This is a genomic window from Vreelandella vilamensis, assembly GCF_031451755.1.
Lineage (GTDB): Bacteria > Pseudomonadota > Gammaproteobacteria > Pseudomonadales > Halomonadaceae > Vreelandella > Vreelandella vilamensis.
The window spans coordinates 1-42,259 of sequence record NZ_JARWAN010000029.1 but is presented as its reverse complement, the minus strand read 5'-3'; the positions used below and the strand labels follow the sequence as shown (position 1 = coordinate 42,259).

Annotated in this window: 38 protein-coding genes and 3 pseudogenes; 21 read left to right on the top strand and 20 right to left on the bottom strand. The window is 53.8% G+C overall.

Annotated elements, in window-relative coordinates:
• Window positions 1-64 precede the first annotated feature (64 nt).
• The 5 genes from QC823_RS14545 to QC823_RS14525 form a co-directional block, all read right to left on the bottom strand.
• A complete protein-coding gene (locus QC823_RS14545) occupies window positions 65-1,153 on the bottom strand; it encodes a hypothetical protein (RefSeq protein WP_309657066.1) in 1,089 nt (362 codons plus the stop codon).
• Entirely contained in the window at window positions 1,150-1,950 is an 801-nt protein-coding gene (locus tag QC823_RS14540; RefSeq protein ID WP_309657065.1) for a hypothetical protein, read from the bottom strand. The genes QC823_RS14545 and QC823_RS14540 overlap by 4 nt, the downstream gene beginning before the upstream one ends.
• A gap of 121 nt (window positions 1,951-2,071) precedes the next feature.
• Window positions 2,072-2,506 (bottom strand): hypothetical protein, encoded by a 435-nt coding sequence (locus tag QC823_RS14535; RefSeq protein WP_309657064.1) that lies wholly within the window; start codon window positions 2,504-2,506, stop codon window positions 2,072-2,074.
• A gap of 621 nt (window positions 2,507-3,127) precedes the next feature.
• A complete protein-coding gene (locus tag QC823_RS14530; protein ID WP_309657063.1) occupies window positions 3,128-4,252 on the bottom strand; it encodes a tetratricopeptide repeat protein in 1,125 nt (374 codons plus the stop codon).
• A 130-nt stretch (window positions 4,253-4,382) separates the two neighbouring features.
• Window positions 4,383-4,901 (bottom strand): hypothetical protein, encoded by a 519-nt coding sequence (locus QC823_RS14525; RefSeq protein WP_309657062.1) that lies wholly within the window; start codon window positions 4,899-4,901, stop codon window positions 4,383-4,385.
• 503 nt (window positions 4,902-5,404) lie between these two features.
• Here QC823_RS14525 and QC823_RS14520 point away from each other — a divergent pair.
• The 6 genes and pseudogenes from QC823_RS14520 to QC823_RS14495 form a co-directional block, all read left to right on the top strand.
• Complete coding sequence (locus tag QC823_RS14520) at window positions 5,405-6,253, top strand: sulfurtransferase (protein WP_309657061.1); 849 nt, start codon at window positions 5,405-5,407, stop codon at window positions 6,251-6,253.
• Between the two features lie 380 nt (window positions 6,254-6,633).
• Window positions 6,634-7,149, top strand: a complete 516-nt coding sequence (locus QC823_RS14515; RefSeq protein ID WP_309657060.1) for a gamma-glutamylcyclotransferase family protein — start codon at window positions 6,634-6,636, stop codon at window positions 7,147-7,149.
• Between the two features lie 18 nt (window positions 7,150-7,167).
• A complete protein-coding gene (locus tag QC823_RS14510) occupies window positions 7,168-7,662 on the top strand; it encodes an opioid growth factor receptor-related protein (RefSeq protein ID WP_309657059.1) in 495 nt (164 codons plus the stop codon).
• A gap of 295 nt (window positions 7,663-7,957) precedes the next feature.
• Window positions 7,958-8,566 (top strand): hypothetical protein, encoded by a 609-nt coding sequence (locus QC823_RS14505; RefSeq protein ID WP_309657058.1) that lies wholly within the window; start codon window positions 7,958-7,960, stop codon window positions 8,564-8,566.
• 418 nt (window positions 8,567-8,984) lie between these two features.
• Window positions 8,985-9,761: pseudogene (locus QC823_RS14500) on the top strand (IS630 family transposase); the annotation flags it as partial.
• Between the two features lie 75 nt (window positions 9,762-9,836).
• Window positions 9,837-10,825, top strand: a pseudogene (locus QC823_RS14495) (IS1380 family transposase); the annotation flags it as partial.
• 163 nt (window positions 10,826-10,988) lie between these two features.
• Here QC823_RS14495 and QC823_RS14490 read toward each other — a convergent pair.
• The 8 genes from QC823_RS14490 to QC823_RS14455 form a co-directional block, all read right to left on the bottom strand.
• On the bottom strand, window positions 10,989-12,560 hold the full coding sequence (locus QC823_RS14490; RefSeq protein WP_309657057.1) for a gamma-glutamyltransferase family protein: 1,572 nt from the start codon (window positions 12,558-12,560) through the stop codon (window positions 10,989-10,991).
• Between the two features lie 70 nt (window positions 12,561-12,630).
• Window positions 12,631-13,617 (bottom strand): agmatinase, encoded by a 987-nt coding sequence (gene speB / locus QC823_RS14485; protein ID WP_309657056.1) that lies wholly within the window; start codon window positions 13,615-13,617, stop codon window positions 12,631-12,633.
• A gap of 10 nt (window positions 13,618-13,627) precedes the next feature.
• Window positions 13,628-14,917: a M20 family metallo-hydrolase gene (locus QC823_RS14480; RefSeq protein WP_309657055.1), complete on the bottom strand. Its 1,290-nt coding sequence runs from the start codon at window positions 14,915-14,917 to the stop codon at window positions 13,628-13,630.
• A gap of 20 nt (window positions 14,918-14,937) precedes the next feature.
• Window positions 14,938-15,657, bottom strand: a complete 720-nt coding sequence (locus QC823_RS14475; RefSeq protein WP_309657054.1) for a DUF1989 domain-containing protein — start codon at window positions 15,655-15,657, stop codon at window positions 14,938-14,940.
• 74 nt (window positions 15,658-15,731) lie between these two features.
• Entirely contained in the window at window positions 15,732-16,550 is an 819-nt protein-coding gene (locus QC823_RS14470; protein WP_309657053.1) for an amino acid ABC transporter ATP-binding protein, read from the bottom strand.
• Window positions 16,537-17,235 carry an amino acid ABC transporter permease gene (locus QC823_RS14465; protein ID WP_309657052.1) on the bottom strand — a complete coding sequence of 233 codons (699 nt, stop codon included), beginning with the start codon at window positions 17,233-17,235 and terminating at the stop codon, window positions 16,537-16,539. Before QC823_RS14465 ends, QC823_RS14470 begins: the two co-directional genes overlap by 14 nt.
• 13 nt (window positions 17,236-17,248) lie before the next feature.
• Entirely contained in the window at window positions 17,249-17,905 is a 657-nt protein-coding gene (locus tag QC823_RS14460; protein ID WP_309657051.1) for an amino acid ABC transporter permease, read from the bottom strand.
• Window positions 17,906-17,931: 26 nt separating this feature from the next.
• A complete protein-coding gene (locus QC823_RS14455; protein ID WP_309657050.1) occupies window positions 17,932-18,759 on the bottom strand; it encodes a transporter substrate-binding domain-containing protein in 828 nt (275 codons plus the stop codon).
• A gap of 159 nt (window positions 18,760-18,918) precedes the next feature.
• On the opposite strand from QC823_RS14455, the gene QC823_RS14450 reads away from it, so the two are divergent.
• Together QC823_RS14450 and QC823_RS14445 are read left to right on the top strand one after the other, a co-directional pair.
• Complete coding sequence (locus QC823_RS14450) at window positions 18,919-19,842, top strand: LysR family transcriptional regulator (RefSeq protein WP_309657049.1); 924 nt, start codon at window positions 18,919-18,921, stop codon at window positions 19,840-19,842.
• A 228-nt stretch (window positions 19,843-20,070) separates the two neighbouring features.
• Window positions 20,071-20,976, top strand: coding sequence for a LysR family transcriptional regulator (locus QC823_RS14445; protein WP_309657048.1), 906 nt, complete (start codon window positions 20,071-20,073; stop codon window positions 20,974-20,976).
• A gap of 58 nt (window positions 20,977-21,034) precedes the next feature.
• Here QC823_RS14445 and QC823_RS14440 read toward each other — a convergent pair whose 3' ends face one another.
• Window positions 21,035-22,549, bottom strand: coding sequence for an NCS1 family nucleobase:cation symporter-1 (locus QC823_RS14440; protein ID WP_309657047.1), 1,515 nt, complete (start codon window positions 22,547-22,549; stop codon window positions 21,035-21,037).
• 523 nt (window positions 22,550-23,072) lie between these two features.
• Here QC823_RS14440 and QC823_RS14435 point away from each other — a divergent pair.
• Genes QC823_RS14435 through preA form a run of 4 tightly spaced genes read left to right on the top strand, consistent with a single transcriptional unit; the run spans window position 23,073 to window position 28,195 of the window.
• Window positions 23,073-23,939 (top strand): nitrilase-related carbon-nitrogen hydrolase, encoded by an 867-nt coding sequence (locus QC823_RS14435; RefSeq protein WP_309657046.1) that lies wholly within the window; start codon window positions 23,073-23,075, stop codon window positions 23,937-23,939.
• A 33-nt stretch (window positions 23,940-23,972) separates the two neighbouring features.
• On the top strand, window positions 23,973-25,412 hold the full coding sequence (gene hydA / locus QC823_RS14430; protein WP_309657045.1) for a dihydropyrimidinase: 1,440 nt from the start codon (window positions 23,973-23,975) through the stop codon (window positions 25,410-25,412).
• Window positions 25,413-25,451: 39 nt separating this feature from the next.
• Window positions 25,452-26,831, top strand: a complete 1,380-nt coding sequence (locus tag QC823_RS14425) for an NAD(P)-dependent oxidoreductase (RefSeq protein WP_309657044.1) — start codon at window positions 25,452-25,454, stop codon at window positions 26,829-26,831.
• Window positions 26,828-28,195, top strand: coding sequence for an NAD-dependent dihydropyrimidine dehydrogenase subunit PreA (gene preA / locus QC823_RS14420; RefSeq protein ID WP_309657043.1), 1,368 nt, complete (start codon window positions 26,828-26,830; stop codon window positions 28,193-28,195). The genes QC823_RS14425 and preA overlap by 4 nt, the downstream gene beginning before the upstream one ends.
• A gap of 123 nt (window positions 28,196-28,318) precedes the next feature.
• Here preA and QC823_RS14415 read toward each other — a convergent pair whose 3' ends face one another.
• The 5 genes and pseudogenes from QC823_RS14415 to QC823_RS14395 all read right to left on the bottom strand — a co-directional run bounded on the left by QC823_RS14415 (window position 28,319) and on the right by QC823_RS14395 (window position 33,787).
• The gene (locus tag QC823_RS14415; protein WP_309657042.1) at window positions 28,319-28,939 is read right to left on the bottom strand and encodes a TetR/AcrR family transcriptional regulator; all 621 of its coding nucleotides are present in this window, start codon (window positions 28,937-28,939) and stop codon (window positions 28,319-28,321) included.
• Window positions 28,940-29,044: 105 nt separating this feature from the next.
• Window positions 29,045-30,541: a CoA-acylating methylmalonate-semialdehyde dehydrogenase gene (locus QC823_RS14410; RefSeq protein ID WP_309657041.1), complete on the bottom strand. Its 1,497-nt coding sequence runs from the start codon at window positions 30,539-30,541 to the stop codon at window positions 29,045-29,047.
• A 61-nt stretch (window positions 30,542-30,602) separates the two neighbouring features.
• On the bottom strand, window positions 30,603-31,883 hold the full coding sequence (aptA, locus tag QC823_RS14405; RefSeq protein ID WP_309657068.1) for an omega-aminotransferase AptA: 1,281 nt from the start codon (window positions 31,881-31,883) through the stop codon (window positions 30,603-30,605).
• A gap of 257 nt (window positions 31,884-32,140) precedes the next feature.
• Window positions 32,141-32,440: pseudogene (locus QC823_RS14400) on the bottom strand (IS66 family transposase); the annotation flags it as partial.
• Between the two features lie 411 nt (window positions 32,441-32,851).
• Window positions 32,852-33,787, bottom strand: coding sequence for a LysR family transcriptional regulator (locus QC823_RS14395; protein WP_309657040.1), 936 nt, complete (start codon window positions 33,785-33,787; stop codon window positions 32,852-32,854).
• 332 nt (window positions 33,788-34,119) lie between these two features.
• Here QC823_RS14395 and QC823_RS14390 point away from each other — a divergent pair, with 332 nt between their 5' ends.
• From QC823_RS14390 to QC823_RS14355, 8 genes are all read left to right on the top strand, one after another.
• A complete protein-coding gene (locus QC823_RS14390; RefSeq protein WP_309657039.1) occupies window positions 34,120-35,205 on the top strand; it encodes an ABC transporter substrate-binding protein in 1,086 nt (361 codons plus the stop codon).
• Between the two features lie 94 nt (window positions 35,206-35,299).
• Window positions 35,300-36,124, top strand: coding sequence for an ABC transporter permease (locus QC823_RS14385; protein WP_309657038.1), 825 nt, complete (start codon window positions 35,300-35,302; stop codon window positions 36,122-36,124).
• Entirely contained in the window at window positions 36,124-36,978 is an 855-nt protein-coding gene (locus QC823_RS14380; protein ID WP_309657037.1) for an ABC transporter ATP-binding protein, read from the top strand. The genes QC823_RS14385 and QC823_RS14380 overlap by 1 nt, the downstream gene beginning before the upstream one ends.
• 41 nt (window positions 36,979-37,019) lie before the next feature.
• Window positions 37,020-37,796, top strand: coding sequence for a creatininase (locus QC823_RS14375; RefSeq protein WP_309657036.1), 777 nt, complete (start codon window positions 37,020-37,022; stop codon window positions 37,794-37,796).
• Entirely contained in the window at window positions 37,793-38,572 is a 780-nt protein-coding gene (locus tag QC823_RS14370) for an SDR family NAD(P)-dependent oxidoreductase (protein ID WP_309657035.1), read from the top strand. The genes QC823_RS14375 and QC823_RS14370 overlap by 4 nt, the downstream gene beginning before the upstream one ends.
• A complete protein-coding gene (locus QC823_RS14365) occupies window positions 38,569-39,321 on the top strand; it encodes an SDR family NAD(P)-dependent oxidoreductase (RefSeq protein WP_309657034.1) in 753 nt (250 codons plus the stop codon). Before QC823_RS14370 ends, QC823_RS14365 begins: the two co-directional genes overlap by 4 nt.
• Before the next feature lie 63 nt (window positions 39,322-39,384).
• On the top strand, window positions 39,385-40,347 hold the full coding sequence (gene speB / locus QC823_RS14360) for an agmatinase (protein WP_309657033.1): 963 nt from the start codon (window positions 39,385-39,387) through the stop codon (window positions 40,345-40,347).
• 305 nt (window positions 40,348-40,652) lie between these two features.
• Window positions 40,653-41,054, top strand: a complete 402-nt coding sequence (locus QC823_RS14355; RefSeq protein WP_479715094.1) for a DMT family transporter — start codon at window positions 40,653-40,655, stop codon at window positions 41,052-41,054.
• Between the two features lie 802 nt (window positions 41,055-41,856).
• Here the strand turns inward: QC823_RS14355 and QC823_RS14350 are convergent.
• Window positions 41,857-41,964: a hypothetical protein gene (locus QC823_RS14350; protein WP_309657032.1), complete on the bottom strand. Its 108-nt coding sequence runs from the start codon at window positions 41,962-41,964 to the stop codon at window positions 41,857-41,859.
• Here QC823_RS14350 and QC823_RS14345 point away from each other — a divergent pair.
• On the top strand, window positions 41,920-42,198 hold the full coding sequence (locus QC823_RS14345; RefSeq protein WP_309657031.1) for a SulP family inorganic anion transporter: 279 nt from the start codon (window positions 41,920-41,922) through the stop codon (window positions 42,196-42,198). The two genes, QC823_RS14350 and QC823_RS14345, sit on opposite strands and share 45 nt — an antisense overlap.
• Window positions 42,199-42,259: the final 61 nt, after the last annotated feature.

Below are 42,259 nucleotides of genomic sequence, written 5' to 3'. Positions count from 1 at the left end.
TGGAATCGTGTTCTTGGCGGAACGTATTGATTACCTTAGAGATTACCATTCACTATTTTTGTTTTCAGGCCTGCCTCGTGAATAACCCGGGCTGACGGTCAGCCTCCACGGCGCTGCGAAGCCCCAGCTCGAGATCCGTCCAGGTCTCTACCAGTACCTCCTCCATTGCGGGGCGTAACTCTTCTTCCTGCCTGACCAAGGCGAGGTACTCAGTGCCAGCGGTTATGGCAATAATCGCTCCCGCCGTGACGGTACCGGCCACCACAGCGCCAGGGCCGGTTGCCGCAGCACCGACGGCGGCGGTGCTGCCGGCGGTCACTGAGCGCGTCGCTGCTAAACCAAGACGTACCGCGAAGCGCTGCACCATACTTCGCGCTGCCACCATGACCGGCCGTGCCATCAATGCAGCGGTAATCCCAGCACCGCCCAGGAGTCCGACACCGAGCGGTGGGGCGGACCAAGGCAGCGCCTCACTGCCCTTTATTTCATTTGCGGCAGCGACCATACGATCCAAGTTCAGGGTAACAATCGCCTCGCCTTCTACCTCAGCGGCGGGAACTGAAACCTGCGAGTAGTGAAGATAGATATCATCTAGTGCTTCAGAGAGCAGCCGCTGCTGCTCATCAAGAAGGCGTTCTCTGTATTCGGCATGCAAGTTCGACAGCGCTTGCTCAGCCCCACTGGGTCCTACCAAGCGATCTTTAATCTGGCCCTCCATCCATGGCTCCATGTCTCCTGTTAGGCTAACGCCGAGGCGGGTGTAGCTCCCTGCTGCAGAGAAGTACCAATCCAAATAGTGCTCACCTGCTTCTTGGTACTGCTCCCGTGTCATTATCAGAGCCTCTTCCATCCATCGTTTGAGGCGTTGTTCTGCATCATGCTCCAGCACTTCCAGGCGTTCACTGAGGTCTCGGCTCATGGCCGCGCTATCTTCAGCACTCAGCACAAAGCTCTCACCATTGACGATGTACCTGATAAGAGGCGAGTCGCTTGATGCCAGCCAGCGATGACTCATAAAAGCCAGAAAGAGGATAATAGCTAGCATGACCACAATAGAAATCACCTGATGTGGTGACGAGACGCCTGCAGGGAGGTGTTTCCAAAATGCCAGCCGCGTCATGTTGCTGGCATCACTCGATAAAGATCCCTTCACTTCACTTTCTCCTCCCCTTTGCCGTCAGGCCGAAATTCGTCAGCATCAGCACGCTCCCCTAAGCGGTGTAACGCGTCATGCGAAGCCGCTGCGCCCACCAGCAAGCGAACAAATGCCAGTGCCAGCGCGCTCTGTAACGCAAACACGCCCGCCCATCCCAAGACAGCGGCCCAACCCGACACACCCAGGCCATCGAGCGCGTTCTGCACTGCCCAGAAAGACGCGAGCTCCAGTGCGCTAGCACCTCGCTCAAACACGCTCAACAGTGACTGGCCATTGGAAACGATATGATCCTGTATAGCGCGCTCCAACTCCATGCCGACGAGATAGGGCTGAGGCCGTGCCAGCGATACGGCTATTAGCCCGACGACAAGAAGCACGGACGCGGGAGCAACCAGCAGCCGCCGTGTCACGGCGGAAAGATAATCGGAAATAACATGCCTCGCCAGCCGCGATCGTGCCCAGCGGTCACACACCCAAAATAGGCTAGCGCCAGCCACCAACAAGGCCATGTCAAGTAAACCCGCGAGGCGAAGAGAGACCAGCAGCACAGTAGCTAAAATAGCGCTGACCAGCTGATGCCACACCACCATCACGACACCACCACGTAGCCAGCGGCTCCAAGGAGAGGTCTTCTTAAGATACTGCCCTAACCAAGCCCGCCGCCGGAGACGTGCAGCTTCGAAAGCGCCGACAAAAACAAGTTGAGCTGCCACTATCCAGGCAAGGGGGAACAACATACCCGCAACAACCTCCGGCAGCTGCCACCACGCGAGCATTGTTAGAAGCAGTGCCACACGCCACAATGCTCCCTTTTTCTTGAAAAGAGCACCGGTCAGGCTCAGCGTCCTTAACCCTATGGTGCATGCTGATACACGCACTCCAGGATTGGCCTTTGCTTGCTCGGAGCTGATGCGTTTATCCCGCTGAAACATGGTGGGGCTCTCCCTTGCCCTTACCCACCGTGTGATCTATTACCACACCCTTCTCCACTATAAGCCGGAGATATTCGATATTGTCGGGAGTAAAACGGATATTAATGTGCTGTCCTAGCGGTCTACTGGGCGCCAGCAATTTTCCCGACACCCAGTCGGCCAATAACGGACCCGCCGCGAGGAAGCGAGAGCCGAGAACCTCTTTAAGGTATAACTTTCCTTCCACCACCACCCAAGTGGCAATATACCCACGCTGGCAAGCTGTGCTCTGCGTGAACCCCAACATATAGTCATGGGAAGGGAACTGATCAGAGTTACGCTCTACAAGGCCCTTATGCTGTTTTGGCAGCCCTGGTGATTTTTCCAAGTTGTAATTCCCACCTTCCCAAATGAGCTTGTCAGACGCTTGTCGGGTCATGATTGTCACCTCCTCCTGTGCAACGCCAGAAATCAATATCCACAATGGGCAGCGGCCACTTCGATTATTGAGTTAACAGCGGCATGTGGCAAATAGTCAGGATACTCATTACCAGTACAGAAGCAGATACGCATGAATTTTGCGTAACCGTATGAGTTGTTTGGTTCGCGTTACACAGAAATTTGGGTGCAGGCAATGCTGGATGTGAACCATTTTTTAGCTCAAGTATATAGTGCGCACTCTTGCCTGGGCACAGTGCAGTGTATCTGCTAACTCAGAGGCTTGCGCCAGATACCCGGCGGGGAAGGTCAGACGCCGCATGCTCTCATCGAAAAACAGGACCAAAGGTCGCCGTACCGGAGCAATCCAAGTGTCGGAAGTCGATATCGATGAAGCTTTACGACTTAACCAAATGACGCACATCGCTCAGACACTGCTGGTTCGCTTAGGTACATGGCTGATAATCGACCTCATTTATGCTAACTGCCCACACCGCGAGACAGGAACTCTCGGCTGCCACTTGTAGCGCATTGCTACTTATCATAAGCCTCTGTTTAATTAAGCTAGACAAAAAACCGGCCCCAAAGGCCGGTCAGTTAACAAAGTTTCGATAGGCTCACCTTAAAGCCGTGTGTGTCTTGGCAGGGGCTGCCCCTCACGCCAGCTCGCTGCTAAACGCTGCCCTTCCTGCACCTGAGCGGGCGTCATTTGAGACAACAGTTGACGACGATTACCTGCTGCCAATTCATTCCCTCTTGCTGCCGCCAAATTATACAACGCGTAGGCCAACACACTATTCTGGGGAACACCCTTACCTTCCCTATACGAAACCCCCAGATTGTTAAGGGCATTAGTATTGCCCTGCTCAGCCGCCGACCGATAGAAGCGCACTGCCTGAGCGTAATCTTGAAGCACGCCCTCACCATTGGTGTACATAAGCCCCAGGTTATATTGGGCTCCGTCGCTGCCCTTTGCGGCTGCACGCTTAAACCACTCTGCCGCTGTAGCTTTATCTTGATCGACGCCACGCCCATAATAATACGCCAACCCTACCTCAAACAGACTTGTCATATTCCCTTGGTCCGCTGATCGGCGGAGCCAGGTATAGGCGAGCGCTTCATTTTTTGGTACGCCATCCCCACTAAGGTACATCAGACCAAGGTTTTTTTGTGCAATATGATTGCCCTGATTAGCGGCCAGCGTGTACCACTCGGCGGCTTGCGCATAGTTCTGCGGCTCCCCTCGGCCACTGGCATACATAGCCCCTAAGTTGAGCTGGGCACTGGGGTCTCCCTGCTCTGCCGCACGACGGTACCACTCTACCGCCAGCGTATCGTTTTGCGGTACACCACGGCCATTTGCATAGAACAAACCGAGGTTGTACTGTGCGATGCGATTACTTTGCTCGGCTGCACGTTGAGTCCACTCAGCGGCTAGAATGTCATCACGGGCGAGCCCAGGCCGATCTTCACTGTAAAGCGAACCTAGCTCGGTTTGAGCCAAAATGTTGCCTTGCTCCGCGGCACGCCGATACCATTCAGCCGCCTGGCGGTAGTCTTGCGCCACCCCATGCCCAAATTGGAACATGGTTCCTAAGTGATATTGTGCTTCCGCATCACCTGCCTCCGCGACTGGTGTTAGCAAGCTGCGTGCTTCGATATAGTTTTCCTGGAACAGGGCCGCCAGCCCCATATCCAAGTTGCCCTCCGTGCCAGTTTGGCTACTCTCTGGTTCTTGTGATTTCACTCCAACACCAACACTAGGAATCTCTGGCAAACTGCTTAAACAGCCAGAAAGCACAAAAGGTGCCAAAGTAAGTAAAGGTATGCGCACCCATTCCCTGCTTTTTATGTTCATGCTCTGTTTCTCTTTTCTTTTAAAGCTGATTCATTTCATGTTGTTGCTGACGACGTTCAGCGCTTGAGCTTTTTTCACGAAAGCTGCTCAGAAACCCTTTTTCGAGATAGCTTAATGTCATCTGAAAGCTAAGATGCGGTGCATCCAGATGAACTTCGGTATTACCCGCTTCAAAGTTCGCCATTTTATTGCCCACGAAGGGGCGCTGACTGGAGAGTAGGCGGTAACGCTCTGATAGCCCGTTAAAAAGGGCATCAAAGCGCTGTTTATTAAGAGTGGTCAATACCGCAACCAGCTGGTCGTCTTGATCAAAAACCAGCGTCATCTCCTGAAGCCCTTCGAAGGAGAACTGCGCGACTGGTGCCGTAAACATTCTTCCCCCGCTGTACTCATTGGTACCTGCAGGCCGGAGAGAGAACTGTACCTCCGCCTCCTGAATGCTTAGTTCACCGATTGGCATGCCAAAAGGGGCAGGGTTAGCTAACACTGGCGGGCACACGGCTATCAAGAGTAGCGATAGCCAATACATCCATTTCATCTTTTTTCTCCATGTTTAAACATGGCCTTTCGGCGCACGTCATGATTACTTATTACAGTAGAGTTACCACCACGCCTCAGACGAACCCAGTAGTAGGATCGTTCGTCTGATCTGAGGTCGCTAGCACCAACACGCTATAGCGTTGCGCCACAGGCGAGATGGCCATTAATTCTTAACGACCTAAATTTTCATAACTTTAGAAATTAATTAAGAGTGTCTAGCTGCATGGCATGATACAGCTGTGTGGGTGTCTATAGTTGGAATTAACTCGGCCCCCTATTGGTGATGCTGCCACGCAGCCACATTTAATCATCCCGCGCATTCCGCACACCCTTTGGGCTATTTTCTTTGGGCTATTTCTTTTGTGCTACTAAAGTAATATTACGATTCAATCAGTTATTAACAATCTGAATTTCCAAGGCTTCATCACGCTGTCTGTTGTTATTCAAAACCAACTAAGCGTTTGAGTAACATAGGCTGTCAGCCCCTCATCGGAGAACTCCATGTCATCCCCCCTTGTGACGACCCAATGGCTGCAAGACAACCTAAACAACGAACGGTTAGTGCTGATCGATGCGAGCATGGCGACGATCATTGGTAAAGACCCGATCGTTTATGAACGCCCGATGTGGATACCGGGTAGCCGCCAGATCGATCTCGAAGGCGTGCTTTGTGACACCGGATCTTCTCAGACCCACGCCTTCCCAACAGAGGAACAAGTCACTGAGGAAGCTCAACGGCTGGGCATTGCGACCAAAAGCCTGATCGTACTGTACGATAACCAAGGCATCTATTCGGCTCCTCGGGCCTGGTGGATTTTCCGGTCAATGGGCGTTAAACACGTTTTTGTTCTGGATGGAGGACTGCCACAGTGGCTAGCCGAAAAGCGCGAGGTTGTGTCTACCATCACCGAAACTACAGCTAAGCCTGGCAACTTCGTAGCCAACTTTGATCACAGCCGGGTGCGAAACTCCACGTATGTTTTGCAGCATCTGGACGATAGCTGGGTAACCGTTGTTGATGCCCGAGCACGTTCACGCTTCCTGGCACAGGTGCCTGAACCCCGCCCTGGGGTGCGCAGTGGTCATATCCCCCATTCTCATAATCTGCCGTTTACCGAGGTGCTAGAGGGACATTGCTTTAAACCGGTTAGCAAGCTGAAGGCAATCTTTGTAACGCTTGCTCCGCCCCTTCACTCCAGCAGTGAACCCCAACTGGTGTTTTCCTGCGGCTCGGGTATCACCGCCTGCATCCTTCTGCTGGCCGCCGAACTGGCGGGCTACCATCAGCTATCGCTATACGACGGCTCTTGGGCAAACTGGGGGAGCGATGAATCACTCCCAGTGGCTTAGGTTGTGCCTAAATGACTCTGACCAGTAGCAATGGGCACTACAGTTTTCGGCATGTCGAAGAAACGCGAGTACCGATCATTGCTATATTAGAGAGATTACATGCTATACCCTACGATTAGCGGCTCGCACTCTTGCTCGACATACGATGACGGATAATTAGCAAAAACTTTCTTGGTCAGTACGAACAGGGTCGAACATCAAGGTAACCGCGCCCCACGCATTGCGAGAAAAGATAAAATCCAATGCGGAGCAGATGTTCGCACATTACGCCACCCGTGCGTGTCTTAAGCAACCTGCGTTAGCCTCATGAGATGACGACATTTTTCCGCATGCGGAAAAAACGTTATGACTATTTATTTTCGCAACATCACAGGGAACCCATGCTCTATTTTGCTTACGGCTCTAATATGGCCACCCAGCGCTTAGCGGCCCGTATTCCTGCTCGGTTTGTGACCACCGCTCTTCTGCCCGCCTACCGCTTGGCCTTTCATCAGCGAGGCGGTGACGGTTCAGGCAAATGCGATATTGTGCCGGCCTCAGCGCAATCCGCGGTGTATGGTGTGATTTGGGACGTGGCGTCTCATCACAAACCGACGCTTGATCGCTATGAGGAGCTGGGAGAAGCGTATAACGAGACGTGGCTCACCGTCACGGATCTAGCAAGTGACCGACAATTTGAGGTGCAGGCATATATCGGCAACATCACCGCGCTCGGTCTGCGTCCATATACCTGGTACAAGCAACATGTGCTCGCCGGGGCGCGTGAGCATGGCTTACCCCCCTATTACCTTCGCGCACTGGAAAGCGTTGTCGCGCGTCAGGATGAGAACGCCGAACAACATGCACGAGAGATGGCGTTATATGCCCCGGTGGAACCACTGATGCGTGCTACCTAATGGGATAACGATCAACGCTTGATAGAGTTTTATTGTGGCGAAGGCCGCGATCATAAAGGCAGGTACCTTGACGATATTTGGGCGCTATCGCACTTTTGGCTGGAACATACGCACGATTATATTCAGTGGCTGTTTCCTATCCCCGAAGCGGGTCGTTTTAACGCCTTTGCCTCCTTGCTAACCCCAGCGGTACAAGCCGCCTTTGAGGGTAGCGACGTTATGCGCCAGCATCAGCAGCGCTCTCTAGAGGTAATGCTCGACTTTTTTGGCCTTGATTGGGATGGGAGCGACATCGTTGCTCAACCAACGCTGACAATACAAACCCATATTTGGCTAAAAGCGGGAGGCCATAATCATTTACGCATCACCCGTATAATTCGGTCGTTAGCCTTGTGTCATCAGTCAGAGCTTGCCCGCACGTTTAAGCAAGCGGTGATAGCGATTGGCACCCAGCAAGGTGTGGTATCCGATACGTCGTTGAAGTATTGGCAAAAGACAATACCATCCACATGACTGCATGTGTAGTTTGATAAGCCTTTGCCGAACAACTTGGAATCAGTTAATCGGCTGCTGAGCCACACGTGGCTGGAAAGCAAAGCAAGATATCTTAAGATTTGAAATAGATCATGCGTCGGCAATGGCAGAATCAACCGCTTGAGGCACACTAACAGCATGAGATATAAAAGCCATCGTAAACGGCCTCAAATAAGTCGCCTCTCGGAATAATCGCTTCATTTCATGTGTGCAAGAAAAGTCGCTTAATGCCGAATTTACTTACCGGCGCACTACTAATTTATAAGGTTTATTTATGAGTTTTGCATTCGATGATAAAGGAAAAGGAGCAGCCCAAGCCTATTGGAATGCTCTATCACGGTTGAAAGAAGTCTGGATGGATGTCTTCGGTACGGAACTGTACATCGAGCAAGGAAAAGCCAAAGATGCGTTCCAAGAGGCTGTTGCAAAAGTTAGTGATGCGCTAGCTACCAGCCCAAAAAACACTAAAGACTTCAGCGAATATGGGGATATCCAACACCCTGAAGATCCCAACTGTCTCGCTCAGGCTCTACTTAAAGCGGCCGATATTGATGATTTAAGTCCCAATTTTCTGATAAGCATTATGCTTGAAAGGCTTTCTGAACTAAGCCTCAATGAGATCTCTGAGATTGAGCTACGCTACTTCTTGAGAGATGTCCTTGATGACGCCTTTGAAGGGTTGGGCACACGTCGACCAAATGTTGGTGCCAACCGGCATTGGCCGCGTTTGAGGCAGTATCTGAGAGAAATTGAAGAAGTTTATACCGGCCATACGCGCTCACAACCCAGCATAATGCTACGAAATACGCGTGGCGGGCGTATGGCCCTGAATCCCCGTGACCCAAGGCGACTCACATTGCTGATTGATCCAGAGTGTTTCTAATTATTGAGATTTAAGTGTATTAAATAGGTGGATTAGTACATACCACCTACCTAATGCAGCTTCACTCACAATTTTGCCCGCACCTTTCAGCAAGCGGTGATAGCGTTTGGTACTCATCAAGGCGTGGTCTCCGATACGTCTGTTCAGTATTTGCGGGAGGCGTTTTAGACCAGCTTAAATGGCTTGATGTCTCGAAAGATGCCTGTTTTGGTCATGTCACAGCGCAGCGTAAACGCTTCTAAAGCCGCGACCGGGTCTACCTGTTCCAGCTCGGCTCCACTGTTTTCGGGTGATCTTGATGCTATAAAGATACTGATCGCGAGTACAGCTGGTCGCGGGATCAGCGACCTGACGATAAGTGCTTGATCTGAAGTTTTCGTGCAGTGTCTATGATTGGATCACTGACACGGAAAAATCCATGGCTAGGCGCCGCTTTGTTGCCCCTCTCACTGAGTCTGAGCAGCACATGCTGACCTCGACCTACCATTACGGTAAAAAGCGTGCCCTACGGCGGCGTGTACACGCTATTTTGCTGAGTGATCAAGGGCATACCATCGACCAAATCAGTGGGATATTGCAGGTTCGCCGCGATGCTGTCTCTCGATGGCTCAAACAGTGGGAGGCATCCAGACTCGACGGACTCATCATCGATAAGCCCCACGCCGGTTCTGGATGAGCACGATCATTAGCGACTTCAGGAGCTGGTCGCCGAGCAGCCCCATCAGATTCGATCCTTGCAGGCACGTTTGCAAGAAGAGACCGGTAAGACAGTCAGCACAGTGACCCTTCGCCGGGCGTTGAAAAAAATCGTTATAGCTTCAAGCGCATTCGGCACTCGCTTAAGGCCCGGCGGAACGAAACGGATTTCCGCAACACACAAAGCCTTCTCAAGGCGCTTAACCAGCGAGAAGACCAAGGCGCACACGAGCTTTATTACGTCGATGAGTCGGGATTTTCACAATCGTCGTCGGTGCCGCCCTATCGGCAAGCCCTGCGAGGTAACTGCCTACTCACACAGCCGTAGATTGAATGTACTGAGGTTTCTTAGTCGAGCTGGGAAACTGGTCTCTCTCAAACCACCGCCGAACCAGTGACCACCGAAACGGTCATCGAAGCGTTTAACCAGTTTGTGGCCCAGAAAAACCCCGATACCTTCGCCGTTGTAGTGCTCGACAATCCCAGCATGCATTTATCCTATGTTTAACCTGGCTTATTCATGAGGCAGGGCTGAAAATGAAGATGGCGAGTAGTTTTCTCTTGTAGAATCAAGATGTTCCCGGCAGAACACGATTCAATAGGACCACTTACCATGGGTGAAACCCTAACGACCTGGTCGCCCTCGTGCAACGGCTCTGTCCGTGTCGAGCTGAGCGGCCACCGCACCACCAGCGATAGCGGCGCTCTGCTGCTGCGTGAAGCCCTCGATAACAGTGGCGTGATCCGCTCTGGCAGCTGACCTGCAGCGAGGCGCGTGGGATAACGCCCCTGGCGCAAGATCGGCCGTCTCAAGCCACGCTGTCGCGGCTGCTGACGTGCCTCGGGCGCAACGACAACATCGATGCAGTGCACGAAGGTCTGCTGCGTCTGGTGGTCTGGCGCCTGACCTCGCTGAAGAATAGCGAACGGCCCGAGCAGTTGACCCTGGACATCAACGGCCTGCCGATCAAGGTCCATGGCCACCAGGGCGGCTCGGCGTTTCATGGACTTTACGGGGCTCGAATCTACTCGCCGCTGGTCGCCTCGTTGGCCGAGACCGGCGACATGGTGGGCTGCCTGCTGCGCGAGGGCAACGCCAGCCCGGCCGAGAACGCCGATACCTGGATTCCGCATCTGGTACGGCGCCTCAACGAGAGTACCGGGGCCCAGGCTCGAGTGCGCATAGACGCCGGTTTCACCGACAACGACACGCTGGAGGCCCTGGAAGATCGCGACATCGAGTACCTGGGCCGGCTGCGCAACCACACGGGCCTGCAGAAGCTGGCGGCACCGCATCTGAAGCGACCACGAGGCCGGCCGCCCGAAAAGCCTCGGGAGTGGTGTTATGACCTTGAGTACCAAGCCGGTTCCTGGCCGTCGCCACGGCGCGTGGTGCTGGTGGTACAGGAACGCTCCGATGATCTGCTGCTGCATGCCTTTTTCCTGGTCACCAACCTCGGCAAGTTCGACTGGCCGCCGGAGAAGGTCCTGGCGCTCTACCGCAAGCGCGGCAGCGCCGAGGCGCACATGGGCGAGGTGAAGTCGGCACTCGACGTGCATCTCTAGTCGACCGATCGCGGCGCCTTAACTACCTCGACAGGTGACAACTTGCCACTCTGAAAAAGAGACAGCGAGTCATGTGCCGTTAGCTCGGAAAAATAGGATGGTTTTTTTCTTGGGAGACCATCATTAACCCTTTGTTTGTTGTGTTTAATTAAGATTGTCGTCACTGAGAAAGTGACGTGCCTTCGCCACGGGGATCATGCATAGCTTCCATCAACCCGTCGGGCCCTATTGAGATAGCTCCAGCTAAACCGGTTAATGGGCTGAGTTCAGGGATCCACTCGATATGATGACCGTGGCTGATTAGTTCTTTGCCAACGTCAGCATGAATAGCCCGCTCAAGTTTCAAGTACTCACTGCTGTTAAAAAAACTGCGGCCCTGTAAAAAACGTGGCGCCGACAAGGCTTGATCCACTGGCTTTTGGTAATCTATTAATTGGCTCGCTAATACCATTTGGGTTTGGGGCTGGCCATCGCCTCCTTGGGTGCCGAAGTAGAACTGCTGGCCGTTATCCGCGAGATAAGCAGACGGGTTCAAGGTGTGAGCGGGACGTTTACTAGGTGCCCAAGCGTTCGGGTGACTTGGTGAAGGGTTAAAACCGGCGGCTCGGTTGAGCCATAGCACGCCGGTATCCCCCATGACGCAGCCTGAACCGAAGTCGTGAAATAAACTCTGCATCAGGCAAGCGGTGCGGCCTTCATTATCGGTGGCGGCAAGCCAAACGGTATCGGCAGGCTTGCCTTGCTCGTACCAGGGTGCCGCTATTTTGGGGTCAATATTGGCGTAGTCCATAGCTGACCGTTTTGCGCTCAACAAGTACTGAATATTCAGGCTAGCGCTAGACGGATCGCAGAGTTGATGATTACGATGCTTGAGCTGGGCTTTGATCGCTTCTACCAAGTAATGAAAATAACCGGCACCGCCATTTTCAAAGGCTGACACATCGAGGTGATTTAAGGCGTTCAGAGCGCTTAGGGTGAAAATGCCTTGGGTGGGCGGTGGAAAGTTGTATAAGGTCCCGGCTCGGTAACGAATGCTCAGCGGCTCACTATGCCAGGCCTGAGTTGCCGCCAGGTCGGCTCGTGTCAGCCCATTACCGAGATGCTTAAAAGACTCTGCGAAGGCAGTCGCCAATTCACCCTCATAGAAATCGTCGAGCCCATACCGCGACAGATGGTCGAGGGTATTGGCGAGATCAGATCGAATGACGGTAGCGCCTTCTGGCAGTAATTGCTTATTCTGATCACAGCACAGAGAGTTTAGATCTGGCAGATTACCGATCAGGTCCTGGCGTTGCTGCTGCCAAAATGCCTGGTTGGCGGAAACTTCATAGCCTTTACGTGCAAAGGCGATGGCCGGTTCTAGCAAGTTGGGCAAGGTCATTTTCGAGCCCCAGCGATGACGGCTCCAGTCATGGGCTATCGACCAACCCCGAAGCGCGCCAGGCGTGGTCGCCGCTGACGACGGCCCACGCGTGGAGATAGCACCGACATCGGGCTTATGATGGCCGGCTTGGCCAAGTCCCAGCAGTGTATCAACCTGTTTGCCGTCACTGAGTAGCCAAAGCGCATCTCCGCCGATACCACACATATGGGGATAGACGACAGACAACACGGCGCCCGCGGTCGTTGCCGCATCAATTGCCGTGCCACCTTCTTGCAAAACGGCTTGCCCCGCCAGCGTGGCACGATCATCCGGCGTACAGATGACCCCGGTTTTCGATGTGATCTTCACGTGCTTAACGCCTCATACTGTTAGGAAAGACGGACGCTGATATCCGACTATTGTCACTGAGAGAAGCTTTTTAGGGTTTGGTGTTTTCCACTCGTTCAGCCATCAAGCAAAGCAGCTCGTACATCAAGGTGGCGCCAATCAGTGCCGTGTTACCACTGGGATCAAAGGGTGGTGATACTTCTACGACATCAGCACCTATGAGCGGTAAATCCCGGAAACCACGGACGAGCTGAAGTGCTTGTAGGCTGGTAAGACCACCGACCTCAGGTGTGCCTGTGCCAGGGGCGAACGCAGGGTCGAGGCTATCGATATCGAACGATAAATACACAGGCCCGTCGCCGACTACACGACGCGCTTCCGCGATTACCGCGTCTATCCCCATCGCATCCACTTCTTCCATAAACATGACGCGCATGCCGGTTTCATGAGAATAGTCCCAGCCTTGCGTCGTGTTCTGGGCACCACGGATGCCTATCTGTACGGTGCGCTTGGGATCGATAAGGCCCTGTTCACAGGCGAGCCGAAAAGGGCCGCCATGGTGAAATTTGGAGCCTTGAAACTCGTCCCAGGTGTCGGTGTGCGCGTCAATTTGGATCAAGCCGACAGGGCCGTCGGCCGCTAAGCCACGTAAAATGGGAAACGTAATTGAATGATCGCCACCAGCGCTTAGTGGGATAACGCCTGCTTTTCGAATGGCCGCGTAATAGGCAGCAATATCATCAGAGACTTTGTTAAGATCGAAGATTGAGGAAAATCTCACATCGCCAATGTCAGCAATACGTGCCTGGGCAAATGGGTCTAGTCCGGTGACATGATGCGCGCTTCGCATCATGCTCGATAGGTTGCGAATTTCACGCGGTCCGTGTCGAGTGCCGGGGCGATTGCTAACGCCTCCGTCAAAAGGAATGCCCACCAAGGCAATGTCCAAAGCTTCCAACGTGTCGGCAAGCGGAGCCCGGAGGAAGCTTGCGATCTCTCGGTAACGCGGTTCATGCCGCGGTAGATAATGTTCACCAGTGGCGGCATTACGGCGAGTACCGTTTGTACCTTTGACCATTCTTCTCTCCTTATCGGCTTAACCGCGCTAAGCTGGCGGCTAAGAGTTGAGTGCCTACGACAGCGTCTCCAAGTTCAATATGTTCATCCGGGTGATGGCTAAGACCATTGCGACAAGGCACAAACAGCATGGCGGTTGGGCAGTGGTTAGCGAGGTGGATGGCATCATGAAAGGCCCCCGATACCAAGCGAGGCGCCGTGATTCCTAGTTCACATGCAGCGGCATCCATTTGCTCAGTAAGGGTATTAGGGAAATCCACCGGATCAATGCGCGATAGCGAGGTAAGCGTCACTTGGCAACCTGCCCAGATTTGCTGAGTAATCTCATTGAAGGCGGTCTCTATCCCTTTGAGCGTCGCAGCTTCGGGGTGTCGTAAATCGATACTGAAGGTGACGCGGTCAGGGATAGTGTTCACTGAGCCAGGGCTGACAACAAATTTGCCGATAGTAAAGCGCACACGATCTTCGCCATCCCGTGCAGCTTCCCGTAGCGCGGTTGCTACCGCACAGGCGCCCTCTAATGCATCGCGACGAAGAGCCCGCGGTGTGGTGCCCGCATGATTGGCACTACCCGTCACGGTGACGTCAAACCAACTGACTCCCTGAATGCCCTCTACGACACCCACAGAAGCACCCTCGCGCTCAAGGATGGGGCCTTGCTCAATGTGCAGCTCTATAAAGGAATGCATGGGCGTTGCCAACGGACGCCGAGGTACGTTGGCGGCGTCCATTTCGGCCAAGCACGTATCGAGTGCATGCCCCATCGTCATACCCTCGCTATCTTTAATCAGCCTTGTTTCTTCAAGGCTTCGCACATTGCAAAAAACCGCCGACCCGGAGGTGCCTGGGGAGAAACGCGCACCCTCTTCGTTGGTCCAGCTCACAAGTGATAAAGGGTGACGTGGGGTAAAGCCAGCCTCTTTAAGCGCGCGAAACGCTTCAAGGCCGGCTAATACACCCAATGAGCCATCGTACTTTCCACCTGCCGGTTGGCTGTCAATATGACTGCCTGTCACAACAGGGGCTAGCTCCGGGTTGCTGCCCGGCAGATCGAGAAACACATTACCAATCGCATCGACGCTCGCTTCAGCACCAAGCTCTTTGGCCTGTTCGACAAGCCATAGACGTGCACTTGTGTCATGGTTGTCCAATGCTAAACGCGCCACACCGCCATCTTCGCGAGCACCGATCTTTGCAAGCGCTGCCAGGTCATTGGCCAGACGCAGTGGATTGACGGCTGCCGCAATAGCGGCCAGATCACAAACGGCATGGTCGTTGGAGGAGGCAGAATAGTTCGCCATGGGAATCTCCGTGGCTATGCTTATTCGTAAACTTCGAAATGCACTTCTACTGGCTCGCAGTCTTCCCCATTGATTGGGATGATGTCCTGAGGGCAGGAAGACATGGCCACGACACAGTCCATTTCAGCGCGTAGTTCGACATAATCACCTGGCTTAGAAACCGGCGGGCACCAGTCAACATTCATCTGCGCATTAACCGGGATGTTCATCCACAAGTTGAAAGGTTGCGGAACTTCTGGCGCATCAATGCCGATCGCTTTCATGGCCAGGCGCAGGTTATCAGCGCAATTATCGTGGTAGTCCTCGACGCCTAATGTCATGTATCGAAACAGGTCGCAGGCGGCCATTAGAGTATCGTGTATGCCAGGTGAGGTATCCGCGGTGAGTGTCATGATCGGACGGCGGCGATTGCTGATCAGCGGGTCACCTACTTTGGGAATTAATCCACTCAGCCAGGCACGACCGTGCTCCCAAGACATGAACTCATTGAGATTATGGGTGCTGAACGCCCAGGTATCGCAGACCTGCGTTCCATGCGTATTGATGATACGGATGGTTTGCCCCGCTTTGAGACGTACCGCTCGGCCACCACGGGCCGCCACTTCATAACGCTCGCCCAACACTGGTGTGCCGTCTTGAGAGATCGGCGTGTCTAGCGTGTGATTGTGCCCACAGGGCTCAGTGTTGCTGTGAGGTAGTTGCTCAATACGAGCATGATCAAAGGGTGATGCAGTCTTCATAGGGTTCTCCAGGTGGCAATCGCCTTTACATTGTGAATAGTGAATAACTCGTGTTGATAGCCGAAGCGTTTGCGTTAATCGATATGTCGCTCGCGCCATGTATTAAGAAACTGCTGTAGACGTTCGCTTTTGGGCTGACGGAATAGTGTGTCAGGCGCCCCGCTCTCTACCACGCGGCCTTGATCCATAAAGATAACTCGGTCGGCAACTTTTGCGGCGAAGCCCATTTCGTGAGTGACAACCACCATGGTCATGCCATCGGCAGCCAACTTATTCATCACATCCAATACTTCACCAATCAACTCAGGGTCGAGAGCGGAAGTAGGTTCATCGAAAAACATAACCCGGGGTTTCATTGCGAGTGCCCGTGCAATGGCGACTCGCTGTTTCTGGCCGCCGGATAGGCTTTCGGGGAAATGCCCAGCGCGATCGGCAAGGCCGACTTGCTCAAGCATGGCCATGCCTTCCGCGGTCGCTTCGCGGCGCGAGAGGCCGTTGACCAGCCGCAACGCTTCTGTCACGTTCTCAAGTGCTGTGCGATGGGGCCACAAATGGAAGTGCTGAAACACCATGCCGACCGGGGCGCGCACTTCATCCACGCGCTTCTCACTCGTGCGGACTCGTTTGCCACCGCTGTCTTCGTAGCCCAACAGTTGGCTGTCTATGTAAACGCTGCCGTGGTCATAGGGCTCCAAAAAAGCCAGGCAACGCAACAGGGTCGATTTGCCAGAGCCAGAAGGCCCAATCACACAAACCACCTCAGAAGGCGAAAGGCTGAAGTCAATATCGGTCAGCACTTCAAGGTCGCCAAATTGCTTGCTTATGCCCTGTGCCTCGACAATCGCTTTTTGTCGGGTAGACGATGATGTCGCTAAGGTGTCAACCATTGGCATGGAGGGTATCTCCTAGTGGTTCGATGGGACGTGGTTGACGATTGGCTAAGCGCTTCTCCAGTGCATAGCCACCTCGTGCAATCAGTTCAATGATCAGCCAGTAGAGCAACGCAACAGCCAAGTAGGGCTCAATGACATGAAACGTCTCATTGACAATAGACGTAGCATTTTTCGTCAGGTCATTGACCGAGATAATCGATATTAGGGCAGACTCCTTCACCAAAATGATTAATTGATTGGTGCTTGGCGGAACAATCAAACGCGCCATTTGAGGAATCTGGATCCGAGTTAACACATGAAATGGGGAGATGCCGAGCATTCGCGCCGCTTCCACGTGTCCTTTTGGAATCGACTTGAAGCCACCGCGATAAATTTCAGCAAAATATCCCGCACCATACAGACCGATGCCGACAACACCAGCGACACTCGCGCTTAAGGTTAAGCCTATGCTGGGACCGCCGTAATAGAGTAAAAACAGCAGAATCAGCAGCGGAATGCCTCGACAGAGCTCCACGTAGCAAGCCACCGGATAGCCGAATACCTGAGGGTTGGCGAGCCTAAGTGCGGCCAACAACAAGCCTAGAGAAAGGGCCAGTAAACAACCTAAAAAGCAGATCCAGACCGTGTTCCACAAGCCCTGTAGAATAAGCTCACGCGCTTCCCATAGGATTGCAATATCAAACATTTAGCGCACTCCCCTATTCGGTGGCGAGACCGCCAACCATGCGGCGTTCCAAATAAGCGCTGAGGCGTGCCAGCACCAAGTTCACGGCCAGATAAAGCAACGCAGCCGCCAAGTACGTTTCCAGTGGCTGAAACGTACGCGATGCAATTTGCTCGCTAACCCGCATCAACTCCGTGACGGCAATAACCGAGATGAGTGATGAGTTTTTGAGGATGGTGATGATTTCGTTCGTCAGTGGTGGCAACGTAAGGCGAAATACTTGAGGCATGATGATGCGCTTTCGGGTTTGCCAGGCCGATATACCCGCCATACGGGCCGCTTCAATTTGACCAGCGGGAATATGGCTGATCCCGCTGCGAAAAATTTCCGATTGAAAAGCCGCAGTATTCAACGTGAGCGTTAGTATTGCGGCAGAAATAGGGGCTAACTCAATTCCAACTTCAGGCAGCAGGTAGTAGACCAACAGCAACTGCAGCAGGATGGGCGTACCTCGCCAAAAGCTTCGATAAAGGCCGCATGGCCAGGCTAATAGGCGATGACGGCTCATCAATCCGAAAGCCAGCAATACGCCCAGTACCAAGCCTAATGCGATGGCGGAAAGCGAGACCACCAATGTGATGATCAAGCCTTCAGCAAGGGCCGGATAGTGGTTGAGCAGAATCTCAAACATGAGGCACTCAGAGCGGTAGTGGCTGGTTATTCAGCGGAAGGAAGTTCGTTAGGTAGATCCATGGGGGAACCGAACCATTTTTCCTGTAGCTCTGCGAGCGTACCGTCTTCATTGAGTCGCTGGATTTGCTCGTCCATAAAGGCATTAAGCGATGCACTCTCTTCATCATCACGGCCCGCCCATGAGAAGTAGACCGGATCACCAAACGTGCCGACGACCTCAAAGACATCTGGGCGAGTACGCTCAGCTTCCAGAAGGTTAGGCAAGCTATTGATGACGACATCGACCCGGCCGGTTCCCAACTCGGCATAGGCTTCATCGACGCCAGTGTAAGTGCGAATGTCCTCAACAGGCGTCCCAGCTTCCTCTAGCTCTGCAGCTAACGCCTCCAGTGCTTCCAACTGAGCTGAACCAGCCTGTGCAGCGGCAACTTTTCCCGCGATATCCTCAGGAGAGCTGATATCGTCTTCGCCTTTGCGTTTAAGAATCGCCATGGTGGCATCGGCAATTGGTGCGCTTAAGTGGTAACGCTCCATGCGTTCTGGAGTGGCAGTAACCGAAGTAACCACGTAATCAAAACGTTCGCGCTCTAGGCCCGGTAAAATACCTTGCCAGGGAAGATCCATGCGGACTAGCTCCACGCCTTCAAGCTCAAGCATGATGAGTTCCATGATATCGGCGGAGTAGCCGACAATTTCGCCATCTTCAATATATTCAAATGGGGCAAAACGCGATTCAGTGCCGACGGTAAAGGTGCCGTCTGAGCGAATGTCATCAAGCAAGTCGCTATGGGCTGTGGAGGCGAAGCTAACGCCAATCAGAAGGCCAGCTGTAATCATCTGGAAGTGTTGCATGGAGGTGCTCCTTGGGGTGGTGAAACTCGAATCAACGGCAAAGGTTTGCTAGATCAGATCATTTTGATTTAAACAGGAGTTATGCAACAATAAAATTGCTATTTTTAGATATTCACTCCCGTTTTATTGATGTTAAATGCACTAACATAGAGCATTCTGATGAAGCTTTCAGCTGCCGACCTTAAAAGCGTTTCCGTATTTCTGGCTGTCACCGAACATCGTGGTTTTGCCGGTGCGCAGACAGCGCTCCATATGAGCCAATCCGCGGTAAGCTTTCATATTCGAGCACTTGAAGAACGCGTGGGGTTTACCGTATGCCGGCGGGGAAGACAGGGGTTTGAGCTGACTGAGCGTGGCGCCATTGTTTATGAGCGCGCAAAATTACTGCTCGCTTCGGTCGATGATTTTGACAGTGAGATGAGTGAGCTACGTAGTTCTGTCTATGGCACCCTGCGCTTAGGTGTAGTCGATAACACGATTATGGATGTAGACCTTGATCTGCAAGGCGTCATTGGTGAGTTTTTACGCAAAAACCCCAAGGCACGACTGAATATCAATGTGAATAGCCCTGACCGTTTGATCGGTGAAATAGCCAACGGGGAGGTGCAGCTCGGGATCTTGCCTGAAACTGCCCAAATGGAAGGGTTGCAGAATCGCAAGGTCTATACCGAGATGCATGGCATCTATTGCGCAAAACGCCATCCGCTATTTAAACGCGACAGTCAACAACTCACGGCGGAGGAAGTGAGTCAGCATCCTTTCGTGGTAAGGCCTTACGCCAATCTTCAAGAGCTTAAGAGCTTTCCCTATGCTCAGGTTGGCGCCAATGCCTCCAACATGGAGGCCCAGGCGTTGATGATATTGAGCGGCCATTTTATTGGAAATTTACCCCATTACTATGCAAATCATTGGGTTGAACGTGGTGAACTCAAAGCGCTCCTGCCTGATCAAGTAGAAATCGCCTCTCCTTTTTGTGTTGTTACTCGTGCAGGTCGGCGTCCTTCTCTTATAGTACGTACCTTTATTCAAGAGCTCGTATCCAGGCTTTGGCAACAATCACACCTAGTGGATAGTAATGAATGAAATGAAGCTACTTCTTATGGTGATTGTTATTCTGTCCATCATCGCTTTTACTGGCAAAAAATGTTGAATCGTTTTATCCAAGGACCAGCTTTATTCATCACGGCGATGATAGTGCCATTATTTGGCTGAGCTCCTCGTCAAACACCTACACCAGTAAGAGTGGGAAAAACCACAAAAGACCGCTACAGTATTATTTCTTTTAATTAAGGTAAAAATTAGGGAGTTTTCTTGCCTTCACTTGGCCAGGTGAGCGACTACGACATACGTTTGATACGAATTTTCCAAACGGTAGTGGAGTGTGGCGGTTTCACAGCAGCTGAGACCACTCTCGGCATCAGCCGCTCTGCTATTAGTCAATACATGAAGGACCTTGAGGAACGATTAGGCTTTTCACTCTGCCAGCGGGGAAGAGGCGGGTTTAGCTTAACCGAAGAGGGTAAAGAAATTTATCAGGCGGGCCTTACGTTACTTACGGCGCTGGAGACGTTTAAGAGCGACGTTAACGCCTTGCATCACACTATTAAAGGCGAACTTAACATTGGTATTACCGATAATTTAGTTTCTTTACCGGCTATGCACGTCACTGATGCATTGGCTGAATTAACAGCGCCTCATCACGAGGTGATCGTTAATATTCATATGGAGCCATCGGATGCTGTAATACGTGGGGTAATGGATGGCCATTTACACGTTGGCGTCGTGCCCTCTGTTAACCTGCCAACTAGCTTGGCAACACGTCTTTTGTACGATGAGCCTTCCTACTTATACTGTGCTGCAGGACATCCTCTTTTCCCTATTAGTGATGAGCGTTTAACGGCGTCAGAGATTGCAAGTTATCCCGCTATTAAACCTCGCTACCCCCTGCCGAATAACGTGCGTGAAGTATACGCCGACTTAAATTTACGGGCTTCTGCTTCAGACCGTGAAGGCATAGCTTTTTTAATTCTTACCGGGCGTTTTATAGGATTTTTGCCCGAACATGTTGCCGCCCAGTGGGTTGCAGCAGGTAAGATGCGAGCTTTACATGTTAACAACTATCATTACCGTATTCCTTTTATGCTCATTACTCGCCATGATCGTCGTCCCAATCGTGTAGTGGATGCATTTTTACACTTCATTGCTGCCACGGCATAAGTTCGTGCAGTCATGAAACGCCCGGCGCAAGGCCGGGCGTTACAGTCAACGGTTTAGATTAGAGTAGTTGTTCATCAGCCGCTTTCGCTGCTACTGGCCCTACCACAGGCGAAGTTGCCAAAACCTGACTCGCCACGTAATACACGATGGCACCTAACGCAGAGCCCGTAAACCAGCCGTAATCGTAAAACCAATTCATGGTGCCCGTTACGAGTGATAGTAATGTGAGCGCTACTGGTACAACAAAGGCAATAAACCCTGCATTATTCACAGCGGAATAATCTTGATTATCCAAATACAGGCTAGAGAGATTCAAACGCTGCTTTTTTATCAAAAAGTAATCTACCGCCATAATGCCTGCAATTGGGCCGAGTAAGCTTGAATAGCCGAGCAGCCAATTGGAATACATCTGTTCAAGCGATACCCCCGGAGGGATCAAGCCTGCTTTTTGAAGTAGGTCATAGCCCATTAACAACACCCCTACGGCTCCGGTCATTAGTACGCCGCGAGTTTGATTAATTATCTTAGGCGCAATGTTCTGAAAGTCGTTGGTCGGCGATACAATATTCGATGCGGTATTGGTCGAGATCGTGGCGATAATAATCAGTAGCATCGCCAGCACGACCCAAAATGGATTGTCGATAAAACCAATAAGCCGAACCGGGTCAGCCACGGTTTGCCCGACGAGGGTCTCGGATGCTGCAGTCATCACCACTCCCAGCGACGCAAAGAAAAACATCGTCAGCGGCAAACCAATTACTTGACCTACAATTTGGTCCTTCTGGCTTTTGGCAAAGCGGCTAAAATCTGGAATATTAAGCGACAAAGTGGCCCAGAAGCCGACCATTGCGGTGAGACCAGCAAAAAAATAACCATACACAGAGGCACCTTCAGGACGCGATGGTGGCTGTGCCAGAAGCTCTGTCATTGAGGTGTGGGGCCATGCCCACACCATCAAGCCAATACCCACCGCCAATAACAGCGGCGCGGCCAAGGTTTCTAACCACTTGATCGACTCTGCACCACGAATCACCACATAAAGATTCATCGCGCCGAAGACAAAGAAGCCAATTACTTCGCCCACACCACCCAGTGCGGCCCACGCCGGTATAAGTTCTGAAAGCAGCAAATGAATAGCCAGACCGCCAAACATGGTTTGAATACCAAACCATCCGCAGCCTACCAGCGCGCGCACCAAACACGGTACGTTGGAACCCAAAATACCAAACGACGAGCGCAATACCACGGGAAAAGGAATACCAAACTTCGTGCCAGGAAAAGCATTTAATGTCAGTGGCAATAGCACAATGACGTTGGCCAAGAAAATGGCGAACAGCGCCTCCCCTACACTTAGGCCAAAATAAGCGGTTAATACACCTCCCAACGTATAAGTCGGCACGCAAATTGCCATGCCCACCCAAAGCGCAGCGATATTCCATTTGCTCCAGGTGCGTTCGCGCGCTTGGGTCGGCGCAATGTCCTGATTAAAACGTGCACTGTTGCGAACATCGTCGCCCACCTCCAGCTCTACTAGCCCTTCTCGATCTACCATTTGAGACGTTGTTTTGGTCATGCTTGCCTCCTCAGCAATGCGTTTATCAGAAAATCTCACGGTTACTGAAATTGCTAAGCAATAAGCATGCCTAAAGTTACGGCATCAACACTTAACTTATTGATAAAAAAGCTGTCTTCAAGGACAGGAATTTTCCAGTTGGCTTTATAGCTGCTCATCGAATTCTGAAAAAAGATAAGTGCGACAAAATAAATTTCAATTAAAAAATATTTGCACCAATTTTAAGCATTTTTAATCAATGAAACCTCTTTTTTAATTAATTAACTTATTGATTTAAATGAATAAAATAAAAGCACCAAAATGAAACAAGCCGTCACCAAAATAGTGAAAAACAACGGCACCGAAATAAAAGTTCTTATAATTCAATGCATTGCAAAGCAATCAAAAAATAATCTTTATCCTCTTGCTAAGCTCAAACGTTAAGCGCTATTTTTAATAAAAGCTGTCTTATCTGTCAGCTTTATAGGTGGCGCTCAAACCCAATTAAAAATTGATGTCTCGTTAAGATAAGAGGAAAAATTGTATGCAAAAGATGAAAATCGGCCTGATTCAAATGGGCCTAAAAACCAGCACTGACTTGGAACCCGTAGCGATTCGTGACGCCATGAACGAAGCACACCTACCGATGATTGAGAAAGCGGCGGAACAGGGCGTGCAGGTGCTTTGCTTTCAGGAAGTATTTAATCAACCCTACTTTTGTCCCAGCCAGGACGGTAAATGGTACGCCGCCGCTGAGAGTGTACCGGAAGGCCCGACCTGCCAGATGATGCAGAAGCTGGCAGCCAAGCACCGCATGGTAATCATCGTTCCCATCTATGAAGAGACCGAAACCGGCATTTACTACAACACCGCTGCGGTGTTTGATGCCGATGGCAGCTACCTGGGCAAATACCATAAAACACATATCCCTCAAGTGGCTGGTTTTTGGGAAAAATTCTTCTTTAAACCGGGCAAATCCAACTGGCCGGTATTTGATACCGCCTACGGCAAAATCGGTGTGTATATCTGCTACGACCGCCACTTCCCAGAAGGTTGGCGAGCATTGGCGCTCAACGGTGCCGAGGTGATTTTCAACCCTTCCGCGACAGTGGCAGGGCTTTCCCAATATTTATGGGAACTTGAGCAGCCTGCTTCCGCGGCGGCTAACGGTTGCTTCATCGCCGCAATCAATCGCGTGGGAACCGAAGCACCGTGGAATATCGGTGATTTCTACGGCTCCAGTTACATCGTGAACCCACGCGGCAAAATCGAAGCTCAGGCAAGCGAAACTGAAGACGAGCTGCTGGTGCATGAGATCGACTTAGACATGGTGCGGGAGGTACGCAACAACTGGCAGTTCTTCCGCGACCGTCGCCCCGAGACCTACACCCGTCTCACCGACGGCGAATAAGCCCTCTCAGTCAACGCTACTCAGGAGCAAACCATGAGCCTATTGATCAAAGGCGGCACCGTCGTCACCCATGCCGATACCTACCGCGCCGATGTGCTGTGTGTTGACGGTAAAATTCACGCCATCGGCACCGATTTAGATGTTCCAGCCGATTGCGAGATTGTCGATGCCAGCGACCAGCTGGTGATGCCCGGCGGTATCGATCCGCATACTCACATGCAGATGCCGTTTATGGGCGCGGTGGCCAGTGAGGATTTTTACACCGGCACCGCCGCCGCCATGGCGGGTGGCACCACCACCATTATCGATTTTGTGATTCCAAGCCCAGGCCAATCACTCTTAGAAGCCTTTGAAACATGGCAAGGATGGGCAGAAAAAGCCGCCACCGATTTCGCTTTCCATGTGGCAATTACCTGGTGGGACGAGAGCGTTAAAGAAGAGATGGGTACGCTAGTGCGCGAGCATGGCGTCAACAGCTTTAAACACTTTATGGCCTACAAAGGCGCGATTATGGCCACCGATGACATCCTGGTGGAGAGCTTTTCGCGCTGTCTGGAGCTGGGCGCGGTGCCCACGGTTCACGCTGAAAACGGCGAACTGGTTTATCACATGCAGCAGAAGCTGCTGGCTCAGGGCATTACCGGGCCAGAAGCTCACCCCCTCTCCCGTCCGCCCCAGGTAGAAGGCGAAGCCGCCAGCCGAGCGATTCGCATTGCCAGCACACTCGGCGCACCGGTGTACTTGGTACACGTTTCCACCAAAGATGCTGTGGATGAAATCGCCTACGCCCGCCAACAGGGCCACCCCGTGTTTGGCGAGTGCTTAGCGGGTCACTTATTAATTGACGACAGCGTTTATCAGCACCCGGACTGGGCAACCGCAGCCGCTCATGTGATGAGCCCACCCTTCCGCCCCAAAGGCCATCAAGAAGCGCTGTGGCACGGCCTGCAATCTGGCAACTTGCAAACCACCGCCACCGACCACTGCTGCTTCTGCGAAGAGCAAAAAGCTGCGGGTAAAGATGACTTCACCAAGATCCCCAACGGCACCGCCGGGGTGGAAGACCGCCTCGCGGTGATCTGGGATGAAGGCGTGAACAGCGGCAAGCTCTCGCCCCAGGAGTTTGTGGCTATCACCTCCACTAACACGGCCAAAATTTTCAACCTCTACCCGCGCAAAGGCGCCATTCAAGTGGGGGCGGATGCCGACATTGTAGTGTGGGACCCTAACGGTACACGGACGATTTCTGCCAAAACCCATCACCAAAACGTCGATTTCAACATTTTCGAGGGCAAAACGGTTCGCGGGATCGCCCGCCACACGATTAGTCAAGGGAAATGGGTATGGCGCGACGGCGACCTACGCGCCGAGCGCGGTGCAGGCCGCTATTTAGAGCGCCCCGCCTACCCCGGCGTGTTTGAACTGCTCGCCAAGCGTAATGAGCTCAACGCGCCCGTCGCGGTAACGCGCTAATCCGCCCTCACTGAAGTACAGAGCAATGGAGAAACGACCGTGACCCATTCACTTGATCATTTACCCAGCGCAAAAGAGGTCGGCAGATACGACCCAGCGACGCTGGACAGTAACTTTAGCGACCTGCACCCACCGCTGACACCACGCCAAGCGATGATCGAAAGTCAGCGCTGCCTCTACTGCTATGATGCACCCTGCGTTGAGGCGTGCCCGTCGGAAATCGACATCCCCCGCTTTATCCGCCAAATCAGCGAAAGCAACATCAACGGCGCGGCGGAAACCATTCTAGAAGCCAACATTCTTGGCGGCAGCTGTGCCCGCGTGTGCCCTACTGAAATCCTCTGCGAGCGCAGCTGCGTGCGCAACCACGACGCCGAGTGCCAGCCGGTGCTCATCGGCCTGCTCCAACGCCACGCCACCGACAATATGCAGTTTGAGAGCCACCCGTTTAAGCGTGCCGCCACGACTGGCCGTCATATTGCCGTGGTAGGCGCAGGGCCTGCCGGGCTCTCCTGCGCGCATCGCCTCGCCATGCTGGGCCATCAAGTGACGATTTTTGAAGCCGAGCAAAAGCCGGGGGGGCTCAACGAATACGGCATCGCCCGCTACAAAATGACCGATGACTTCGCCCGCAAGGAAGTCGAGTTTTTGCTCGAAATCGGTGGCATCGACATCCAGTACGGCCAGCGCTTAGGCGATAATCTCACCCTCGACACCCTGCACCAGCAGTATGACAGCGTCTTCCTAGGCTTGGGTCTTGGTGCCAGCCGAGCGTTGGGGCTCACCGGGGAAGATGCCCCTGGCCTAATGCCTGCGGTGGACTACATCAAAACCCTGCGCCAAGCCGACGACTTGGGCACTCTTGCGGTCGCTAAGCGCTGCATCGTGATTGGCGCGGGCAATACCGCGATTGATATGGCCACACAAATGACCCGCTTAGGGGCCAGCGAAGTGACACTCGTTTACCGCCGTGGCGTAGAAGCGATGTCTGCCACCGATCATGAACAAGAGATCGCCAAGGCCAACGGCGTCCGCATGATTACCTGGGCACAGCCCGATGAGATTGTGTTAGATGATCAGGGCCGAGTGGCCGGGATGCGCTTTGCCAAGACCTGTGATCAAGCGGGCCGCTTAACCACCACTGGGGAAACCTTCGAGGTTGCCGCTGATGCCATCTTTAAAGCTATCGGCCAAGGCTTTGATGGCGAAAGTCTCAGCGATGCCATCGCCAACGAGCTTGTCCGGGAAGGCGAACGCATCCACGTCGATGACATGTTCCGCACTTCGCTGCCCAACGTTTATGCCGGCGGCGACTGCGTGAAGCCCGGTCAGGATCTTACCGTACAAGCCGTGCAGCACGGCAAACTGGCGGCGCACGCCATTCATCAGGCGCTAACCGCTAAGCAGGAGGCCGCATGAGTACTAAATCCTTCAACACCAGTTCATCCAACACCGACGCTTTCAACGGCAACCCGTTTAAAAAAAGCGGCGGCGAGAGCGTCGTCAATGGCGTTGATCTTTCGGTGAATTTTGCCGGCATCAAAGCCCCCAACCCGTTTTGGCTCGCTTCTGCGCCGCCCACTGATAAGGCCTACAACGTGGTGCGCGCCTATGAAGCGGGCTGGGGCGGCGTGGTGTGGAAAACCCTCGGCGAAGAGCCGCCGGCGGTGAACGTTTCGTCGCGCTACTCCGCCCATTACGGTCAGAATGGCGAGGTGATCGGCTTTAATAATATCGAGCTGATTACCGACCGCTCGCTGGAGATCAATCTTCAAGAGATCACGCAAGTGAAAAAGGATTGGCCAGACCGCGCGCTGATCGTCTCTATTATGGTGCCCTGTAACGAGGAGGCCTGGGCCTACATTCTGCCGCTAGTGGAAGCCACCGGTGCTGACGGCATTGAGCTTAACCTAGGCTGCCCCCACGGCATGCCGGAGCGCGGCATGGGCGCTGCGGTAGGTCAAAACCCCGACCTGATCGAGAAAGTCACCTACTGGTGTAAGAAGCACTACTCCAAACCAGTGATTGTAAAACTCACGCCTAATATCACCGATATTCGTGTGGGTGCCCAAGCGGCGCTGCGGGGCGGTGCCGATGCGGTGTCGCTGATTAACACGATCAATTCCATCACCAGTATTGATCTTGATAACATGGTCGCCAAACCCACAGTGGGCAACCAGAGCACTCACGGCGGCTACTGCGGCAGCGCTGTTAAGCCGATTGCGATGAACATGGTGGCGGAAATCGCCCGCGACCCAGCAACGCCCACGCTGCCTATTTCCGGCATCGGCGGCATTTCCACTTGGCGGGATGCGGCGGAATTTATCGCCCTCGGCGCGGGCAGCGTGCAGGTGTGTACGGCGGCCATGCTTAACGGCTTCAGAATCGTGGAAGAAATGAAGGACGGCCTCTCCCGCTGGATGGCGGAAAAGGGCTACGACTCGATTGAAGCGTTCTCGCGTAAAGCGATACCGCAAACCACCGACTGGAAACATCTGGATATTAACTTCAAAACCATCGCGAAGATCGACCAGGACCTGTGTATCGAGTGCGGTCGCTGCTATATCGCCTGCGAGGACACCTCCCACCAGTCAATTGCCAAGCTCACCGAGCAGGACGGCGCACGCCGTTACGAGGTGATTGAAGAGGAGTGCGTAGGCTGCAACCTCTGCCAGATCACCTGCCCGGTGGAGAACTGTATCACCATGGTGCCCCAGGAAACCGGCCAACCCTTCCTGGCCTGGGATAACGACCCGCGCAACCCTTTCCGCGCGGCAAGTTAAAAACATCTCCTACCTTGCACCAGTGGGTAACGCCACAGCGCTTTATTCACTGGTTGCCATGCTTCACACACTGACACGTTTTCAACTTGCGCCATGCCGAATCTAGCACACCCGGTGCAAGTACTAAGCTGTCAGCCCAATGCCTCGTAAAATCACGGCTGTCACTGACTGCACGGCTTTCTCAAACTGAATATCGTCGAGGGGCTTATCGTCGTTAAGCAGCGAAATTTGATAGTCAAAATCGGCATAATGTTGGGTCGAGGCCCAGATCATATAGAGCAGGTAGGAAGGCTCGACGGAATTGATCTGCCCGGAATCCACCCATTCGTGAATTTTCGACTCTTTCAGCTTAGTCCACTCGTAAAGATTATCGCGTAATTGATTTTTGAGTATCGGTGCGCCCTGCATTACCTCGGTAGCCCATACTTTTGAGCCTGAGGCGCGATAACGAGAGTGCATCATTTTGGAGCGAATATAGGTAGAGAGCACTACCCGGGGGTCGTCGTAAAATTCAAAGCATAGTGCATCTTGCTTCCATACCTCTAAAAGTTGTAGCAAGACCTCTTTGTAAAGCACTTTTTTCGTTGAAAAGTAATAATGCACGTTAGACTTAGGTAACTTCGCAAGTTGAGCAATTTCCCCCATTGAGGCACCGGCATAACCCTTTTCGGCGAACAACTGCTCGGCAGCCTGAAGGATTTTTTTTTCATTCGTTTGCCGAATTTCGTCCTGAGTTCTCGCCACGCTGCTATTCCTTCACGACCCTGACTGCTGCTGAAAATTACGCACAAAAAAATGCACCACCGTAAAGCGATGGTGCAGAGAAGATGGCGCAGTTAGCGCACGGCGTCAACGCTGATTAGTAGGAAATGAAAACTCTGCCTTCGTGGCTTCACTAACCGAAGGCCAGCGTTGGGAAACCGCTTTGCGGCGCGTATAGAAACGTACCGAGTCAGGACCATAAGCGTGCAGGTCGCCAAACAGCGACCGTTTCCAGCCGCCAAAGCTGTGATAGGCCACCGGTACGGGCAGCGGTACGTTCACCCCCACCATGCCAACCTCGATACCATCTGTGAAGCGGCGAGCGGCTTCGCCATCACGGGTAAACAGGCAGGTGCCATTACCATACTCGTGGTCGTTAATCAGCTGCATCGCATCATCCAGGCTGCCCACCCGCACCACGCAGAGCACCGGGCCAAAGATCTCTTCCTGGTAGATGCGCATCTCGGCGGTGACGTTATCGAACAAGCAACCACCCACAAAGTAGCCTTCCTCATGGCCCGCCACTGTTAAACTGCGGCCATCAGCAACCAGCTTAGCGCCTGCGTTTACGCCATCTTCGATGAACCCGAGCACCTTGTCACGGTGTTCTGCCGTCACCAACGGCCCCATGTCCAAACCTTTTTCGGTACCGGGCCCCACCTTAAGCTCCGCAATTTTCGGTAGCAGCGTTTCAACTAAGCGGTCAGCGGTTTCATCACCGACACATACCGCCACCGAGATCGCCATGCAGCGCTCGCCGCAACTACCGTACGCGGCACCCATTAGCGTATTGGCAGCGTTCTCTATGTCGGCGTCCGGCAGTACCACGGCGTGGTTCTTCGCCCCGCCCAAGGCCTGAACACGCTTACCCGCCGCGGAGCCGCGTGCGTAAATCGCTTCTGCCACCGGCGTAGAGCCCACAAACGAAATGGCTTTGACAGCTTTAGCATCCAGCAGTGTTTCCACCGCTTCGCGACCGCCGTGTACCACATTCATAACCCCTTTAGGCAGCCCCGCTTCTTGCAGCAGTTCGGCAACGGCCATGGTAGCCGACGGGTCTTTTTCCGAGGGTTTGAGGATAAAGGTGTTGCCGCAGGCGATCGCCATGGGGTACATCCACAGCGGTACCATGGCGGGGAAGTTAAATGGGGTAATGCCCGCCACCACGCCTAACGGCTGAAAGTTAGACCACGCATCAATACCCGGCCCAACGTTGTGGGAATACTCACCCTTTAATAGTTCTGGCACGCCGCAGGCGTACTCAACGTTTTCAATCCCGCGCTTAAGCTCGCCCATGGCGTCTTCGGGGGTTTTGCCGTGTTCTTCGCTAACCAATTGCACTAAGCGGTCGGCGTGCTCTTCCAGCAACTGCTTAAAGCGGTACATCACCTGGGCACGCTTGGCAGGTGGCGTATCGCGCCAGGCGGGAAAGGCTGCCTGAGCGGCGGCCATGGCACGCTCGACATCCGCCTCACTGGCATCTGCCACGTGGCGAACTATCTTACCCGTGGAAGGATTGGTCACGTCCAGCGTGCGCTGGCTCTTTACTAGCTCACCGTTAATCAGGTGGGAAACAATGCTCATGTTGACACTCTCTAAAGGGTAGATCAGTAAATGATAGCCGCGAACGTTAGGCTAACGAGTCTTATGCTAATGAATCCAAGGTGGTGGCCACTGCGTCGAACAACCGCTCTAGTTCGGCCTCGGTGGTGCCAAACGGGGGGCCAAACTGCAGCGTGTCGCCGCCATAGCGCACATAGAAACCAGCCTCCCAGAGCGCCATGTGCGCATCCCGCGGGCGAATCGTCGGGTCTCCGTTGCGCGGGGCCAGCTGAACCGCTCCGGCTAAGCCGTAGTTGCGTATATCCACAATATGGCTGTGGCCTTTCAAGGCGTGCAGCTTCTGCTCAAAGGTGGGTGTGATAGCGCTAACCTGGGCGGGGAAATTTTCCCGCTCCATTATTTCAAGCGCGGCAATCCCCGCGGCACAGGCCACGGGGTGGGCGCTGTAGGTATAGCCGTGGGGAAACTCAATGGCATGCTGGGCACCGCCTACGTGCATAAATGTGTCGAAAATCTCGCTGGAAGCAATCACTGCCCCCATCGGCACGGCACCATTGGTCAACTGTTTTGCCACGTTCATGATGTCCGGAGTAACGCCAAACGCTTCGGCTCCGGTGGTGGCTCCGCTGCGCCCAAAGGCGGTAATCACTTCATCAAAAATCAGCAGAATGTCGTGGGCGGTACAGATTTCGCGCAGCCGATCCAAATACCCTTTCGGCGGCACAATCACGCCCCCAGAGCCCGACATGGGCTCGACAATCACGGCGGCAATGGTCGAGGCATCGTGAAGTGCGATTTGATCCAGCAGCGCATCGGCAAGCTCAGCACCCGTTTGGGCTTGGCCACGGGTAAAGGCGTGGCCCGCCTGCAGTGTGTGAGGTAGATGAGTAACATCCATCAACTGGCCGTAGTGTTTACGGTTGCCACCAATACCGCCTAGGCTGGTGCCACCAATATTGACGCCGTGATAACCCTTGGCGCGGCCAATCATGCGGGTTTTCTCGGGCTTACCCTTTAGCCGCCAGTAGGCCTTGGCCATCTTAACCGAGGTATCAGCGGCTTCTGAACCGGAGTTGGTGAAAAAGACGTGATCCAGCCCGACTGGCGTCAGGCTCGCAACCTTTTCCGCCAGCTTAAACGCCAGCGGGTGGGCCATCTGAAAGCCTGGGGCAAAATCGAGCGTGCCTAGTTGCGCGGCTACCGCTTTTTGGATTTCTTCACGGTTGTGGCCCGCACCGCAAGTCCATAGGCCAGAGAGCGAATCGAACAGCTTTCGCCCCTGATCATCAATGTAATAACGCCCCTCTGCCCCAACGATAACACGCGGGTTGGCGTGGAAATCGCGGTTGGCGCTAAACGGCATCCAGTAGTGTTGGTTAAGGATACTCTCTAACGGTGCTTCTTCTTCGAGAGGCTTTTTAGATACTGGGTGTGTTGTTCCGTTGCCTATGTCCAACATGGTATTTGGCTCCATCGCTGTAAGTCATTTTATTCAGGATGGACCAATACAAATGTTTATAAAATCATCTTCTCCTATTGTTCACGTTAGCTATTCTATACGTAACTTCACTTCTCTTATCGCAACCACAATACGGGTTTAAAATCTTGTAGCTGTTTAGCTCACGCTGCCTGACTTATCTCATCCTGTCGCATAAACGCAGACACCTCACCAGCAAACAACTGTTCCAGTGCCGTGTGGGCCGACAGGCACTGCTTGACCGCCGTCGAGAGGAAAATGCGCATCCGACAGAAAATCTCAGCACCTTCCCAGGAGCGGAAACAGCTCAAGATCTACTACTGGACCTTGGTCATACGCAGATCACGCTCTCCCTGGTTGTTGGTGAAGGGCGCGGTGGGGTCTTCGAGAAAACACAGCACGTCGTCCTTGTACACCTGGAGGCATTTGAGCAGATTGCGTGCGGATGGGATCCTGCGAAGGTGGCTTGATGCTGTTGCAGCTATTGGTTGCCAACTGATCCGCCATCAGCTTGACCTTGCCGAGAGATGGGTGTGAGACGGCCAGATGCAGCTCTTAAACCTTGAGCGCTGGCTCTATCTCACTCATTACAGCGCCATCACCCCCCAACCAAAACGGGTGTTGGAAGACTACCATGAGGAGCTCAAGCGCCTGGTGAAGGCGTAGAGTGTCGACACCAGAGATAAGCCCCTAAATTGAGGATTAGATCGACGTCAGCGCGTTTTTGACTCTGGCTCTTTGCGGCCTCCTGAAGTGGCTCTTGTCACCCAGAGCGAGGTCTAACTCGATCTCCCCGTAGGGCGTCTCGTCATCTGAAGTGGACCACTTCAGATGATTCGACCGAGATGGTTAGATCAAGAAGAGCAGCTTAATTCTGTCAGCAGCACGTCGACCATACATTGACGAAAGACATCGGCTGAGCGGGAGCTATGATGCTTGCTGGTACACAGGTAGAACTGGCTTTCGTAGCTCGGTGTGTCGGGAAGGAGTACACGCATCAGGTCAGCGTTGACCCAGTGATCGGCATAGTGTTTCGGCAGGTAACCAATGTAGCGCCCACTGAGGATGAGCAGGGCATTGCTTTCCATGTGCGAGACAGTAGGGCCTTCAGCGGTGAAGCGTGGATTGTTGATGGAGGGCAGGGAGGCATAGCTCTTGTCCGTCAATGTCGTCCGCTTCAGGGCGTCCAAGATACGAGTCGGGTCGGTTTCATTGAATAGCGGGTGTTCAGCGCCGCAATAGAGTTGTTGGCGCTCCTTGAACACCGGCACGCTGTCGACAGAGTCATGTGTGGGCTCGACGGGGGTCAGGATGCAGTGATAGCGCCCGTCGACCAGCCCCTGGATGAGCTCCTCCGGTGATGAGATATCCACGTTAAGATGAACCTCGGGCGCGAGCTCGGTAAAATTCTGGAAGCCCTTGGGCAACGGTGCCGCCTGATTCGTTGCTAGCGCGTCAACGACGCCGAAATGTAAATCGCCGGTCAGGTTGCCGCGAACCTCGGCCACCACGTCGCGAAAGCCGGCGACCGAGTCGAATAGGGGTGTCAAGCTCTGGTGAATTCGCTCACCTTCTTCCGTTAACGCGAACCCTTTTCTCCCGCGCTCACAAAGGGTGAAGCCAAGGCGTTCCTCAAGTTGTTTGAGCTGGATGCTAATCGTTGACAGCGATAACCCCAACACCTGCTGGGCCGGTGCAAGTCCCTGAGCCTGAACCACAGCATGAAAGACACGCAGAAGCTTGAGATCGAAGTCAGTGAGGTTCGGAACGTTTGAGTGTCGAGCCGTCATGTGAGCCGTTAGCTATCGTTAAACATTTAAAATGAACCAAACAAAAGTTAAAAACTAGTCTGTTTTGGTTGCCTTGGCAAGGTCTAGCTTGCTTTGTTGAAATCGCACCAAATAACAGCAAAAACTGAAAAAATGCACTTAAATGAAGCGATAAGAATACTTTTGACTGATTAAAACCTTGGTTTTTGATTCGGTAATGGTTCGATCAACCCCTACGGGATATGCTCAATTTCAATCAAGAGATTACCCGTCGGGTAGCAACCGGCATTCCGCCAGGATCGAATGGCCATTGCTATCGTGATCAAACGTCTTGTCATACCGAGGACAATAATATGAGCAACGTTCTTTTTCCAAGAAAAACAACTGCTATCGCCACCCTGCTATGTGCTTCCGCCGTGATGTTGCCAAGCGTCGCTGCCGCTCAGGACAATGACACGATCAATATCGGCCTCAATGTGTCATGGCCAGGTTTTTCGTTTCTGGAGGTTGCACGGCAGAAAGACCTCGCCGACGATTATGACCTCAACCTGACGATCTTCGAAGACCCTCTTGGTGGCCATGCGGCGCTTGCCGTGGGCCAGATCGACGTCTACCTCAGTACTGCCGAATACACCCCTTTCGCCATCGAGCGCGGCATAGACACGGTATTGGTATCTCACCTCAACATTTCCTACGGCGTCGACAAGGTACTGATCGCCGATGACATGAGCGCAGAAGAGCTGCAAGGAAAGAAGGTCGGGGCACCGCAAGCTTACATCGGCGAAATATTAATGGGTATGTGGCTCGATCGAGAAGGCCTTAGCCCGAATGACGTCGAATGGGTGAACCTGAATGCCGACGAAGCCGTGGGGCCGGTCATGTCGGGCGATCTGGCAGCGGCTTACATGTATGAACCATGGGTCACGCGCGTTCTGGAAAATCTCGATACTGCTGAAATCGCGGCGAATACCGCCGAACCCTACTACCTCGACACCGGCATCTTCATGGATGCGATGTACATGAACAAGACGTTCATCAGTGAACAGCGACAAGCGGCCATGGACATGATCCGTGCTCGCTTCGATGCCTTGCAGTACTGGCATGACAATACCGAAGAAGTAAATCAGCTGTTTTCGGATTACCTCCAGTGGCCGGTGGCCGATATCGAGTCGGTGGTGGGAACCAATGGTAAATACCTCGACGATGGCCTCTACATGCTTGATTTTGATGAAACAGCGCGGATCTGCGGGGTGCTTGACGGCGAACCACCGCATGGCATCGAGAATGGTTCCATGGTGCAGAGTGTCGAGCGAACCAACGAGTGGTGGGTAACGCTGGGTTTGATGGATGAGGTGCACGATGCTGCAAAGGGCGTCGATTGCAGCTTGACCGCTGACCTGGTCGAAAGCGGTTATCGCCAGTCCATGTCGGCGCGTTGATGCCGAATGGGACATGTCGTCTCTGGCAGTGTGTCCCTTGGCATGGTTCAACTCGGTCTTCTAAACGAAAACCTCTTACTGACGGAGAATAAGAATGGCGGATGCGTCCAGACAACGTGCCTACCGATCACGCTGGTTTGAGTTCCTGACGCCAGTGCCGCGAGGATGGCGTCTCGTGTTGGGCGCCCTGGTATGGATCGTGTTTTTCGGGCTGTGGGAAACGGCGGTGTCCCGCGGGTGGGTCAATGCGTTGCTGGTGCCTTCGCCGGTCGACGTGGTCGCCACCCTCTATGAGCTGTTCGCCGAGCGCAGTTTCCTGGGCGATGTCGGCATCAGTATTGCGCGCATCGTCGGAAGTTTTCTGGTGGCCTGCATTATTGCGATTCCTCTCGGCATCCTGATGGGATCGTTCAAGACGGTGGAGGCGCTGTTCAACCCATTCGTGTCGGCATGGCGCTATTTGCCGGCTCCCGCCTTCATTCCCATCCTGCTGATGTGGTTCGGTACGGGCGAATTGCCCAAACTAGCGCTGTTGTTCCTTGGGGTCATTTTCTTTCTGACCACCTTGATCATGGACCATACGAGCCAGGTACGCACAGAGCTTATCGAAACCGCCATGACACTTGGCGGTAAGCGGTGGCAAATTCTCTGGACGGTCGTCGTACCGGCAGTGCTGCCAAATGTTCTGACGTCGATGAGACAAATGCTGGCGATCGCGTGGACCTACCTGGTGATCGCCGAGATCATTGCCTCGACAACCGGTATCGGCGCCATGATGATGCGGGCGCGTCGCTTCCTAAATACCGACGAGATCATGGCCGGTATTCTGATCATCGGCGTGCTCGGTCTGTCATTTGACCTATTGTTCCGGTGGAGTCAGCGCGTGCTCTTTCCCTATCTCGGTCAGGAGGGCGACTGATGAACCGGCCAATGAATGATGATATGCCGTCGGCAGCCGGCCCTTCACGCGATGTCGCTGAGGCCCCCAAGCTTCGGCTGAATGAGGTCGGCAAGTCGTTTCATCTCCCACATGGAGAGACCATTGAGGCGATTGCCAATGTCAACTTCGATACTCGTGAAAATGAAGTCTGTGTACTGCTGGGGCCTTCGGGCTGTGGCAAGTCCACGGTGCTGCGCATGGTGGCGGGGCTGGAACAACCGACTACGGGAGAGCTGACGCTCGATGGCGAACCGATCGTCGGTCCGGGACAGGAGCGAGGAATGGTGTTCCAGGCCTACACTTCCTTCGACTGGCTGACCGTTCAGCAGAATGTCGAATACGGCATGCGCTTGAACCATGTTCCCAAGCAAGAGCGACGTGAGCGGGCTGAGCACTTCATCGAACTGGTGGGACTGAGTCGTTTCGCCGGGACATATCCACGACATCTTTCCGGCGGCATGAAACAGCGTGTGGCGATCGCCCGCACGCTTGCCAACGCTCCGTCGATCCTATTGATGGATGAGCCGTTCGGTGCACTTGATGCGCAGACGCGCTGGCAGATGCAGGAATTGATGATGGGCATCGTCGAGGCCGCCAACACCACAGTGCTGGTGGTGACCCATGATATCGAGGAAGCCATCTTCCTGGCCGACCGGATCGAGTTCATGTCGCGCCACCCGGGTCGGGTTCACGAAGAGATCATTCCTTCGTTCAAGCAGGGACGCCGGATCGGTCAGAAAGAGGAGCTGATAGGACTGCCCGGATACAGTGACCTAGAGCGCCATATCCTGCAGCTGATGCGGGAACAGGGTAGCGACGAGACCACACCATGACAGTGTGTGGCAGCAGTGAACATGATTACGAGAGAGACCCGATGACGCAATCGACAGTTTTTATGGCAGAGATGACGTGGCCCGAATTCGGCGCGTGCCTCGAGGACGGGCCGGTGGTGTTTCTACCGACCGGCATGCTGGAACAACATGGGCCTCACCTTCCCATGGGCGTGGACCACCTGTTGCCAACAGCCATTGCCGCGATGGTGGCGCACGAGATCAACGGTATCGTCGCCCCGCCGATCAATTATGGCTATAAGTCGATGCCGCGCACCGGGGGCGGCCCTTCCTTTCCCGGCAGCACCGGGTTAGATGGAGCCACATTGATTGCCGTAGTCCGCGATGTGATTCGTGAACTGGCGCGTCATGGCGTACGTCGTATCTGTGTCATCGACGGTCATTTCGAGAACCTCTGGTTCCTCAACGAAGGAATCGATCTGGCAATGCGCGAGGTCGGTGACACCGGCCTGCGGGTCATGTGTCTGCAGCATTGGGAGTTCTTGACCCGAGATACCCTTGACGTAGTTTTTCCGGATGGTTTTCCCGGGATAGAACTGGAACATGCCGCGGTGCTCGAAACGTCGCTGATGATGCATTTTTATCCCGAGCTGGTGCGGACTGACCGAATTCCCGATAACGCGCCCATGGAGGCGCCGCCCTATGATGTCTGGCCGTCACGTCAGGAGTGGGTCCCGGCATCGGGTGCTCTCACCTCGGCCGCACTGGCTAGCCCCGAGAAAGGTGCCATCATGGTGGAGCAATATCGCCGCGATATGACGACTGCCGTGCGACGCGAGCTCATCGGGAGGGGACGATGACGATTTCCTTTGATTTCAATGGCCAGACGGTGCTCGTCACAGGCGGCAGTCGCGGTATCGGGTTTGCCGTGGCGAAGGCTTTCGCGACTGCCGGCGCTCGTGTCTGTGTGCTTGCCGAGGATGCCGGGATCGAACAGGCGGCACGGGAGATTGCGGTGGAAACTGGGAGTGACGTCTGGGCACAGCGCTGTGATATCACGGATCGTCGTGCCGTCAGAGGCGCTTTAGAGGGTATCGGTCGGCTCGATGTGCTGGTCAACAATGCCGGGGTGGAACTGCCAACGCCGGTCGAAGACGACCATGGCGCTATCGACGATGCATTCGCACACATCATCGACGTCAACGTCATGGGCACCTGGTGGGTGACGCGGGCAGCGCTGCCGAATATGCGCGCCGGCGGACGAATTCTCATCACCTCCTCGATCTGGGGTCGCACCGCCGTTCCCGGTTTTGCCGCCTATGTGGCTTCCAAGCATGCGTTGATAGGCCTCTCGCGCACCCTGTCTCGAGAACTCGGGCCACGCTCGATCCGCGTCAATGCCGTCTGCCCGGGCTGGGTGCGCACCGAAGCCTCGCTTCGCTCTCTGGCGGTGATGGCCCAGGAGCAGGGGGTCAGTGAGGACACACTGGTCGATTCGATTGCTGCCGACCAGTCGCTGGAAGGCTTGATGGAGCCTGACGATGTGGCGGGCCTGTACCTGTATCTCGCCTCTGAGGCCGCCGCCAATGTAACAGGCCAGGCGATCCCGATTGATCGCGGGGAGGTGATGGCATGAACGATACGCTTGCAGGGGTACGCGTACTGGTTACCGGCGGGTCGCGGGGTATCGGCCGTGCTACCGCCATCGCGCTGGCATCGACAGGCGCGACAGTGGCCTTTGGTCATCATGGAGATGACGCCGCGGCCGCGGTCACCTTAGCTGCTGTGCAGTCGCATGATGCCGGAGCCTTCTCGATCGAGGCGGATGTCTCGGTGGAGGCCGAGGCCATCGAGATGGTCAATCATGCGATCGAGGGTCTCGGTGGCCTGGACGTCGTCGTCAACAACGCCGGCGTTCTGCATGAGGCTGGCTTGCTGGATACCACCGTCGAGGCCTTCGACGCGGTTATCGCGGTGAACCTGCGCGGCACCTTCGTGGTGGGCCGCGAAGCGATCCGCCATATGGTGCAGCATGGGAGGGGGCGCGTGATCAATATCGCCTCCGACCTGGGGTACCTGGGCCGCGAGCGCAATACCGCGTATTGCGCCTCCAAGGCGGGGACCGGCGCCATGACACGCGCCTGGGCCCTGGAGTTTGCACCGCGAATTCTCGTCAATGCCGTTGCGCCCGGCCCCGTCGACACCGACATGCTCGGCGCCGAGGTGATGAGCGAGACGCAACGCCAGAAGGAAAGCGACATCCCGCTGGCACGCATTGGCCGTCCCGAGGAGATCGCCAACATGGTCACCTTCCTGGCGGGACCACAGGCCACCTTCATTACCGGTCAGACCTATGGCGTCAACGGCGGCAGCGTTATGACATGACACTATACTAGCGTCTTTTTAATCTCTATCTCCCTATATCAACATCCATAAAGGAAACTTACGATGGCTCACGATACGTCTTTTTTCCGGCCTCTGAGCGGTAGCGAGGTGCCACGCTTCGCCGGACGTTCCACCTTCATGCGATTGCCGCAAATCGAGGATCCGGCCGAGGTCGACATTGCGCTGATCGGTCTGCCCTGGGACAGCGGCTCGACGAATCGCGTCGGCCAGCGCCACGGACCGCGCGAGATCCGCAACAATTCGACCATGATGCGGCTGGTGCATCAGGCGAGTCGCATCGCGCCCTACGACCTGTGCCGTATCGCCGACTTGGGTGACGCGCCGGTCAACCCGATCGATATTCGCGATACGCTCGAACGGACCAGCGAGTTCTATCGACAGGTGCATCGTGCCGGGACAGTGCCATTGACCGCCGGAGGCGACCATCTCGGTACCCTGCCGATCCTGCGCGGTATCGCCCGCGATGAGCCGATGGCGCTGGTCCAGTTCGATTCGCATTCCGATACCAACGACAGCTATTTCGGCGATAATCCCTACACCCATGGCACGCCCTTCCGTCGCGCCATCGAGGAGGGTATCCTCGATCCCAAACGCATCATCCAGATCGGTATTCGCGGCTCCTTATATGACGCGAGCGACCTTGACTGGGCCTTCGAGCAAGGCATTCGCATCATCGAGATCGAGGAGTATTTCGATCTGGGCCCGGAGAAGGTGAACGCGGAAATTGCCCGCGTGGTGGGAAAGACGCCGACTTACGTCACGTTCGACGTCGACGCCCTGGACCCGGTCTATGCCCCCGGCACTGGTACGCCCGAGGTCGGCGGTTTCACGACGCGGGAAGCCCAGCAAATGATTCGCGGCCTGCGCGGCCTCAACCTGGTGGGTGCCGACGTCATGGAAGTGTCGCCGCCATTCGACGCCTCGGGCATCACCGCCCTGACAGGGGCGACGCTGATGTTCGAGCTGTTGTGTGTCTTGGCCGATGCGGTCGCCAAGCGCCGCTGATGGTTGGATGGGGCAACAGACCAAGTGCGTCTCCAACGGTTGCGGCATTCGAGGTAGTCCCGCACCTCAAACTCAAACAACCCTGGATCATCTGGTTGAGACGGTCGGAAGCACGTCGCGTTGAGATCGTTGACGGAATATTTTTCCGGCGTGAGTCGCTCTCTTGAGGGCGGCACTATAGCCTGTGCAACTCTGGAGGGCTCAGGGCAGCCCAGCAGTGCGCTGGCACAAGAGTCATGTTACCGACGTCTCCATAATCGCCATTCTTTCAATCTAGACCACAAACATTCGCCCCAACGGATAACATGGTTGATCTGCCTTCCCTCGCAGATTATTTGATCTTCTTTTATAAGGAGGACGACCTGGCCTCATTATGTTTCGGAGAGTCAATGCCTTGGATTTATCTTCTCGTTGCCGGTGTCCTTGAAATTGTGTGGGCTTACACAATGAAGCAATCTCATGGATTCAGCCGGCTCATACCATCACTCATCACGATTTCTGCAATGGTGGCCAGCTTCTGGCTGTTAGCCGTCGCCATGCGAACTATTCCACTCGGAACTGCCTACACAATCTGGACGGGTATAGGGGCTGTAGGCGCTTTTCTGGTCGGAATTACATTTTTGGCTGAACCGGTTAATGCGGCGAGAATCATGGCCGTAATCCTCATCGTTTCAGGATTAGTATTGATGAAGCTATCAAGCGTGTAACACAAAATTGTACAGAAACTCTGACCTTTGGCCTCGAAACGGCCTTGAAACTCGCTTTTATAGTAGAACTTATGGCTTCCAAGCCCTGTTTAAGCCCGCTAATCACTGTAATGAGAATTTTTCTACCTGTTCGATTTCCCTGCATGAGAATGTTCAGAAGGGCCACGGACATACCCATGAACACGAGGACGGTCGCCACCTCTCCTATGAGAGCGGCAGTCACTTCCACAAACAAGCGGACCGGCTGGGTACAGGCATTGTCGCCGACCCGAACTTCCGCAACGCCCTGCTGCTAGGCGAACGTAGCGGCTTCACTCTTCATCGCTTCTACCTCTTGCAGCGCTATCCTCGGCTAGACATCGCTTGATGACTGGGGCCACCCACCGGATGGCCAACACTAATGACAGACTCGTGGAGGTTGCATGTTTCCATCTCAAGTAAGGGGTGTGTTCGGTTTGCCTATGATGGCACCTCGACGACCATGCTCCCGGGGTTTCAATATCAGCATCAATTAATTATGTTTTTGACAAAAAGCTCAAAGCATAAAGTCTGTAATTTTCTCATCGCTACAATTTGAGAGTTATGGTGCGGTGTATTCTGCGAGCTATGATTATTGCAGAATCAATCTTAGCGCTTTAAGGCCGCCACTCGCCGGATATGACTAATTCTATGAAAAACGTCACTAAGCCCTTTGACCATGTCTGAGACAGTGCTGAGATCAGCTGGACTTGTTTCCCTCACTTTCAGTTATTTGTGCTTGGTAATCCACTCCATGCTTATTCAGATAATCCCGAATCATTTGTCACACTACTTGGGAAGGCGTTAGATCCTGTGAAGCGCATAATTGCTCAAAAGCCTGTTTCTTTTGTGGATCTATGAGCAAAGTGAGCCGAGCAGTTTTCTTTTCCATTATCATTCCTCCATTGCATTAACATATAATGTTAATTCTTCGCCTTTATCATCGCAATGCCTAACAAAGACCAAGCATGATCCCAACGCTGAGTTAATCGGACAGGGACTGGGAAATATTTTGGCCCCTCTTTTTGGCGGTATTACAGCAACAGCCGCCACAACCAACATTCGCAGTGGCGCTCGTTCGCCGATATCTGCCGTTATCCCGCCTCATTCATCGCGGCAGTGGTAGGGCCATTATTTAGCGCTTTACGTCTGCATGGTGGGCGCGTTGAGGCTATCGAACGACGTAT

What these genes read in the sequence shown, in the direction of transcription:
- QC823_RS14450 (WP_309657049.1), top strand. Translation starts at nt 18,919, where the DNA reads ATGAAGCTTTCAGCTGCCGACCTTAAAAGCGTTTCCGTATTTCTGGCT.
- QC823_RS14470 (WP_309657053.1), bottom strand. Translation starts at nt 16,550, where the DNA reads ATGCCAATGGTTGACACCTTAGCGACATCATCGTCTACCCGACAAAAA.
- speB (WP_309657033.1), top strand. Translation starts at nt 39,385, where the DNA reads ATGGCTCACGATACGTCTTTTTTCCGGCCTCTGAGCGGTAGCGAGGTG.
- QC823_RS14375 (WP_309657036.1), top strand. Translation starts at nt 37,020, where the DNA reads ATGACGCAATCGACAGTTTTTATGGCAGAGATGACGTGGCCCGAATTC.
- QC823_RS14525 (WP_309657062.1), bottom strand. Translation starts at nt 4,901, where the DNA reads ATGAAATGGATGTATTGGCTATCGCTACTCTTGATAGCCGTGTGCCCG.
- QC823_RS14515 (WP_309657060.1), top strand. Translation starts at nt 6,634, where the DNA reads ATGCTCTATTTTGCTTACGGCTCTAATATGGCCACCCAGCGCTTAGCG.
- aptA (WP_309657068.1), bottom strand. Translation starts at nt 31,883, where the DNA reads ATGCCGTTTAGCGCCAACCGCGATTTCCACGCCAACCCGCGTGTTATC.
- QC823_RS14355 (WP_479715094.1), top strand. Translation starts at nt 40,653, where the DNA reads ATGGTTGATCTGCCTTCCCTCGCAGATTATTTGATCTTCTTTTATAAG.
- QC823_RS14480 (WP_309657055.1), bottom strand. Translation starts at nt 14,917, where the DNA reads ATGGCGAACTATTCTGCCTCCTCCAACGACCATGCCGTTTGTGATCTG.
- QC823_RS14505 (WP_309657058.1), top strand. Translation starts at nt 7,958, where the DNA reads ATGAGTTTTGCATTCGATGATAAAGGAAAAGGAGCAGCCCAAGCCTAT.
- QC823_RS14475 (WP_309657054.1), bottom strand. Translation starts at nt 15,657, where the DNA reads ATGAAGACTGCATCACCCTTTGATCATGCTCGTATTGAGCAACTACCT.
- QC823_RS14365 (WP_309657034.1), top strand. Translation starts at nt 38,569, where the DNA reads ATGAACGATACGCTTGCAGGGGTACGCGTACTGGTTACCGGCGGGTCG.
- QC823_RS14380 (WP_309657037.1), top strand. Translation starts at nt 36,124, where the DNA reads ATGAACCGGCCAATGAATGATGATATGCCGTCGGCAGCCGGCCCTTCA.
- hydA (WP_309657045.1), top strand. Translation starts at nt 23,973, where the DNA reads ATGAGCCTATTGATCAAAGGCGGCACCGTCGTCACCCATGCCGATACC.
- QC823_RS14465 (WP_309657052.1), bottom strand. Translation starts at nt 17,235, where the DNA reads ATGTTTGATATTGCAATCCTATGGGAAGCGCGTGAGCTTATTCTACAG.
- QC823_RS14390 (WP_309657039.1), top strand. Translation starts at nt 34,120, where the DNA reads ATGAGCAACGTTCTTTTTCCAAGAAAAACAACTGCTATCGCCACCCTG.
- QC823_RS14440 (WP_309657047.1), bottom strand. Translation starts at nt 22,549, where the DNA reads ATGACCAAAACAACGTCTCAAATGGTAGATCGAGAAGGGCTAGTAGAG.
- QC823_RS14535 (WP_309657064.1), bottom strand. Translation starts at nt 2,506, where the DNA reads ATGACCCGACAAGCGTCTGACAAGCTCATTTGGGAAGGTGGGAATTAC.
- QC823_RS14395 (WP_309657040.1), bottom strand. Translation starts at nt 33,787, where the DNA reads ATGACGGCTCGACACTCAAACGTTCCGAACCTCACTGACTTCGATCTC.
- QC823_RS14435 (WP_309657046.1), top strand. Translation starts at nt 23,073, where the DNA reads ATGCAAAAGATGAAAATCGGCCTGATTCAAATGGGCCTAAAAACCAGC.
- QC823_RS14460 (WP_309657051.1), bottom strand. Translation starts at nt 17,905, where the DNA reads ATGTTTGAGATTCTGCTCAACCACTATCCGGCCCTTGCTGAAGGCTTG.
- QC823_RS14410 (WP_309657041.1), bottom strand. Translation starts at nt 30,541, where the DNA reads ATGAGCATTGTTTCCCACCTGATTAACGGTGAGCTAGTAAAGAGCCAG.
- QC823_RS14370 (WP_309657035.1), top strand. Translation starts at nt 37,793, where the DNA reads ATGACGATTTCCTTTGATTTCAATGGCCAGACGGTGCTCGTCACAGGC.
- QC823_RS14385 (WP_309657038.1), top strand. Translation starts at nt 35,300, where the DNA reads ATGGCGGATGCGTCCAGACAACGTGCCTACCGATCACGCTGGTTTGAG.
- QC823_RS14520 (WP_309657061.1), top strand. Translation starts at nt 5,405, where the DNA reads ATGTCATCCCCCCTTGTGACGACCCAATGGCTGCAAGACAACCTAAAC.
- QC823_RS14350 (WP_309657032.1), bottom strand. Translation starts at nt 41,964, where the DNA reads ATGGAAAAGAAAACTGCTCGGCTCACTTTGCTCATAGATCCACAAAAG.
- speB (WP_309657056.1), bottom strand. Translation starts at nt 13,617, where the DNA reads ATGGTCAAAGGTACAAACGGTACTCGCCGTAATGCCGCCACTGGTGAA.
- QC823_RS14455 (WP_309657050.1), bottom strand. Translation starts at nt 18,759, where the DNA reads ATGCAACACTTCCAGATGATTACAGCTGGCCTTCTGATTGGCGTTAGC.
- preA (WP_309657043.1), top strand. Translation starts at nt 26,828, where the DNA reads ATGAGTACTAAATCCTTCAACACCAGTTCATCCAACACCGACGCTTTC.